36 protein-coding genes (2 of these 36 cut by a window edge) are annotated in these 57,671 nt (G+C 50.5%); 25 read left to right on the top strand and 11 right to left on the bottom strand.

Annotation, left to right across the window (positions count from 1 at the left end; translation table 11 throughout):
- Both BMW93_RS03230 and BMW93_RS03225 read right to left on the bottom strand, forming a co-directional pair.
- On the bottom strand, positions 1–234 hold the 5' portion of the coding sequence (locus BMW93_RS03230) for a glycoside hydrolase family 127 protein (protein ID WP_090373724.1). Its footprint begins 1,713 nt before the window's first position; only the first 234 of its 1,947 coding nucleotides appear in the window; its start codon is at positions 232–234; the stop codon falls past the left edge of the window.
- A 93-nt stretch (positions 235–327) separates the two neighbouring features.
- Positions 328–1,698 (bottom strand): sigma-54 dependent transcriptional regulator, encoded by a 1,371-nt coding sequence (locus tag BMW93_RS03225; RefSeq protein WP_090373723.1) that lies wholly within the window; start codon positions 1,696–1,698, stop codon positions 328–330.
- A 373-nt stretch (positions 1,699–2,071) separates the two neighbouring features.
- Between BMW93_RS03225 and BMW93_RS03215 the strand changes: the two genes are divergently transcribed.
- The 4 genes from BMW93_RS03215 (at position 2,072) to BMW93_RS03200 (ending at position 7,370) form a co-directional block, all read left to right on the top strand.
- Positions 2,072–3,319 carry an efflux RND transporter periplasmic adaptor subunit gene (locus BMW93_RS03215; RefSeq protein ID WP_090373721.1) on the top strand — a complete coding sequence of 416 codons (1,248 nt, stop codon included), beginning with the start codon at positions 2,072–2,074 and terminating at the stop codon, positions 3,317–3,319.
- 116 nt (positions 3,320–3,435) lie between these two features.
- Complete coding sequence (locus tag BMW93_RS03210) at positions 3,436–4,113, top strand: ABC transporter ATP-binding protein (RefSeq protein WP_090373885.1); 678 nt, start codon at positions 3,436–3,438, stop codon at positions 4,111–4,113.
- A 143-nt stretch (positions 4,114–4,256) separates the two neighbouring features.
- Positions 4,257–4,925, top strand: a complete 669-nt coding sequence (locus BMW93_RS03205; protein WP_090373720.1) for a hypothetical protein — start codon at positions 4,257–4,259, stop codon at positions 4,923–4,925.
- Positions 4,926–4,937: 12 nt separating this feature from the next.
- Positions 4,938–7,370 (top strand): ABC transporter permease, encoded by a 2,433-nt coding sequence (locus BMW93_RS03200; protein ID WP_090373719.1) that lies wholly within the window; start codon positions 4,938–4,940, stop codon positions 7,368–7,370.
- Here BMW93_RS03200 and BMW93_RS03195 read toward each other — a convergent pair whose 3' ends face one another.
- Both BMW93_RS03195 and BMW93_RS03190 read right to left on the bottom strand, forming a co-directional pair.
- On the bottom strand, positions 7,371–7,784 hold the full coding sequence (locus BMW93_RS03195) for a PIN domain-containing protein (RefSeq protein WP_090373718.1): 414 nt from the start codon (positions 7,782–7,784) through the stop codon (positions 7,371–7,373). It abuts the gene before it with no gap.
- Complete coding sequence (locus BMW93_RS03190) at positions 7,774–8,013, bottom strand: hypothetical protein (protein WP_090373717.1); 240 nt, start codon at positions 8,011–8,013, stop codon at positions 7,774–7,776. Before BMW93_RS03190 ends, BMW93_RS03195 begins: the two co-directional genes overlap by 11 nt.
- Before the next feature lie 82 nt (positions 8,014–8,095).
- Between BMW93_RS03190 and BMW93_RS03185 the strand changes: the two genes are divergently transcribed.
- From BMW93_RS03185 to BMW93_RS03170, 4 genes are all read left to right on the top strand, one after another.
- Entirely contained in the window at positions 8,096–10,456 is a 2,361-nt protein-coding gene (locus BMW93_RS03185) for an ABC transporter permease (protein WP_090373716.1), read from the top strand.
- A 14-nt stretch (positions 10,457–10,470) separates the two neighbouring features.
- Positions 10,471–12,855, top strand: a complete 2,385-nt coding sequence (locus BMW93_RS03180) for an ABC transporter permease (protein WP_090373715.1) — start codon at positions 10,471–10,473, stop codon at positions 12,853–12,855.
- Between the two features lie 210 nt (positions 12,856–13,065).
- Positions 13,066–15,522 carry an ABC transporter permease gene (locus BMW93_RS03175; protein WP_090373714.1) on the top strand — a complete coding sequence of 819 codons (2,457 nt, stop codon included), beginning with the start codon at positions 13,066–13,068 and terminating at the stop codon, positions 15,520–15,522.
- A 24-nt stretch (positions 15,523–15,546) separates the two neighbouring features.
- Complete coding sequence (locus BMW93_RS03170) at positions 15,547–17,961, top strand: ABC transporter permease (protein WP_090373713.1); 2,415 nt, start codon at positions 15,547–15,549, stop codon at positions 17,959–17,961.
- Between the two features lie 3 nt (positions 17,962–17,964).
- On the opposite strand, the gene BMW93_RS36185 is transcribed toward BMW93_RS03170, so the two are convergent.
- Together BMW93_RS36185 and BMW93_RS03160 are read right to left on the bottom strand one after the other, a co-directional pair.
- Positions 17,965–18,156: a type II toxin-antitoxin system VapC family toxin gene (locus BMW93_RS36185; protein ID WP_090373712.1), complete on the bottom strand. Its 192-nt coding sequence runs from the start codon at positions 18,154–18,156 to the stop codon at positions 17,965–17,967.
- Positions 18,156–18,377: a DUF2281 domain-containing protein gene (locus BMW93_RS03160; RefSeq protein WP_229240157.1), complete on the bottom strand. Its 222-nt coding sequence runs from the start codon at positions 18,375–18,377 to the stop codon at positions 18,156–18,158. Before BMW93_RS03160 ends, BMW93_RS36185 begins: the two co-directional genes overlap by 1 nt.
- A 40-nt stretch (positions 18,378–18,417) precedes the next feature.
- On the opposite strand from BMW93_RS03160, the gene BMW93_RS03155 reads away from it, so the two are divergent.
- Together BMW93_RS03155 and BMW93_RS03150 are read left to right on the top strand one after the other, a co-directional pair.
- Positions 18,418–20,832: an ABC transporter permease gene (locus BMW93_RS03155; RefSeq protein ID WP_090373711.1), complete on the top strand. Its 2,415-nt coding sequence runs from the start codon at positions 18,418–18,420 to the stop codon at positions 20,830–20,832.
- 83 nt (positions 20,833–20,915) lie between these two features.
- Positions 20,916–23,291 carry an ABC transporter permease gene (locus BMW93_RS03150; protein WP_090373710.1) on the top strand — a complete coding sequence of 792 codons (2,376 nt, stop codon included), beginning with the start codon at positions 20,916–20,918 and terminating at the stop codon, positions 23,289–23,291.
- A gap of 8 nt (positions 23,292–23,299) precedes the next feature.
- On the opposite strand, the gene BMW93_RS03145 is transcribed toward BMW93_RS03150, so the two are convergent.
- On the bottom strand, positions 23,300–23,692 hold the full coding sequence (locus tag BMW93_RS03145; RefSeq protein ID WP_090373709.1) for a type II toxin-antitoxin system VapC family toxin: 393 nt from the start codon (positions 23,690–23,692) through the stop codon (positions 23,300–23,302).
- Positions 23,693–23,902: a DUF2281 domain-containing protein gene (locus BMW93_RS03140; protein WP_090373708.1), complete on the bottom strand. Its 210-nt coding sequence runs from the start codon at positions 23,900–23,902 to the stop codon at positions 23,693–23,695. It lies immediately after the preceding gene.
- A 206-nt stretch (positions 23,903–24,108) separates the two neighbouring features.
- On the opposite strand from BMW93_RS03140, the gene BMW93_RS03135 reads away from it, so the two are divergent.
- Entirely contained in the window at positions 24,109–24,480 is a 372-nt protein-coding gene (locus tag BMW93_RS03135) for a hypothetical protein (protein WP_090373707.1), read from the top strand.
- A gap of 37 nt (positions 24,481–24,517) precedes the next feature.
- On the opposite strand, the gene BMW93_RS03130 is transcribed toward BMW93_RS03135, so the two are convergent.
- Positions 24,518–25,009, bottom strand: a complete 492-nt coding sequence (locus tag BMW93_RS03130; RefSeq protein WP_090373706.1) for a hypothetical protein — start codon at positions 25,007–25,009, stop codon at positions 24,518–24,520.
- Between the two features lie 10 nt (positions 25,010–25,019).
- Positions 25,020–25,571 (bottom strand): RNA polymerase sigma factor, encoded by a 552-nt coding sequence (locus BMW93_RS03125; RefSeq protein ID WP_090373705.1) that lies wholly within the window; start codon positions 25,569–25,571, stop codon positions 25,020–25,022.
- Between the two features lie 159 nt (positions 25,572–25,730).
- Here BMW93_RS03125 and BMW93_RS03120 point away from each other — a divergent pair, with 159 nt between their 5' ends.
- Together BMW93_RS03120 and BMW93_RS03115 are read left to right on the top strand one after the other, a co-directional pair.
- The gene (locus BMW93_RS03120; RefSeq protein WP_090373704.1) at positions 25,731–26,072 is read left to right on the top strand and encodes a DUF6249 domain-containing protein; all 342 of its coding nucleotides are present in this window, start codon (positions 25,731–25,733) and stop codon (positions 26,070–26,072) included.
- 257 nt (positions 26,073–26,329) lie between these two features.
- The gene (locus tag BMW93_RS03115) at positions 26,330–28,774 is read left to right on the top strand and encodes an outer membrane beta-barrel family protein (RefSeq protein WP_229240156.1); all 2,445 of its coding nucleotides are present in this window, start codon (positions 26,330–26,332) and stop codon (positions 28,772–28,774) included.
- A gap of 33 nt (positions 28,775–28,807) precedes the next feature.
- On the opposite strand, the gene BMW93_RS03110 is transcribed toward BMW93_RS03115, so the two are convergent.
- The gene (locus BMW93_RS03110) at positions 28,808–30,016 is read right to left on the bottom strand and encodes an ATP-binding protein (RefSeq protein ID WP_090373702.1); all 1,209 of its coding nucleotides are present in this window, start codon (positions 30,014–30,016) and stop codon (positions 28,808–28,810) included.
- A gap of 223 nt (positions 30,017–30,239) precedes the next feature.
- Between BMW93_RS03110 and BMW93_RS03105 the strand changes: the two genes are divergently transcribed.
- The 12 genes from BMW93_RS03105 to BMW93_RS03050 form a co-directional block, all read left to right on the top strand.
- Entirely contained in the window at positions 30,240–32,615 is a 2,376-nt protein-coding gene (locus BMW93_RS03105; protein ID WP_090373701.1) for an ABC transporter permease, read from the top strand.
- A 31-nt stretch (positions 32,616–32,646) separates the two neighbouring features.
- On the top strand, positions 32,647–35,028 hold the full coding sequence (locus BMW93_RS03100; protein WP_090373700.1) for an ABC transporter permease: 2,382 nt from the start codon (positions 32,647–32,649) through the stop codon (positions 35,026–35,028).
- 187 nt (positions 35,029–35,215) lie between these two features.
- Positions 35,216–37,633 carry an ABC transporter permease gene (locus BMW93_RS03095; protein WP_229240155.1) on the top strand — a complete coding sequence of 806 codons (2,418 nt, stop codon included), beginning with the start codon at positions 35,216–35,218 and terminating at the stop codon, positions 37,631–37,633.
- A gap of 110 nt (positions 37,634–37,743) precedes the next feature.
- Positions 37,744–40,173, top strand: a complete 2,430-nt coding sequence (locus BMW93_RS03090; RefSeq protein ID WP_090373882.1) for an ABC transporter permease — start codon at positions 37,744–37,746, stop codon at positions 40,171–40,173.
- A 44-nt stretch (positions 40,174–40,217) separates the two neighbouring features.
- Entirely contained in the window at positions 40,218–42,599 is a 2,382-nt protein-coding gene (locus tag BMW93_RS03085; protein ID WP_090373699.1) for an ABC transporter permease, read from the top strand.
- Positions 42,600–42,707: 108 nt separating this feature from the next.
- Positions 42,708–45,086: an ABC transporter permease gene (locus BMW93_RS03080; protein ID WP_090373698.1), complete on the top strand. Its 2,379-nt coding sequence runs from the start codon at positions 42,708–42,710 to the stop codon at positions 45,084–45,086.
- 2 nt (positions 45,087–45,088) lie between these two features.
- A complete protein-coding gene (locus BMW93_RS03075) occupies positions 45,089–47,488 on the top strand; it encodes an ABC transporter permease (protein ID WP_090373697.1) in 2,400 nt (799 codons plus the stop codon).
- Between the two features lie 3 nt (positions 47,489–47,491).
- Complete coding sequence (locus tag BMW93_RS03070; protein ID WP_090373696.1) at positions 47,492–49,897, top strand: ABC transporter permease; 2,406 nt, start codon at positions 47,492–47,494, stop codon at positions 49,895–49,897.
- Positions 49,898–50,039: 142 nt separating this feature from the next.
- A complete protein-coding gene (locus BMW93_RS03065) occupies positions 50,040–52,409 on the top strand; it encodes an ABC transporter permease (RefSeq protein ID WP_090373695.1) in 2,370 nt (789 codons plus the stop codon).
- Between the two features lie 143 nt (positions 52,410–52,552).
- Positions 52,553–54,922, top strand: a complete 2,370-nt coding sequence (locus BMW93_RS03060) for an ABC transporter permease (protein ID WP_090373694.1) — start codon at positions 52,553–52,555, stop codon at positions 54,920–54,922.
- Between the two features lie 164 nt (positions 54,923–55,086).
- On the top strand, positions 55,087–56,499 hold the full coding sequence (locus BMW93_RS03055; protein ID WP_090373881.1) for a capsule assembly Wzi family protein: 1,413 nt from the start codon (positions 55,087–55,089) through the stop codon (positions 56,497–56,499).
- A 167-nt stretch (positions 56,500–56,666) separates the two neighbouring features.
- Positions 56,667–57,671 carry the 5' portion of an ABC transporter permease gene (locus BMW93_RS03050; RefSeq protein ID WP_090373880.1) on the top strand. Its footprint extends 1,395 nt past the window's final position, so 1,005 of the gene's 2,400 nt are visible here — the first part of the coding sequence; it begins with the start codon at positions 56,667–56,669; its stop codon lies beyond the right edge, outside the window.

Here is a 57,671-nt window from a genome sequence, read left to right as displayed (position 1 = left end):
AAATACCCCTTTTTTCAAACCACCGGCTACTGCGAAGTTATCAAACCGGCCCGACTCCTCGCATTGATGCAATGCATGCGGGATCGTTACGCCGCGCGCCAGCTCGACGCGATCGTGCCAGAAACCGTCGGTAGTTTTAACGTCTTTGAGCGGTACCGGTTTGATGCCGCCGGTTTGGGCAAATAGAAAATGGGAGAAAAAAACGAGGATGAATATGGGAAGTGATTTCGTCATCGGAAGTACAAAGTTGGAACGCAGTTGAGCTTTACATTTGATTTAAACCCAAAAAACATGCCAAGTTTGTACTTCCGTGCCGTTTGAAATGGCTTACAAGCCGTATTTCTCCATCCTCCGGTAAAGTGCTGCGCGGCTGAGTCCCAGCTCACGGGCCGCGTCGGTGATGTTTCCGTTGAAGCGTTTCAATGCTTTGATGATCATCGTTTTTTCCATGTCTTCGAGGTCGAACCCGGTGGCGGTAGCAGGTTGTCCGGCCGAACTTTTGAGGAAAAGGTCATCAGGTTGCAAGGTTTTTTCCTGCGAAAGGATCACTGCGCGCTCCACAGCATGCTGCAATTCGCGGATGTTGCCCGGCCAGTTGTACTGCTGCATTTTCTTAACCAATGCATTGCTGATGTCGTTAACGGGACGGTTATACTTTTTGGCGTATTGCTTGAGGTAATATTCGGCCAGTGCGCTGATATCCTCGGGCCTGTCGCGTAATGGCGGCAGTTCGAGTTCGATGGTATTGATCCGGTAGAGCAAATCCTGGCGGAAGGTCTTTTCGTTGACCATTTTTTCGATATTCATATTCGTCGCACATATGAGGCGGACGTCGAGCGCAATGGGTTTGTTGGAGCCGACGCGCGTTACTTTGCGCTCCTGGATGACGGTGAGCAGCTTGGCCTGCAATGGCAATGTAAGGTTACCGATCTCGTCCAGGAAAATGGTGCCGCCCTTGGCTTCTTCGAAACGGCCGGCGCGGTCTTCCTTCGCATCCGTGAATGCACCTTTCACGTGGCCGAACAGCTCGCTTTCGAAAAGGGTCTCGCTGATCGCACCCAGATCCACGGCTACGAACGGCTTGTCCGAACGCTTGGAATGCTGATGCACGTGCCTGGCTAGCTGCGTTTTACCCGTACCGTTTTCGCCCAGGATGATTACATTGGCATCTGTCGCAGCCACCCTTTCGGCGGTGACGAGTACCTGCCGCATGCTTTCACTGGTGGCCACGATGGTATCTCCGACGGCCTTATTGTTCTTTTTGCCATCATCTTTGGTCTTTTCTTCCGCTACCGGCAGCACTTTGTCCTTACCTCCTTCGAGTGCCGTGCTGATCGTCGCCAGCAGTTTGTCGTTTTCCCAGGGTTTCAGTACAAAATCGATGGCACCGGCTTTGATCGCGCGGATCGCCATTTCGATGTCGCCGTACGCGGTGATCATGATCACTTTCGCGGCCGGGTTGATGTCCAGGATACGATCGAGCCAATGGAAACCTTCGCGCCCGCTGTTCACGTCGCGGGTGAAGTTCATATCGAGCAGGATCAGGCTATAATCGCCGTTAGTGACGAGGAATGGCAGTTTTTGGGGGTTCTTTTCAATGTCGACCGCTTTGGCGTGCCGTTTCAGTAAAAGTTTGGCGGCACTGAGCACGTCAACATCGTCGTCGATAATCAGGATCTTGGCTTCTGATAGTAGCATGGCTGTTCTTTCTTGTGGTGCGCAGGCGGGTTAATACTGCCGGATAGGGACTTAACGCAATTGTTTGTCAAGATAAGGACGCAATTTGAAATATTATTTCCTAACAAGCTAAAATGTCACTATTTTACCTTAAAAAGACGGCTTGGGGGCCTTGTCCGCGCCCGAACAAACTTGTCCGATAACGAACAATATTAACGGTGTTCTGAATTTGAATAATGTTGATTTTCAAATGATTAGATAGCATTGTCTTCTTTGGCATAGTGATTGGATTAATAAAGGCAAATACAACTGCGAACTCAATCACCAGCATATAATGGAAGTTAAGACACCTAACTCGACTAGCACCAGTAACGGATTTTCCGGAGGATCAACAATGGACCGAGTAAAACCCAAGAAATTCTGGAATACCAAACGCATCAGCATCATCGGTGGTAGCGTTTTACTGGCAGCGTTCCTGATCTATCAGTTCTTTTTTGCCGATAAAAGAAGCAAGCTGAACGTTGAACAGGACAAACTGACGATATCGACCGTTCAGAAAGGCAAATTCGACGAATTCATCGTCGTAACCGGGGTGGTTCAGCCGCTCAAAACCATCCAGCTCGATGCGATCGTAGGTGGTTATGTGACCGAAAAATTGATTGAAGGTGGTAACATGGTGAAACAGGGCGACGTCCTGCTTCGTCTCGAAAACCAGAACCTCAAACTGAGCTTCCTCCAATCGGAAACAGAGGCCAGCCGATTGGTCAACGACCTTCAAAACACGCGACAAAACCTGAAAGTAGCCCGGTTTACACTCCAAAAAGCATTGAGCGACCTGGATTTCCAGCTCGATCAGGCCAAAGACGCGCATGATCGGAATGTGAAGCTTTATAAAGACAAAGTGATTCCCGAAGCGGATTACCTGAAAACGAAACGTGACTACGAAAAGCTGGTAAGACAGCGCGAAATCGAGATCGAATCGCAAAAATACCAGGAAGAAAACGCCAAAATGCAGATTAACCAGTTGGAAGGTACATTGGCCAGCACGCAGAAAAACGTGAGCCTGTGGCGCCAGACGCTTGACAACCTCGTGGTGAAGGCGCCGGTATCGGGTCTGTTGTCGTCCATGAATATCGAAGTTGGTTCCAACATCAGCCAGGGCCAGAACATCGGGCAGATTGACGATTTGAATGGTTTCAAAATGCGTGTCAGCGTGGATGAGCACTATTTGTCACGGATTTTCGTCGGGCTGGCCGGCTCGATGGAGTTCAACGGAAAAGATTACGGGTTGAAAATCATCAAAATATATCCGGAGATTTTGAGCGGACGTTTCGAAGTGGATATGAAGTTCGACAACGGTGCCCCCGAATTGGTAAAAAGAGGCCAGTCCGCGCCGATCCGTCTGCAACTCGGCCAGCCTTCACAGGCAACATTGCTGCCGGTGGGCGGCTTCTTCTCCGAAACAGGTGGAAACTGGGTGTATGTAGTAGGCGAAGACGGCAAACGTGCCGCGAAACGCAACATCACATTAGGTCGTAAAAATCCCGAATATTTCGAAGTCCTCGAAGGCTTGCAGCCGGGCGAGAAGGTCATTACCAGCTCGTATGAGAACTTCGGCGACAATGAAGTGCTAGAATTTTAAATAAAATGGCGGTCGGCCGTCCGCGGCCGGCCGTCAATACAACTTTTCGAATACCTGAATTTATCACGAAACCCAGCCGACAGCCGCGCGTTGAAAGCCGAAAGCCACGTAAAAAAATGATCAAGATCAACAACATGCACAAGGTGTTTTCTACCGAGGAAGTAGAAACAACTGCCCTCAACGGCATCGACATGGAAATTAAGGACGGCGAGTTTGTTGCCATCATGGGACCATCCGGTTGCGGGAAATCTACCTTGCTGAACATTCTGGGACTGCTCGATAACCCGAGCGAAGGGTCGTACGAGTTTTACGGCACGGAAGTGGCAAAAATGTCGGAACGCCAGCGTGCGCAGATCCGCAAGGGTAACATTGGTTTCGTGTTCCAGAGCTTTAACCTGATCGACGAACTGACGGTTTATGAGAACGTGGAGCTGCCATTGCTGTACCTGAAAACGCCTCCGGCGGAACGCAAGGAGAAAGTGGAAGCAGCACTGACGCGCATGAACATGATGCATCGCCGCAACCACTTCCCGCAGCAGCTATCGGGTGGTCAGCAGCAACGTACCGCCATTGCCCGCGCCGTGGTAGCGACTCCGAAGACAATCCTGGCCGATGAACCTACGGGTAACCTCGATTCCAAGAACGGTGAAGAGGTAATGAACCTGCTCAGCCAGCTGAACGGCGCCGGAACGACGATCCTGATGGTAACGCACTCGCCTTACGATGCAGGTTTCGCACACCGCGTAGTGAACCTGTTCGACGGCAAGATCGTGACTGAAAAAATACATGTTTAGAAATCCTCCGGCTATTGACGACTAGCGCGGCTTTATAGCAGGAACCTTTGATGCGGGGGCACCAGCTCCCTGGAATGCAGTGTGGGGACCCTGGCCGGGTGACAAGCGCCAAAGCTAGTTTGAACAATATGCCAAATCTAACCATGAAGAAAATCCTAACCATCCTGTTGGCCGGCGTAAGTACGCTGGCCATTGCCCAGAAAAGGGCTTACCTGAGCAGAAGCATCGATGATGATGGTATAAAGCTCTCCATTAAAGTATCCGGAACGCTGGACGGCAAAGAAGTTGACATCAATAAGTCTTTCGATGTGGAAGGAATGAGCCAGGAAGACCGCGAGGCATTGCGCGATAAAGTATTGTCTTCCATCGCCGAGGGCAATCTCGAACTGCCGGCTCCTAAGACACCCTGTAATGAATCGGTTGCCGTAGCATCTCCGAAGCCGAAACATAAACCTAGGCGGCCGGAACCACGGATAGCGCCCGCACCCGACGCCGCGGTTGCCGAACCGTCGGCCGATGAACCGGAAACGATGGCGTTCTCCTCCAATGAAATGAATGCAGAGATGATCTCGTCCGGTAAAGGGTTTATCAAGGAACCTGCTTCAAAAGCTCCAAAGGATTTTTCCAGAAGTGTACGCTACAATTCCGAAACCGGTGAAATGTTTATCAAATACAGGTTCACGAAGGACGGAGACGAGTATATCTACGAAAAGACCGTGAATGCCGCAGAGAAATCGGAGAAAGACCGGCAGCGGATCGTCGAAAATTTTGAACGTGAAATGGGCCTGCCTGGAAATGGCATGGAGATGTAAAAGCTTGAAGTAATGCTGAAAAACTATCTGAAAATTGCCTGGCGGAATCTGCGTAAACACAAGTTTTACACGTTTCTGAACATATTCGGTTTGTCCCTTGGGCTGGCGAGTTGCCTGCTCATTACGTTGTATGTGGTGGACGAGCTCAGCTACGACCGCTCCTTCGCGAACGCCGACCGTATTTTCCGGATCAATGCAGATATCCGTTTCGGCGGTGCCGACATGGCGCTGGCCGTGGCGCCGGACCCTTTGGCATTTACTTTAAAAAAGGATTACCCGCAGATCGAACAGGTAGTTCGGTTGCGTGAAAACGGCAGCCAGCTTGTACGACGGGCGGATGCGGCCGATAACCTGAAAGAAGATCGCGTTTTCTACGTCGACTCGACATTCTTCCAGGTTTTCTCAGTGCCCCTGCTGCAAGGCGACCCGAACACGGCATTGCGCAATCCGCAAACCGTGGTAATCTCGGAAACGGACGCCCGGAAATACTTTGGCGACGCCAATCCGATGGGTAAGGCATTAATGGTGGACAACAGCGTTACGTATACAGTCACCGGCGTCATGCGGGACATACCCGCGCAATCGCACATGCGTGATGTGAATATGCTCCTTTCCATGAGCTCGACCGAGGAAAGCAGGAGTAATGCGTGGGGTAGCCATAATTTCAACACGTATATTCTGTTCCGCGAAGGAATTAACGCAAAGCAGTTTGAGAAGAATTTTGAAACTGTTTTGCAGAAATATACCTCCAAATGGATCAAAACCTTTTTGGGCTCGACGCTGGATGAAGTCAGGAAGTCGGGGAATTACCTGGTTTATACCTTAATGCCGCTTGCGGATATCCATTTGCATTCGGACCGCACGGCGGAGATTAATGCAAACGGAAATATCCAATATGTCTACATTTTCGGCGTAGTCGCTATTTTCCTGCTGGCCATCGCCTGCGTCAACTTCATGAACCTCGCCACGGCGCGTTCGGCCAACCGGGCGAAAGAAGTGGGCGTACGCAAAGCATTGGGTTCCGAGCGGTCATCTTTGGTAAGCCAGTTCCTGACCGAATCAGTGATGCTGAGCTTTTTCTCGCTCGTACTCGCGATGCTGATCGCCTACCTTGCATTACCGCTATTCAACAATCTGGCGAACAAGCAAATCCAGTTCCCGATCACGAACGTGTGGTTCTGGTCGGTGATGCTGCTTACCGGCGGGATAGTTGGTGTGCTTGCCGGCAGTTATCCCGCATTCTTCCTTTCGGCCTTCCAGCCATTGAAAGTCCTGAAAAACACGATCCAGCTCGAAGGCAAAATGAGCGGTTACCTCCGCAACGCATTGGTAGTATTCCAATTCGTCATTTCGGTAATGCTGATCGTCGGAACGGGCGTTATTTATCGTCAGCTCAACTACATTCAAACCAAGAAGCTCGGGTTCAATAAGGATCAAATGCTGATCGTGAACGATGCTTATGCATTGGATAACCAGGTAAAATCATTCAAAGAGCAGGTTCTGCAACTCCCGAACGTGGAAAGTGCCACGGTTACCAGCTTCCTGCCGACACCTTCTTCCCGTACCGATCACACCTTTTTCCCGGTCGGCCAAATGCAGCAGGACAAGGGCCTGAATATGCAGAAATGGTCTGTGGATTATGATTTTGTAAAAACAATGCAGCTTCAAATCGCGAGCGGACGTGCTTTTGATCAAACATTTCCCTCCGACTCTACGGGCATTGTCATCAACGAGGCCGCAGCAAAAGTGCTGGGATACGCCGATCCGATCGGTAAGAAGATATTCGGTTACGAAGACGCCGCATTAACGAAGCGAGTCGACTATACCATCATCGGAGTGGTGAAAAACTTCCATTTCGAATCGCTCAGAAGGAACATAGGCGCATTGAGCCTGATCCTTTATAAAAGCTCCGGCTCGGTAGTATTCCGTATGAAAGGCGGTGATGCGCCGCGTACCGTGGAGCAGGTAGAGGCGCTTTGGAAGAAAATGGCACCTGGTCAGCCATTCAATTACAAATTCATGGATCAGGATTTCGACAACGTCTATCGCAGCGAGCAGCGCGTTGGGCAGATATTCATCACCTTCGCAACGATTTCCATCATTATCGGTTGCCTCGGATTGTTCGGCCTGTCGGCATTTACCGCCGAGCGCCGCACGAAGGAAATCGGCGTGCGCAAAGTACTGGGCGCAAGTGTTACGAACATCGTAGCATTGCTTTCGAAAGAATTTATCAAACTAATCCTTATAGCCATTGTAATCGGCAGCCCGATCGCCTGGTTCGGTATGAACCACTGGCTAAGCGATTTCGCCTACCACGTCGACCTCGCCTGGTGGATGTTCGCTGCCGCGGGATTGCTGGCCATCATCATTGCATTGCTCACAGTAAGTTTTCAAAGTGTAAAAGCCGCGCTGATGAACCCGGTGAAGTCGTTGAAGTCGGAGTAATTATTGTGGTTGAAGGAAAGGATTGATAATATTAAGTTTCCCTTCTATTAATTGATTGTGTTGTAAATCTTCGGAATAGAGGGTATTGCAACCGGCCGCAAGTGTAGAAGATATAATAATGCTGTCGAAGATCTGAAAATCATATTTTTTCAGAATGTAATACGAATGGTCAAGTATATCCTGATCAACCGAGACAATCTGACAACGATCGAAAACGCGGTTGCATTTAAATAATACTTCCTTTTTGGGAAGTTTCATTAGGCGTTTTGTCACATTAATGAATTCCGAGACAACCTGCGTGCTGATGATTGGGTTTAATGCAATTATGCTTTCGCTGACATGTCTTTTTGCCTGATCGCTGGAATCATACAGATACAATAAAACATTAGTTTCCAGCGCAAAGTTAGTCGTCATAATTGTTAGCCTCGTCGCGGTTAAATTTGAAGTTGCTCAGGTCCACGCGGTAATCTTTAAAAATTGCCCTGATCGCTTGCATTCTTTGGTCTTTTTCAAGCTCTGTAAGCACCCGCGGCGCTTTTACTTCGGATGCGACCACTTCTATTTCCTTCCCAATCATTTCTTCGGGAAGTGTTAAAGTGAAGGTTGTGCTCGTCGGGACAATAATTTTTCTGACCAGTTCCATAGCATTTGAGTTTACAGACAATCAAATATATCCAATAACACTATCTACATCCTATTTATTCCACAACCAATGAACAAACGGTATGCTTAGAAATTATCTGAAAATCGCCTGGCGGAATTTGTTGAAAAACAAGATGTTCAGCTCCATTAACATTCTTGGGCTGGCGCTGGGGATGGCTTGCAGCTTGCTGATTATGCTTTGGGTGCAGGACGAGATCAAAATGGACCGGTTCCACGAGAACGATGCCCGGCTTTATTCGGTGATGGAGAACCAGCACTATTCCGGGGAGATCAATACGTTTGCCGCTACGCCCGGGATTTTGGCGGAGAATATTGTGAAAGATATTCCGGAAATCGAAAAGGCCAGCCAGGTACTTTGGGAACTATCACCGGTTTTGAAAGCAGGTAATGTGTTTGATAATGAGAAGGGCCGCTATGTACAGGGGGATTTCCTGACGATGTTTTCGTTCAAACTCAAACACGGCGATGCGCGAACGGCCCTGAAACGCCCCGACGGCATTGTGATTTCCCAAAAACTGGCCGATAAATACTTCAAAGGCCAGGACCCGATGGGAAAGGCCATGCGCGTGGATAATAAGGACGACGTCGTGGTCACCGGCGTGCTGGAAGAAATCCCGCGGTATTCTTCTATGAAATTCGATTTCATGATGAGCTACGACCGGTGGATTAAAGGTGCTGCCTGGGCGAAGGAATGGGGTAACAATGGTCCGCGCTGCGCAGTGTTGCTGGCTAAAAATGCCGATATCAATAAAGTTAATGCAAAGATCAAGGGTTATATCAAAACCAAAAACAAGGACAGCAACGTAGACCTTTTCCTGATCAATTACGGAGAATCGTATCTGTACTCGAACTGGGAAGCGGGCAAGCAGAACGGCGGACGCATCGAGTATGTGCGGATGTTTACGATTGTGGCAGTATTTATTCTGATCATCGCCTGCATTAATTTCATGAACCTCGCAACTGCACGCTCGGTGAAGCGTGCGAAGGAGGTTGGATTGCGCAAAGTTGTCGGGGCTTATAAAACGAGCCTGATCGCGCAATTTATGGGCGAATCTATCCTCATTACTTTACTTGCGCTGGTGGTTTCGATTGCGATTGTACTCGCATTGCTGCCGGGCTTCAACTCGCTGACCGACAAGCAGCTTTCACTCGATTTTCTGGACCCGGCATTCCTGCTGCTGCTCCTGGTGCTGACATTAATCACCGGCCTGATTGCCGGCAGCTACCCCGCACTATTCATGTCGTCGCTCAACCCGGTAACCATTTTGAAAGGGGCTTTGAAGTTCAAGCCGACTGCTACCTATTTCCGGCAGGGGCTGGTGGTGTTCCAGTTCGGGCTATCGATTCTGCTGATCCTTTCGATGATCGTCATTTACCGGCAGATAGATTTTATACAGCATAAGAACCTCGGTTTCAGCCAGGAAAACCTGCTTTATATTCCGGACATTGAAAATACCATGAGCACCAATTTCGATGCATTCAAGCAGGCGCTTGAAGCGGAGCCGGGCATTAAGTCGGTCGCGCGGTCGCAGGCGAGCCCGCTCGCGTACGGGAGCTCTACCATGGGTGTAAGCTGGCCCGGGAAGGATACGACCAAGCAGTTGCTTTTCAATGTGAACCCGGTAGGTTTCAATTTTATCGAGACAATGGGCATCAAGCTCCTCGACGGTCGCGATTTCAGTCCTTCGTTCGGAACGGATACTTCGAATTACCTGGTGAACGAGGCGGCTGCGAAGAAGATCGGGTATAAAGATCCCGTTGGAAAGGAACTGACGATGTGGGGGAAGAAAGGCAAGATCATCGGTTTGATGAAGGACTTTCACATCGGTTCCCTGCATGTGGCGATTGAACCTTTGATTATCAATCTGCAACCCAAAAAAGAAGCATGGGGCTCCGGGCTGGTACGTGCAGAGGCTGGAAAGACGAAACAGGCCATCGAAAGCCTGGAAAAAGTCTTCCGGCGATATAATTCCGGTGTACCTTTCAAATACCATTTTGCCGACGAAGAGTTCGGAAACCTCTACAAGGCCGAAACGGTCGTGAGCAAGCTCTCCAACTACTTTGCATTCCTCGCCATTTTCATTTCCTGCCTGGGGTTGTTCGGCCTCGCGGCATTTACAGCCGAACAGCGGACGAAGGAGATCGGCGTTCGAAAGGTGCTGGGAGCGAGTATTTCCAATCTGGTAGGTATGCTCTCGGCCGACTTCCTGAAACTGGTAGGCATTTCGGCGATCATCGCATTTCCCGTCGCCTGGTATTTCCTGAACGGGTGGCTGGAAAAATATGCCTTCCGGATCGAAATGGAATGGTGGTATTTCGCCGTCGCAGGTGTGGCAGCGCTGTTGATCGCCCTGTTTACGGTAAGCTTCCAGGCGATCAAGGCCGCGCTGATGAATCCGGTGAAATCGTTGAAATCTGAATAAACAGCCATCTAGCCATGTTAAAAAACTATTTCAAAATCGCCATCCGAAATCTCACGAGGAACAAGGTTTTCTCGGTGATCAATATTGCCGGCCTGTCGCTGGGGCTCACGTGCTGCATGCTCATTGTTTTGTATACGAAAGACGAAGTGAGTTTCGATCGCTTTCAGAAAAACAAGGACCAGCTGTACCGGATAATGGTTACCAGCAAGGGAGAGACCGAAACCCGTACATTTGGAAGTACGAACGCCATTCACGGCCCCACTTTCAAGCAGGATATTCCTGAGATCCGGGAGGTAATACGGGCGCAGAGCAATTCATTTGTCGTTAAAAAAGGGAATGAAGTCTTGAAAGAGGATATTCTGTTCGCAGACGCGCCTTTTTTCTCGGTTTTTTCCATGCCGCTGCTTTCCGGCGATCCCAAAACGGTGTTGTCGGATATTCACTCCATCGTCTTGAGCGAGGATCTGGCTGAAAAGTATTTTGGTACAAAGAATGCGGTAGGGCGGACCATGCAACTGAAAATCGGGGATGGGTTTGAACCGTTTATCGTATCCGGCGTGGCGAAGCGTTGCCCGCAAAACTCTTCCGTCCAGTTTGATGCAGTATTGCCTTTTGCATACCAGGAGGCAAAAGGCTGGACGGACAAGGAATGGATGGGTTTTTACATGAATACTTTTGTATTGTTACACGAAAAGGCTGATTATCATGCGGTCGTGAATAAGATGAACCAGGTTTCGAAGAGCAAGGTAACCGCGGAGGCCAGCGAAGGGCGCGAGATCCGGAACCAGATTGTCTTCGATCTGATGCCTTTCCTCGATATGCATTTGCAAAGCTCCGACGGCGACCTGCACAATGGTCTCGACCACGCCAGCAGCCCGATCTATTCCTACATTCTGTCAGGTATCGCCATTTTTATCCTGTTGATCGCCTGCATTAATTTCGTAAACCTCACGGTGGCGCGCTCGCTCAATCGGGCAAAGGAAATCGGTGTGCGGAAAGTGGTGGGCGGGCTGAGAAAACAGCTGATATACCAGTTTCTGGGTGAGTCGTTTTTGCTTTCCTTCCTGGCATTTGCGCTCGCTATCGCCCTTACGCAAATCGTGTTGCCGGTTTTCAACGACCTGGCTAATAAACAACTCTCGCTTTCGTATTTGCTCGATACCGGGCTGATATCGGGTTATATCGCATTGTTTTTCATGACGGGACTGGTTGCAGGTGTATATCCTGCGCTCGTACTGTCGGGTTTTAGCCCGGTGCAGACGCTCTACAACCGCACGAAGCTTACCCGTAAGAATTACCTGACGAAAGGGCTTGTCATCTTCCAGTTTGCATTGTCGGTGTGCCTGGTGATCGGAACTATTGTGATTTATTCTCAATTCAAGTACCTGACAAACAAAGACCTGGGTTATAACGATAAGAGCCTGGTGAGTTTCAGTCTGGGTCGGGGAGGGCCGGATAGGGAGGTAATGGAAGTGGTCCGGAATGAGTTGAAGAATACTGCCGGGATAGCATCGGTGGCGGCATTCAATGGTAATTATAATAGTACTATTGCGAAAGTAGAGGGGCGTGAGATCGGCTTTGGCTACATTGGGGTGAGCGACGAGTTCCTGCCTGCATTGCAAATCCCGGTGCTCAAAGGCCGGAATTTCTCCAAAAGCTTCTCGACGGATCCCGAAGAGTCGATTGTCGTGAACGAAGCATTCGTGAAGCGCGCCGGACTGAAAAACCCGATCGGGCAGGAGGTGAATTTTGAGTGGAAGAACAAAAAGATGAAGATCATCGGCGTGATCCGCGATTATCATTATGCTTCGTTGAAAGACACCATCAATCCATTGATATTGACCCAGGACCCGAATTACCGCATCAGTACCATCTTCGCAAAACTCGACAGTAAGGACACTCCGGCGACGATCAAAGCGATCGAAAAGATTTTCAGAACCCATATCAAAAACCTGCCTTTTGAATACAAATTCGAAGACGAGGCGAACCTGAGACGGTACGAGTCCGAAGCGAAATGGAAACAGATGATCACGCTCGCAGCGGTATTATCGATTTTTGTATCCTGCATCGGCTTGTTCGGTCTGGCGACATTCAATGCCGAGACACGCGTGAAGGAGATCGGCATCCGCAAGGTGCTGGGCGCGTCGGTAGCGAGCATTACCGCGCTGCTTTCGATGGATTTTGTCAAACTCGTCGTCATATCGATCATCATCGCATTGCCGATTGCCTGGTACGGCGCGAATCTGTGGTTGCAGGATTTCCCTTATCGCGTGCCGATGTCATGGTCGTATTTCGCCTGGGCGGCGGTATTAGCCATTGCCATTGCGGTCTTTACGGTAAGTTATCAGAGTATTCGCGCGGCGATGCTGAATCCGGTAAAGAGCTTGAAGACGGAATAGCAGGAGGAACAAATGGACTGGTAGTGTATCAAGACCCTTGCCACTAAACTAATCCCGCTTTACAATATTGAACAAGAGTGTCCAGTTTCGGACACTCTTGTTGGTTTATGAATGATTTAATTAATTGATTTTGAGTCACTTGATTAAGTGTTGAATGCGCTGGTACAATTATTCATTCCAAAACTCACGGAATGCAATCCATGACCAGCCATGATCAAAAACTATCTGAAAATTGCTTGGAGAAATGTCTTGAAAAATAAGATGTTCTCCGTTATTAATGTCTTCGGCCTGTCGGTCGGGATGACTTGTTGCATGCTCCTGCTGCTTTACATTCTGAGCGAGGTTTCGTTCGATAAGCATCAGGAGCATGTCAATGATTTGTATCTGGTTCGCTCGGAGAATGTGCAGCCGAATGGGGAGAAAATGGATAATCCCCGTGCGCCGGCGCCTTACGCGTACGCGCTGAAAGCCGAATATCCGGAAGTGGTGCAGGTGACGCGTCTATGGCAGAATTTTCTCGAAGATAAGGCATTGCTGACGATAGAGCAGCCCGGAAAAGACCCGCTATCATTCTACGAACCCAAAGGCACGCACGTCGATTCGACGTTTTTTGATGTTTTTACCTACCAATTCCTGGAAGGCGACCGGCGTACGGCAATGGCCGATCCGCATTCGATCGTGCTTTCCGACGTCCTTGCCCGAAAGTTGTTCGGCAACGAATCCGCATTGAACCGCACGGTGAAAGTGGGCGGAAAGACAGGCCACAACGACAATTTCAAAGTAACCGGCGTATTCCGCGATGAAACCGCCCGTTCCCATATCGATGCGCACTATTTCGTGTCATTCAAAGTAGGCTGGATCGGCGATTACCTCCGGCAGCCTGATCATGATTTCACGAGTAACAATATGTTCTATCACTATCTGCGCCTCCGGCCGGGTACCGATGCTTCGGCGTTTCAGGCGAAATTGCCTGCATTCATCGACAAATATGCCCGGAAGGATCTCAAAATCGCGGGATACGATAAAACGCTCGTATTGCTTGCCGTTCGGGATATTCACCTTTTCAGTCAGATCGATCGCATTGTGTCGGCCACTACGAGTTCGACCTATTTGTACGTGCTGGCGTGTATTGCGGTATTTACATTGCTGATTGCCTGCATTAATTTCATGAACCTCGCGACTGCACGTTCGGCGAAACGGGCCGCCGAGGTAGGCATGCGCAAAGTCATGGGCGCGGGCAAGGGTAGCCTGGTCGGGCAGTTCCTGGGCGAATCTATGGTACTGACGTTCCTTGGCCTCGCGATTGCGATGGCGCTTGTGGTGTTGCTATTGCCATTCTTCAACCAGTTAGCCGACAAATCCCTTGATGTAAATGATCTCCTGCAACCGAAAATCGTCGGCGGGTTTGTACTTCTGGCATTGATCACGGGCTTGCTCGCCGGAAGTTATCCGGCGTTTTATTTGTCGGTATTTAATCCGCTGGATGTGATCAAGGGCCGGTTCGTGAACTCGGTATCGGCTACGACGCTGCGTCGTGGGTTGGTGGTGTTCCAGTTTGTGATTTCGATCGGTTTGGTGGTGGCGACGATCGTTATTCAGGGGCAGATCCGGTTTATGAAAGATCAGCCGCTGGGCTTTACGAAAGACCAGCAGATCGTGATCCCGTTTCGTAGCCAGGAGTCACGGCAGGCCTACACGGCATTGAAAAACGAACTTTTGCAGGACAGCCGGATCACCGCCGCATCGGGAACGGGCTATTACCCGGGTATTCTCAATCCGAGCGATATGTCGGTATACCTGCCTGGTCAGACAGTAAATGACGACAATCTGATCAAAACCAACTGGGTAGCCCCCGATTTCATGGAAACGATGGGCTTCAAGCCGGTCGCAGGCCGCATGTTCTCGAAGGAATTCCCGGCGGATACGAACTATAAAATCGTAGTGAACGAGGCCACACTTCGCAAATTTAACGTGCCGCTGGACAAAGCGGTTGGGCAGAAATTCCTGTTCAATAACGGCGGCGATACACCGGGCTCCGTGGAGGTGGTCGGTGTTGTGAAGGACTTCCATTATCAGGATTTACACAAAGTCATAGAACCATATGCCTTCTTCCTGAATATGGACCCGAGCTATAACTACATGATCGCCCATATCAACGGCAGGGACGCGGCTGCGGCGCTGCCATTTATTGAAAGCAAATGGAAATCACTCGTACCGGACGAACCTTTTTCCTACACATTCCTGGATGAGGATTTTCAGAAAAATTACGCGGCCGACGCGCGTACTTCCAGGCTGGTCAATGCATTTACCATCATTTCCATCCTGATTTCCTGCCTCGGATTGTTTGGTCTGGCCGCATTTGCCGCCCAGCAGCGTATCAAGGAAATAGGTGTACGAAAAGTGCTGGGGGCATCGGTAACGAACATCGTAGGGCTGCTATCGGGCGACTTTGTCAAACTTGTGATCGTTTCCATCCTCATAGCCACGCCGCTTACCTGGTACCTTATGAACCGCTGGCTCGACGATTTTGCGTATAAAATCAGTCTGCAATGGTGGATGTTCGCCGGGGCAGGTGCATTGGCGGTGATTATCGCATTGCTCACCGTGAGTACCCAGGCTATCAAAGCGGCCGTTACGAATCCGGTGAAATCGTTGAAAAGTGAATGACCGCCGATCATAATCATAAAAGCCATGTTCAGAAACTACATCAAAATCGCGTTGCGTAACCTTTGGAAGAGCAAGGGTTACGCTTTTATCAATATCCTCGGGCTCTCGGTTGCTTTTTGCGTGAGTGTCTTTCTGTTCCTGACGGCCTATTTCGCGCTGTCTTACGACGACTTTCATGCCGATAAAGACCGGATTTATGAGCCCTATCTCTTCTCCAATGATCCCGAGGGTGTGGGGCGTTCCGCCTCGATGCCGTTTCCGATCACACCCGCATTGAAGGCTGAATATCCCGATATTGAGGGCATTGCGCGGGTCGTCAACGGGTCGGATGTGATAGAATACAAGGGCAAATACCTTGATAAGAATATCAAATTCACAGAGCCGGATTTTTTCAAAATCTTCTCATTCCCATTCAAGCAAGGCAGTGCGCAAACCGCTTTGCAGGACCTGAGCAGTATCGTGATCACCGAGCACATGGCCAAGGCCGTTTTCGGAGCTGAAAATCCGATGGGCAAGCGCATTCGATTGGGATTGGAAGAAAACAAGAAGGAATATGTAGTGGGCGGTGTCCTGGCGGACTTTCCGGAAAACTCCTCTTTGCAATTCGACGCGTTCATACGCAGCGAGAATGTGAATGGTTATCAGCAGCAAAAGGACCAGTGGGATGCATTTTCTCACAACATTTTCCTGAAACTGAAACCCGGCGTCGATAAGCTTGCATTTGAAAAGAAGCTGAAACCTTTCACAGCCAAATATTTCGGAGAAACGATTGCCAAGCTTAAAAAGAAAGGTGCCAAGCCGGATGAACGAGGAGATCTGTATGCGCTTCGCCTTCAAAAGTTGGAAGATATTCACTTTAACCGTGAGATTTCCGGAGGCAAGGAAGGCTCATTGATCTATGCATTGATGGGTATCGGCATTTTCATTTTGCTGATCGCCTGTATCAACTTCATCAACCTGAACGTCGCGCGTTCGTTTATCCGCGCACGTGAGGTAGGCGTGCGTAAGTCGCTCGGTGCGTTGAAGCAGCAGCTTTTTATCCAGATTTGGGGCGAAGCAGGGGTTGTTTGCTTTCTCGGCTTCCTGGCAGGCGTGGTCTTATCCATACTGTTGTTACCGGCTTTTAATGCAACATTCAGGTCCAAACTGACGCTGGAATACATTTTCGAACCGGACAAGATTGCGTTGCTGGTCGGGCTCTTTTTGTTTGTTACGCTCGTTGCGGGTGGTTACCCCGCATTGCAAATGTCGAAGTTCAATGCGGTGGAGGTGTTAAAAGGAAAGGTATCGCTCAAAAAGCCTGGCCTGTTGCGCAACTCATTGATTGTCGCCCAGTTTGCATTGTCAAGCCTGCTTATTTGCTGCACGATTATCGCGGTGCAGCAGGTCGATCACCTTCGTAAGCAACCGCTGGGTTTTCAGAAAGAAGAAGTGATCAGTATTCCGGTAGGGAGCAAGGTTAATGGACAGACGGCGCTGCGCAGAATGCGTAACAGCCTCGCCAACGATCCGAATATCGTGAGTATCACCGGCTCGGGCGTGAACCTGGGAGTGGGCGCCGACCGAAGCAGTTCCCGTAGTTCCATTGGTTTTACATTCAAGGAACGCGAAGTGGAAACCGACTGGCTTCACATTAGTTATGATTACCTCAAAACACTACATATCAAACTGATCGATGGGCGGGAGTTTGACCCGGCCTATCCGACTGACTCCATGGGAAGGGTTATCATCACGGAAAGCATGGCCAAAGCGATCGGTGAAAAGGACCCGGTCGGCAAGTTCTTCCAGACCGACACGGCGGGTATCAAGCACCAGATCATCGGCGTCGTTCCTGATTTTAACCTGTATTCGTCTAAATCCGAGAAAAAACCGATTACAATGTACCTTTCTCATACCGAAGGAATCGGATACATTTTCGTGCGCGTTACGCCGCAAGGCCTGGCGTCTTCGATGGAGAAGTTGAAAAACGTTTGGAAAGAAATTACGCCGGAATCGGAGTTTATCGGCTCATTTTTGGATGAAAATACGAACAACTGGTACAAAGAGGAGGAGCGGCTTTCACAGATTTTCAGCCTGGCATCCGCGGTCGCGGTGATATTGTCGTGCCTCGGCCTCTTCGCCGTCGCATTGATCGTCATGGAGCAGCGCACGAAGGAAATCGGTGTCCGCAAAGTGCTCGGCGCGAGCATTGGGAGCCTGGTGTTCGTTTTATCTAAGGATTTTGTCAAACTGGTCCTCATCTCGATCCTGATCGCCACGCCGGCAGCCTGGTATTTCATGCAGCTATGGCTCGATAACTATCCGTACCGCATTGAAATCAGCCCGCTGGTGTTTGTTGGGGTGGGTGCGGCCGCGGTGCTCGTAGCCGTGGCAACCGTGAGTTTCCAAAGCATTAAGGCCGCGCTGATGAACCCGGTGAAGTCGCTGCGGAGCGAGTAGCTGTCAGTTTAAGATGCCAACCGTGAATTGAGGGAGTTTGCCAAGTTTCAATTTGATCGATATTTCAATCAAGCTGATCGGGCTAATGAATAATGTATTCAGTGGATTTTCGAGGATATTTCGGATTGGTGCTTTTAGATGTGGATGGTCTTCCAGAGACCAGATAGCGATTTGGGTATCCAGGAGGTATTTCATTAAAACATATAGTCGTTTAAGTCGTCCAATGGATCATTAAAGTTATCAGGAGTTCCGACCTTCCCTTTTAAGCTGCCAAGTCGACGCTTCGGGTGGATCGCTTCTTCCATTTCTTCCAGGAACGTTACGACAATCTTCGATCTCTTTTGAATCGCGGGAATTTCATCCAATGTGATTTTCCCGTTTTCATAAACTCCGCTAACCGACGTCAACATTGCCATATATCATTTGATTGTATTCAAAAATAGAAAATAAGGTGCCATGATCAAAAACTATCTGACAACCTCGTTCAGAAACCTTCGCCGTAACTGGAATTTTACCTTGATTAATGTTACCGGGCTTACTATGAGCCTGGCGTGTTGCCTGCTGATCTTTTTTACGGTCCGGTATGAACTCAGTTTTGACAGCCATCACAAGCAGTCCGATCGTATTTACCGGCTCCTCAACCACAGCATCGAGGATGGGGAAAAGGGTTTCAATGCCGGGATTCAGCTGCCGGCCCTGGCGGCGCTGCGTAACGATTATCCCGAGATTCGCGATCAGGTTACGTGTACATATGGTCTGCGGGAGACGTTGATCACGGTTACACAGGGCTCGGAAAAGAAGAAGTTTTCAGATCCGGGCTACAATATCGCATTCATCGGCCCGGAATATTTCCGGATGTTCGATTATAAATGGCTGAAAGGCTCGCCTTCGCAAGCGCTGAAAAATCCGGGTTCCGTGGTGCTCACGGAAGGGCAGGCTTCGCGGTTTTTCGGAAATGCCGATCCGATCGGAAAGAGTATACGTGTGAGAAACCAGATGAATTTCGTGGTAACGGGCATAGTTGCCGATCCGCCGGCGACGACTAACCTGCCTTTTACGACCATGCTTTCCTTTGCATCGTTGAAGGAATTTGGCGCATTTACCAACTGGGACGATTGGGTTTCGACCTACGGAGGCGGCCAGGTGTATCTCATGCTGCCCGAAAACGTGAGCAAAGCGCAGTTCGAGAAACAATTATTGGCATTCAACAAAAAATACAGGGAGCCGAAGGACGATGCGAAAGTAAAATTCGTCCTGCAACCGTTGATGGATATTCATTTTGCCACCAAAACCGGCAACTATGCCAGCCGCTCGATCAGCAAGGGGATGATCTGGGCCATGTCGCTGGTCGGGATATTTATCCTGATCACGGCCTGTGTGAACTTTGTGAACCTCGCCACCGCGCAGGCGTTGCGCCGCTCGCGCGAGGTGGGCGTACGCAAGGTACTGGGGAGCACGCGTGGGCAGTTGTTGCGCCAGTATTTCTCTGAAACCGGGATTATAACAGTGCTTTCGGTAATTCTCGCATTGGTTTCGGCGCAGTTGCTGTTGCCTTACATTGCGAATGTCCTCAATATTCAGACGCGCGACGTCGTGTTTTTTCAGGACCCGGCTGTTCTGTTGTGCTGTGTGATATTGACGGTCGCTACCACTTTCCTGGCGGGTTTTTACCCGGCACTGGTCGTTTCGGGTTACCAGCCGATCCTGGCATTGAAAGGAAAAATGCGCACGGCCGGAAGCGGCCAATCCAATTTGCGTAAAGGCCTGATCGTGCTCCAATTCTCGATTTCGCAGGTAATACTCATCGGAACATTGATCGCTTACAGCCAGATGAAGTATTTCAGCACGCTCGACCTGGGTTTTGAAAAGGACGAAATCGTGACGATCGCGATCCCCGACCAACCGGAAGGCAAGCTGGAAACATTGCGTGACGAGGTCCGTGCGATACCGGGCGTGAAGTCCGTCGCTTACAGCGCATTTACACCCATGTCGAGAAGCAATTGGCAGACGGGTTTCAAATACGAGAACGACGCGGAGTTCCTGGATTTCGAGGTGGTAATGCGTCCGGCCGATACGGCCTATTTCAATACTTACGGGCTGAAAATGGCGGCGGGGAGAATGTATTTGTCTGCCGACACGATCCGAGAGTATGTGGTAAACGAAGCATTTGCCCGAAAGCTGGGCTTCAAAAACCCGGAAGGCATTATTGGTAAAAGGCTGGCAATCGGAGGAAGTGACGTAAAACTCCCGGTGGTTGGTGTGGTGAAAAACTTCAATACCTATACCTTGCACCAGGAGATCATTCCGTGCGTAATGACCACCATGCGTAATAATTATGGAACATTAAGTATAAAACTGGATAAAAATGCCGGGCTGGAACAAATCACTAAAATTGAAAAGCTTTGGGCGACCACTTTTCCGGATTTTTTATTCAAATACAGCTTCTACGATCAGACGCTCGACAGCTTCTACGAGAAGGAAGCCAAGTTCTTCTCGCTCTTCAAAATCCTGAGTTTCATCGCGATCTTCATTGGCTGCCTGGGCCTCTACGGTGTCGTAGCATTCATGGCCGAATCGCGTACGAAGGAAATGGGTATCCGTAAGGCCATCGGGGCGTCGGCGATGAACATTTTCGGGCTGTTCTCCATCGATTTTATCAAACTCGTGGTGATTGCGCTGGTCATTGCATCGCCTATCGCATGGTATTTCATGAATGAATGGTTGCAGGATTTCAGCTATAAGGTGAGTATCAGTTGGTGGCTTTTCGTAGTGGCGGGCCTCGCTGCGGTACTGATAGCGCTTGTCACCGTCAGCTTTCAGAGTATCAAGGCTGCGATGACGAACCCGGTGAAAGCATTAAGAAGTGAATAATCAGATGCTTGCAGATGCAACCAGCAGGCTGGTTTTTACATCTTTCGCGAAATGCATTCCAAACGTTCATATCTGACCCGGCCATGATCAAGAATTACCTGACAATCTCGCTCCGAAATCTTCTTAAAAACAAAGTTTACTCCCTGATCAACATCGTCGGACTGGCGGTAGGGATCGCCGTCACGATGCTGATCGGGCTGTGGGTTTGGGATGAATTATCCTACAATAAATACCACAAAAACTACGATCGCGTCGTGCAGGCGTGGATCAGCCAGACCTTCAACGGGCAAACCGGAACCGGTACCGCGGTATCGATCCCGTCGGTAACGGAAATGGCGACCAAGTATTCGGCGGATTTTAAATATACCGCACTGGCTTCCTGGAATTTCGGGCATTTGCTGGCCAACGGCGACAAGAAGATTAATAAATCGGGGATGTGGGCGCAGCCGTCGTTTCCGGAAATGCTGGGCCTGAAAATGATCCGTGGCGATTACAGCGCATTGAAGAGCCCGGGCTCGGTGGTGATTTGCGAGTCGCTGGCGAAGGCCCTGTTCGGTGATAAAGATCCTCTCAACAAAACCCTCAAACTCGATATCAAGAAGGATGTGAAAGTGACGGGCGTTTATGAGGATATTCCGTTCAATTCGAGTTTCAACGAGCTGTACCTGATCCTGCCGTGGAACGACTATCTGCAAGCCGAGGGCTGGGTGAAGGACGCGCAAACGCAGTGGGGTAACCACTCTTTCCAATGGTTTGCGCAGGTGGCCGATCATGCGGAGATCGCGTCCGTTTCGCGCAAAATCCGGGATGTAGAAATGCCGCACGCATTCTCTAAAACCGACAAGCCGCAATATATGCTTCACCCCATGGGCCGCTGGCACCTCTATTCCGATTTCAAGGACGGACGGAATATTGGCGGGCGCATTCAGTTTGTGTGGCTTTTTGGCATTATCGGGACGTTTGTATTGCTTTTGGCCTGTATCAATTTCATGAACCTGAGTACAGCGCGGTCGGAGAAGCGGGCCAAGGAAGTAGGTATCCGCAAGTCGATCGGCTCGCTGAAAAGCCAGTTGGTATTCCAGTTTCTGAGCGAATCGTTCCTGGTGGTGATGTTCGCGCTGGTACTGGCGATCCTGATCGTACTCATTTCGCTACCAGCATTCAACGACCTCGCAGGCAAGCATGTGAAGTTTCCGTTTTTCTACTGGCAATTCTGGCTGGTGCTGATCTTCTTCGCGTTGTTCACTGGACTGGTTGCGGGGAGCTATCCGGCGTTCTATTTGTCGTCGTTCAATCCGCTATCGGTATTGAAGGGTACATTCAAAGTCGGGAAATATTCGGGGGTGCCGCGTAAGGTCATGGTAGTGGTGCAGTTTACAGTTTCCATTACGCTCATTATCGGTACGATCATCGTATTCCAGCAGATCCAGCATGCCAAAAACCGGCCGGTAGGTTACAACCGTCAGGGGCTTCTGCAAATCAATATCTCGCCCAATTTGTGGGGTAAATACGATCCTATTCGCAACGACCTACTGAAAACCGGGAGCGTGTACGAAATGAGTGAATCGTCGAGTCCCACCACAGGCATTTACTCCAACCAGATCGGGTTCGAATGGGAGGGATTGGAACCGGGCTCCGTGCCATTGTTCGGCACGATTGCCTGTACGCACGATTTTGGGAAAACCATCGGCTGGAAAATCATCGACGGCCGCGATTTTTCCAGGGATTTCTCCACAGACAGCGCCGGATTCATTCTCAACGAATCGGCCGTCAAGCTCACCGGCCTCAAAGATATTGTCGGCAAAACCATCCGTTACAATGGCAAACCGCATCACGTCGTAGGCGTGATCAAGGATATGGTGATGCAATCGCCCTACGAACCGGCGGTACCCACCATTTTTATGCTGAAATACGATTGGGCGAACCTGATCAACGTCAAGCTCACGCCGGGAGCGCCGGTTGACAAGGCTTTGAAGAAAGTAGAAGCTGTTTTCCGCAAGCACGATCCCGACTCGCCGTTTGAATTCAAGTTTGCCGACGAAGAATACGATGCCAAGTTCAGGGCCGAGGAACGGATAGGAAAGCTGGCGCGGGTGTTTGCGGTGCTCGCGGTATTTATTTCCTGTCTGGGGCTGTTTGGATTGGCAGCCTATACCGCTGAGCAACGCACAAAGGAAATCGGCATTCGCAAGGCTCTGGGCGCCAGCGTCGCGCAGATGTGGGCGATGCTTTCCAAAGAATTTGTATATCTGGTCATCATTTCCTGTGTCATCGCGTCGCCTATTGCGCTATATTTCCTGCACGACTGGCTGGAAAAATACCAATACCATATCCAGCTAAGCTGGGTCGTTTTCGTCGTGGCGGCGCTGCTGGCAGTTGCGATCACGCTGCTTACCGTAAGTTTTCAGGCAATTAAGGCGGCATTGATGAATCCGGTGAAGTCGTTGCGGAGCGAATGAGTTTTTCTTTACCAGAGGACTTGTGCTGCCGGATACAGTGCAAATTTCGGGTCGTTTGATACAATGCTGAGGTGTTCTTGAATCGCTGTTGCAATTATCAAACGGTCGAATGGATCGCGGTGTTCTTGGATGAATGGTAGACTTTGGTAAGCTTTCAGTTGGGGTGCATTTATGTCTATGGTCAATATACCGTTTTTCGAAGCTTGTGTAAAAGCTATATCGATAGGGTCCGCAAGCGAAAGTTTTCCGATTTTCGCCTTGATTGACATTTCAAACCAACTGATGGCATGTATATAGACGTCATTGCTTAAATCTTCCATGAGAGATTTGGCCTTCGGTGAGAGTCTGGGGCTGTCTTCAAGAAACCAAATCAGAGAGTGTGTGTCCAGTAATACTTTCATCTACATATATTCTTTCAAATCGTCCAGTGGTTCGTTGAAATCGTCTGACATGTGAATTCTACCCTTAAGTGCTCCCGCCTGACGTTTTTTTAGCGGGCTTGCCACTTTTTCGGGGAATGTAACTGTGACTTCCGTACGCGAATGTACAGGCGGCGTTCCTATGAGCGTCACCTTACCGTCTTCATAAATTCCTTTAATTGTAGTTAACATTTCTTTTATAGCTTGACCTATTCCAAATTTAAAAACAAAAGAAAGTTATAGCAATTCTATCCAGCCTGCGGCAGCCGTTCGTCGATCAAAAGCGGGTGGCCGTCTACTGGTAGTGACATTTCGCAGATTGTGTTTCCAGTGCGTTAAACTTGGGGGCGAAAAGTGCCTCTAAAAGACATAAACAAACAATTTAAATACTGGAAACCATGAAAAAGATCATTTTCGCCATCGCTGCAATCGTTACTTTCTCAGCCGGAAATACTTTCGCTCAGCGCTATAACAGACCCAACCCTGCCGTGATCGACGCCCGCGCCGACAATGCCGGAGAAGAGTTCAAAATCAATAAGCTGGACGAGATCGTGAAGCTGAGCCGCAAGCAGGAAAACCAGATCAAAAAGATCGAAAACAAATATGATCGTCTGACCGGTAAAAACCAGAGATACCATACCTATCAGGGCATGAAGAGACTGGAAGAGGAGAAGCAAAAAGAAATCCTGGCCGTGCTGACACCCGCACAACGCCAGCGTTTGTTCGCTTATCAGCAACGTTTCGATAACCGTTACAACCGCAGAGGATAACCGATTGGAAAGATAGCCATAAACGAACGGCCAGGTCTCAGGATCTGGCCGTTTTATTGAACAAAACCAACCTGTTTCGAAGGAAATAGTCGAGCATCACCAGGGAGGATAGCCCGATGATCGTAAGCGTGATCGGCTGCGGTACGGCAAATTTCTGACTGAAAAGCCGGGCAGACATTATCCGCGCATTGAGCTCACTGAAAAATGCGGATTGCGGCTCATTGCCGGGCAGGAAGAAGCAGGCGACGATCAATGCCGCCCAGGCCGCTGCGATCCAGTACCATATCTGCCTTGAAATGACCGGTTTAGGTGCGGCGACTGGCTGGTTGGCCATGATCTGCGCCATAACCGCTTTGCCAAACGCAGGGGAAGTTACATCGACGGCACTGGTTTGCACCACGGCACGAAATGCGGCTTCCTCGCGCACACTCTGCATAACAACCCGCGTGAACACGTCCGAAGGCGAGTCCGCACCGGTTTCGTCTATCAGTTTTTTGAAATGCGCTTCCTGTTTATCGTCTGACTCCATAATACCTGCATTATAACAAAAACTGCAATTCTTTGCCCAAAACTTTCCTGGCCCTGAACAATTTGATTTTTACATTGCTATTCGTGAGTCCGGTAATCTGCTCGATCTCCTCGATCGTACTGTCGTCCAAATAATACAATGTGATCACCAGCGCTTCGATCTTTGGTAAACGGTTGATCGCATCCTTCACAAACTGCTCGCGCTCACGTGCCTGCAATGCTTCGAAAGGCGGCGGGCTGTATGCATAATGGTAATTTTCTTCAAAATCGTCGTCCATACTTTGCAATGCGAGCCGCGGTTGCTGCAATTTCGAAACGGCCGTCCGGTAAACGATCGTGTAAAGCCAGGTAGAGAATTTGGATTTGCCTTCAAAGCTGCCGATTTGCATGTAAGCCTTTACGAAACTTTCCTGCGCTGCGTCCTCGGCATCCCGGGCATCGGGCAGGATTTTCTTCGCAATGGTAAATGCCATGTTTTTATACTTTTCGACCAGATAAGTATAGGAGGCCAGGTTGCCCTGCTTTACGTTTTCAATATGGACCCGGTCGTCTTGGTTTTTCATGCATTTCATGGCTCGCGTGTCCATATGACAGTACCGCGGGCGCACCGGTTACAATTTTCCGCAATTTTATTTTGCAAAAATTTTTTTAGAAAAACTGTAACCTCCAATGCATCGTCGCTGTCCAATGGGTAACATTCGAAATTTAACCAACTTTTAGTCATGAACGGTGTTCTCATTGCAGTAGCGGCTTTTATGGGCATTTTCGGGATCGTGTACGTTTACCTGATGACACGTCATCGCGAACGTATAGCCCTGATCGAGAAGGGGGCCGACGCTTCTATTTTTAGCGATAGAAGCCAGTCATATTATCCGACGCTCAAATTCGGGATGCTTTTTGTGGGCATTGCGCTCGGTATGCTGATGGGCAATTGGCTCGATAATACCTATGATTTCAACGACGGAATTGCCTATATGTCCATGGTCTTTCTCTTTGGAGGCATCAGCCTTATCCTGAATTTCCTGATTGAAAGATATCTGAACCAGTCTAAGTCCGTGGACTAGCGATTAAGCCTTACCGGTCATCCTTATTATTCCGCCGTTTATCACTTAGTGCGAAAAATCAGGCATAGTACCTTGCATCACAAAGTACCTTCCAATACATTTGTAATATCAAATTTAGGTTAGTCTGTATTAGTATATTAATTTAAAATTTATATTTAAGTAATTAATATATTAACTACTGTCTGAAAGAGCCCAAAATCTCTTGCCAGAATTCCTATGCCCATTCGAAAAATTTATTAGCCATGAAATTTTTTTCCATGAAAACACTATTCCAATTACTCATGTCCATCCTCATCCCGGGATTGATTTGCTGCCAGGACACATTTGCGCAAGTCGCTCCTGCGGGAGGGAGTATCAAAGGCATTGTAGCCGACTCTGCTACCGGCAAGTCGCTGGATTTCATCACCGTTAACCTGATGAAGGATAAAAGCACGGCCGTGAAAGCCGACTTTTCGAAGGCCGACGGTTCATTCGTTTTTCAAAACCTGAAACCGATGAAATATGCGCTGGTGCTGGTAGGGGTAGGTTATAAAAACAAGACGATCGACGTGGATTTGACGGACAGCACGCGCCGGCATGTCGACCTGGGCAATATTACGATCAGTCAGCAGGCGGTAGGTCTCAAAGAAGTGACGGTTACGGCATTGAAACCGATTGTGAAGCAGGAGGTAGACAGGATCAGTTACGACCTCGAAGCCGATCCCGAAAGCAAGGTGTACAGCGTGCTCGAAATGATGCGGAAGGTGCCGTACCTGTCGCTCGACGCGGAGGACAATATTTCCCTCAAAGGCAATACCGATTTCAAGATTCTGATCAACGGCAAGCCGTCGAGCATGGTCGAGCGGAGTTACAAGGATGTGCTGCGCAGTATGCCGGCGTCGTCCATCGTGCGTATCGAGGTGATCACTACGCCGCCTGCTAAATACGATGCGGAAGGCCTCGCGGGGATTATCAATATCATTACCAACAAAAAAATCGACAACGGGTATAATGGTACCCTCAATGTCAGTGAACGCTTCCCGACGGGCGGACCGGGAGTCGGTGGCTCGCTCTCGGCCCAGCTCGGGAAGATTGGTATGTCGGTCAATGCGGGTTTGAATCAATATAAAAACCCTTCGACCCAATCGATCTCCAATCGTACTACTACGGGTACCAATCCTACGGAGCTCGACCAGCGCGGCTGGAACCGGAGCAACAACAAGAACGGCTACATCGGCTACGAGATCACCTACGAAGTGGACACACTGAACCTGTTGAGCGCGCAACTGAATGTGAATGGTGGAAGGAACACTGCCAATGGCTATCAATCGTCGCTGCTGAATGCCGGCGAGGAAATTTTGGAACGTTATAATGTGACCAACGATAACTCCGACCGCGGCAACGGGCGCGACGCGGCAGTAAACTACCAGAAGGGTTTCAAAGCCGATAAAAATCGCCTGCTGACGTTCTCGTACCGCTATTATGGTTACGACAACAAACAAACCGGTAACCTTCGCATCGCCGACCGCATCAATTACGACCGCCCGGATTACCGGCAGATCAACGACCAGAGCTTTTCGGAGCAGACATTCCAGGTGGACCTGGTCTATCCGGTAAAAAAGCTGAATATTGAAGCCGGTTTGAAAGGCATTATGCGCGATAATCAAAGCGACTTCAAATACGCCATTTATAATCCGGAGACCGATTCTTACGACACGGACGCGGCTATGAGCAACAAATACAACAATACGCAGAAGGTTTTCGGTGCTTATAATACGTATCAATATAATTTCAAAAACTGGGGCGTGAAGGCGGGTGCACGCGTGGAGCAGACGATCATCGATGCCGATTTCATCTCTACCGATTCAAAAGTGAAGCAGAACTATTTCAACTTCATACCATCGGTTTCGATCAACCGAAAGCTCAAAAACAATGCGGGGATCAACTTCGGATACACGCAGCGCATTCAGCGTCCGGGTATCTGGCAGCTCAATCCGTTCGTCGACCGTTCGAACCCGAGCTATGAGCGTACGGGTAACCCCGATCTCCGGCCGGCCTATGTGAACGACTTGCAGTTGAGCTTCAATAAGGCGAAAAAGGGTAATATCAACTTTGGCGTAGGCTATACGCATTTCAAGGACCTTATTTTCCCGATCGCGGTCTATAATCCCGAAACACAAGTGACGCGTACGTCTTACGGCAACACCGGCCGTGCCCGGCTCATCAGTGGTAACCTGAACGCAAATTACCCATTCTCGAAAAAGTGGAATATCAGTGCCAACCTCCGCATCGCGCATGGTAAGGTAACCGGTATTGTGAATGGAATCGAGATCACCAACAGCGGGGTAATGTATCAATTAGCGGTTTCGACCGGCTATAAGCTGCCAAAGGACTGGCGCGTGAATGCGAACTTCAACGCGAACGGCCCGGGCGTGAACCTGCAAGGCACCACGAACTCGATTCAAAGTACGTCGTTCAGCGTGAACAAGGATGTGATTAAGGATAAACTCTCGCTCTCCGCTGCCGTGAATAATCCTTTCACAAAATTCAGAAGGTATCATAACGTTACCTTCGGCCCGGACTTCGACCAGTTCACCGATCGCTGGCAGTATTTTCGCTCCTTCAATTTCAGTCTGAACTACAAGTTTGGAAAACTGAAAGACGGTATTAAGAAGAACAAGCGGGGCATCCGGAACGACGATGTGCAGAATGGGGGGAACTAAATGCAAATGCCGGGCGCGAAAGCCCGGCATTTTTTAATTGGCCAGATATTGGTGGGCGGGGACAATGTGCGCTTTCATTCCATCCTTTTCAACCTCATCGGTCTGATTGAACGTGACAAGCGTTCCTTCTTTGAGTTCGAAATGGTTCATGGCTTCGAAAAGCCCTTTCAATTCACGGTCCATATTATCGTGGTTGAGATCATAGCAAACCTGCACCACCTGCCGCACGGTGCCTTTTTCCGACACTACGAAATCGCATTCGCTCTTTTCCGAGAAATAGTAGATCTCCTTGTACTTTCTGCGCAAATGCAGGAAAACCAGGTTTTCGAATACACTCCCGAAATCATCTGTAAAAGACCCCGAATTGGCATTGACTACCCCTGTATCGATTGCGTACACTTTGCGGGGATTGATCAGTTGCTTGCGTAACGAATAGCTGAATTTCGGCACGAAATGGAACAGGTAAGTATACTCGAAATATGAAAGGTAATCCATTATCGTGCTGGTAGAACCTGCTTCAAACATCGTTTTCAGCCTGTTACCGGTGATCAGCCTGCCCACATTCGAAACAAGGTACAATGCAAGTCGCTGCAATGTACGCACGTCCCGCACGCCGTAGCGCACCGCTATATCGCGTACCAAAATGTCTTCGAACAAATGATGCATGATTTCTTCCAGGCCTGATTTAACATATTCGGGGAAACCGCCGGTGGCCATATAGTCACGGGTTGCGTCGGCAGCGGGCGCTACTTCCCTGAATGCGCAAAACTCGGAATAGGAAAAGGGAAAGAGCTCCTTGGTGATTTGCCGACCGGTAAGTTTGGTGCCCAGCTCGCGGCTCAATAGCGAGGCGTTGGAACCTGTGATCACGATTCTGCAACCTTCATCCAGTTTCTGCCGGACGTACGTTTCCCACCTGTCGACGATCTGGATTTCATCAAAAAAAAGCGCGGTTTGCCCCATTTCAGTTACAAGACTGTCGAGGCGGACGAAATCTGAAGGCTCGAAATCATATAACCGGGTGTCTTCGAAGTTCAGGTAGAAGGCATCGGGATGTTTTTCGCGTAGCAATTGATGCAACAATGTGCTTTTACCGCACCGTCTCACGCCCGAAACGATCAGCGCGTGAGAGGTGATATCCGGAAGCTTGTCCAAGGCGGTTCTTTCCAGCCCCAGTTCCAGGACGGAAAGATTGGCTTTTTGGGCCTCTGCGACGCTCGCTATGGTGGATTTCAGTATCATTTTTTGCCTTAACAATTCAAAAATACAAGTTTATATTTTACTATCAAACAAAAGTGTCTATTACTAATGAACACTTTTGTTTGATATAAATGATCAATTAGTTGGTGTCCGCTTTTGGACACTCGATTTTAGGTAAATCTCTGATATTGAGTATTTTGAAAATTTGGTATAGATTTGTTGATCGACTGATTCAACCAGCAACCGAAGCCTTACTAACAGCTCAATGTTCAGAAACTACCTCAAAATCGCTGTCCGCAGCCTGTTCCGGCACAAAACGTATTCGCTGATCAACATCCTCGGGCTTGCTGCCGGAATTTGCGTTTCTACGCTCATACTGATGTTTGTCGTTCATGAGCATAGTTACGACCGGTTTCACGACAGGCACAAGGATATCTATCGCGTGCTGGGAAAGGTGAAAATGGGGGATAACGAGTTTAATATGAATGCCTTTGCCGCCAGTTTTGCACCAGCGCTGGGCGAAGGGGTGCCACAGGTGGCTGATTACGTCCGGATTTTACCTTCATACCGGAGCGCAGCTATGGCAAAACCTGCCCGGGATGAGGAAGCGATCCTGGAAAAGAATATCCTGTTTGCCGATCCGTCATTTTTCAGCGTATTCAACTTTCCACTGGAAAAAGGGAACATTGCGGAGGCATTGCGGAAGCCGTTTACAATGGTTGTCTCGGAACGTGCGGCGGTGAAGTATTTCGGCCATACCGACGTGCTCGGAAAGGCATTGATGTACGAAGGGAAGCACCTCGTCCAGATCACAGGTGTTGCCCAGGACCCGCCGTCCAATTCTTCCCTGGATTTCGATTTTGTTATTTCGAGCCAAACATACCCGAAGTTGAGCGACGCGAACCGTCAAAATTGGGATAATGGGGGCGGGATTTTTAATGTGTACCTGCTCCTGAATGCCGGAGAGTCAAAAGAACTGGCGGCGAAAGGGATTAACCGCCTTAACGCATTGAAGGAAGGGCAGGTCGGACTTAAACCTCAATACACACTCGAAGGCCTCGACGATATGCACCTCGGCGGTGCATTCAACGACAGTGGAAATAGCAAACTCATCCCGATCTTCGCCATGGCGGCGATCGCAATCCTCATGCTTGCCCTCTTCAACTACATGAGCCTCACCACTGCGCGTGCGACGCAGCGCGCACGTGAGGTAGGCGTGCGCAAGGTCGTAGGCGCTACACGTGCGGGCTTGGGTGGTCAGTTTTATATGGAATCGGCACTGGTGTGTGCAGTGGCGTTTGCCCTGGGATTGTTGATGGTTTTTTACCTGAGTCAGCCGTTTTACACGCTGCTGGGTTTGCGGATCGATACTTCATTTGTGATATCGCCTTTCTTCTTGTCCTTTTTAGCAGGCTTACTCGCCCTGACCGCATTGGTGGCGGGTAGCTATCCGGCATTTGTATTGTCGGGCTTTGCGCCGCTGGAAGTGATCAAAGGTCGGTTTACGGGCAGCATCGGCGGGGTAGGGGTAAGACGTGTTTTTACCGTTTTTCAGTTCGCGGTTTCCATGGCGCTGATCGTCGGGAGCCTGATCGTGCGAGAACAGCTGGCTTTTATGCAACGAAAAGAACTCGGGCTGAACAAGGACCAGGTGTTAAGTGTTCCAATCGGGCCGTCGATGGCCGCCAATTACATTCCGTTCCGAAATGCGGTGCGGGAGCAGGCGGGAGTTGCGAACGCCACATTCGCGAATGCCGGCTTGTTTAAAGGATACAATATGTTTTTTGCGCCAAATAAAAACACCAAAAAGGACGTAGGTGTTGCTCAGTTAATTGTAGATGACCACTTTATGAAAACATTGGGGATTGAGTGGAAAACCCCGGAGATAGGCCCGCGGTTTCATTTCGCCCTGGTAAACGAGCAGGCTATCGTCGAACTGGGCTTGAAGGAAAATCCGGTTGGTCAGCAACTGCTTGAAGGTATCAATGTGGAAGGTGTGTTTAAAAACTTCGACTTTTCTGATGTCCGGCATGGCCCTAAGGCGATGACACTGGCAGTGGCCGGAGATACGACGAACATGCTTCGTTCGCCCGGCGTCTCGCGGGGAATTTTGTATATCAAGATCAACAAGGGTGCCGACGTTGCAGCCAACGTGAAGGCAATCGGGCAGCTTTTCAAAAAATACGACGTCGAAACGCCTTTCGAATACTATTTCCTCGACGATGCATTCAATGAAACTTTCAAGAACGAAACACGACTGTCGGGAATGTTCTCGGCGTTTACGGTGCTCGCCATTTTCATTGCTTGCATGGGGCTTTTCGGGCTTATTACCTTTACTACCGAAACCCGCACGAAGGAAATTGGTATCCGGAAGGTGCTGGGTGCTTCGGCGACGGGCATTGTCGGAATGCTTTCGAGGGAGTTTGTGATACTGGTCCTCGTTTCAGGTGTGATAGCCATACCCGTAGCCTGGTATTTTATGGCGCACTGGTTGGAGGATTTCGCGTACCGGATCAGTGTTCCGCTATGGGTACATTTCGCGACGATTGGCATGATGCTTTTCATCACACTCCTCACCGTAGGTTTCAAGGCCATTCACGCGGCGATGGTCAACCCGGCCGCCTCTTTAAAGAATGATTAATAGTTAGTAAGCCATATTTCACCTGACAGCCATGTTTAAAAACTATTTTAAGATCGCCTTCCGGAACCTTTGGAAGCACAGGGTATTTTCGTTTATCAACATTATGGGGCTCACCGTCGGGATGTCGGCCTGTTTGCTGATCTCGATGTATGTCAATTTCGAGCTGACTTACGATGCATTTCACGCTAAATCGGACCGTATTTACCGGCTGGTGACGGACGTGATCACGCCTTCCGAAACCATCCATGCGGGCATTACTTCATGGGCATTCGGCCCGACGATCAAGCAGGATTTTCCCGAGGTCGAAGCTTACGCGCGACTTAATGGCGGCAGTTTTCTCGTACGAAAAGGAGATGTTAAGTTTCAGGAAGAAGCCACCGTGTTCGCCGATTCGTCCTTTTTCCGTGTTTTTGATTTCAAACTGGTCAAGGGTGATCCTAAAACGGCCCTCAAAGACCCGCTAAGCCTGGTTTTTACGGAAAAAGCGGCCAAAAAGTATTTCGGTGATGCTGACCCGATCGGGCAGACATTGCTGCTGTCGGGCGACGGCCTTCCGGCGAAGGTCACCGGTGTGATGAAAGACATTCCCGAAAACTCCCTGATCAAAGGCGACATGTTCGTTTCGATGACCACCATGACGCAACGTTTCAACCGTAATATCGACGACGAATGGGGTAATTTCGGGGCGACGACTTACCTGCTCCTGAAACCGGGCGCGGATAGCAAAGCTTTGGAAAAGAAGTTGCCGGCTTACCTCGAGCGCCGCGCGGGCAAGCTAATGCGCGAGTCAAAAATGTCGTACAAACTTTTTCTCGAACCGCTGATGGACGTGCATTTGAACTCTGAGCGCGATGTGGCCGAGAAGGGTAGCATGAGTAACGTATATGTATTCTCCGTTGTGGCGGCCTTCATTCTGCTGATCGCCTGCATCAACTTTGTGAACCTTACCACGGCACGGTCGGCGGAGCGGGCCAAAGAAGTGGGCATCCGGAAGGTAGTAGGCGCTGCCAAGGGGTTATTGGCAAGGCAATTTGTGAGTGAGTCGGTATTGCTTTGCCTGATCGCATTCTTGTTTTCAATCGTGCTTTCGGCCGCATTAATACCGTTGTTCAATAACCTGGCAGGCAAAGTGGTCGTTTCCGGTATATTTGCCGATTCTTCTTTTTTGTTATACCTGCTATTGGCGGCAGTGCTGATCGGCGTCCTGGCCGGTATTTACCCTGCATTGGTACTATCGTCGTTCGAGCCGGTGACGGTCCTGAAAGGTCGTTTTACGACCAGTTTTAAAGGTATTTTATTGCGAAAAGGGCTGGTTACGGTCCAGTTTGCCATTTCTATCGCGCTGATTATCGCCACGATGATCGTGTACATTCAGATGAACTACATGCGTAACCGCGACCTGGGTTTCAGCAAGGACCAAATGCTGGTGATCAACACCCAGGGCGATCCGAAACGCGAGGCATTCAAGGAGTCGCTGCGCGGGCTCGCGGGCGTCAAATCTACGGCTGCATCGTCCAGTGTTCCGGGAGGCCCGAACCGCGGCGCGTATTCTGAAATCGAGAATAAAAGCGGAGAGCTGCAAGTTGCCAATCTGGATCTCTATTTCGTCGATTTTGACTATATCGGGCAATTCGGACTGAAAATGGCAGCGGGCCGGCCGTTTTCGAAAGAATTCGGTACGGATACCACCCGGGCGATGGTCATCAACGAAGCCGCCGTGAAGCTCCTGGGTTATGCCCAACCCCAAGACGCGATCGGGCGCCGTTTCAAACAATGGGGGCGTGAGGGCAAGATCGTCGGCGTGATCAAGGACTTCCATTTCCGTTCGTTGCAGGAAACCATCAAGCCGCTCACCATGCGCATCGAACCGGGCGGGACCGAGCTGGTTACTGTCAAGGTCGAAGGTAACCGTATAAAAGAAACCGTTGCGGCCGTGGAAGGAAAATGGAAGGAACTTGTACCTGCAAGGCCGTTCAGCTATTATTTTATGGATGAATTCTTCGACCGGCAATACCGCGCCGAGGAGCGTTTTGAAAAGCTGTTTTTCAACTTTGCCATCCTGGCGATCTTCATTTCCTGCCTGGGTTTGCTCGGACTGGCCTCGTACAGCACCATGCAGCGCACCAAAGAAATCGGCGTGCGGAAGGTTATGGGCGCGTCCATTGCCAGCATTGTTGGGCTGCTTTCCAGGGATTTCCTCAAACTCGTGCTCATCGCATTCGTGGTGGCGTCGCCGGTAGCCTATTTCGGAATGAACCGCTGGCTGGAAAACTTTGCTTACCGCACGGATATTTACTGGTGGATTTTCGCGATTGCGGCGGTATTGTCGATTGTCATAGCGTTTGCGACGGTGAGCTTCCAGAGCATTCGCGCCGCCGTGATGAATCCGGTGAAGAGTTTGCGGAGCGAGTAGTCCTTCTGGCAGGTAATGCCGCCCGTTCCAAATCGAACGGGGCGTGTCCGATAGTGAACACCCATGATTTGTTTTATTAATATATAAAAAATTGATTTTCAGGTAATTGTGATATTGTGATTGGCTGGTGCATAATTTGACTAGGAAATGGGAAATCCATCCGTCAACCCCCGTAACCGGCGCAGTTATGATATCCAGTTATCTGAAAATCGCTCTGCGGAGCCTTTGGAACAAGAAGGCTTTCGCTTCCATCAATATTTTCGGACTGGCCATCGGATTGGCGACATGCATGCTGATCCTTCTGTTCGTGCAGCACGAGCTTAGTTACGACCGCTTCAACAAGCAGGCCGACCGAATTTTCAGGGTTACCCTACACGGTCGGATCGGCGGTAACGACATCAACATCGCGGGCGCGTCCGCTCCCGCAGGCCCCGCACTTATGCGCGATTATCCGGGCGTGGAGGCCTACACGAGGCTCAATACCAGTGGTACTTTCCTCATTAAAAACGGCGAAAGGCGCTTTTTGGAAGAGCGCGTTATTTTTACCGACTCCAACTTTTTCAATTTCTTCTCCATACCACTCCTAAAAGGCGACGCCAATAGTGTCCTCAAAGAGCCGAAAACAGTCGTGCTGACAAAATCCACGGCATTGAAATACTTCGGACGCCAGGACCCGATTGGGAAGAGCCTCGAAATGGGCACGATGGGTTTGTTTCGTGTGACGGGCGTTTGCGAGGATGTACCTTCCAATTCGCATTTTCACTACGACTTTTTCGGGTCGATGAAATCCGTCACGCTGGGTGACAAATGGCTGTCGAGCGGTGCGCACACTTATGTAATGCTGCGGAAAGGCTATCCGGTTGAAAAACTTGCGGCTCAGATGCCGCAGGTGGTGAAGAAATACATCGGCCCCGAAATCCAGGAATTTCTGGGCATGAGTTATGAGGAATACCTGCGCAAAGGCGACAAGTTTGGTTTCGGTTTGCAGCCATTAACCGACATTCACCTTACTTCCAACCTCGAAAACGAGCTGGAAGGCAACAGCAATATCAAATACATTTACATATTCACGGCCATTGCGGCATTCATTCTGCTCATTGCCTGTATCAATTTCATGAACCTCTCCACCGCCGGTTCGGCAGGGCGGGCGAAGGAAGTGGGCGTTCGGAAAGTAATGGGTTCGGTGCGCCAGCAGTTGATGGCCCAATTCCTCACCGAATCGGTTTTGGTGACGCTTTTCGCACTTTTGGTGGCACTCGGGCTGGTAGTACTGATATTGCCCGGCTTCAACAATCTGGCCGGGAAGCAGTTTGACCTTCAATCCATTCTGAATGCCCGCATGATCGCTTATGCATTAGGCGGGTGCGTGATCGTGGGCCTGCTCGCGGGGAGCTACCCCGCCTTCTTCCTGTCGGCATTCAGGCCGGTGGCGGTGCTGAAAGGGAGCATTCAGGCCGGTGTGAAAAGCGGCTGGCTCCGGAACACGCTGGTGACCATTCAGTTTGTCGTTTCCATTGTCATGATTATCGGCACGATGGTCGTTTACCAGCAGTTGCGTTTTATTCAGAATAAAAATGTCGGTTTTGATAAAGAGCAGGTATTGATCCTCCATGATACTCACTTGCTGGGCGTTAAGGCGAAGTCTTTCAAGGAACAGCTGGGTAATCTTTCGGCGGTCAGCAGTGTGACCCTCGCGGGCTTTCTGCCTGCGGGAAATTCCAACAACGGCACCGATGGCTTCCTGCCCGAAAATGCCGAAAACAATATTACGCCCTATCGTTTCACTACTTACCAGGTCGACGAGGACTATCTGAAAACCCTGGGCATCGGTCTCGCATTAGGTCGCAATTTTTCCAGAACCTTCGGCGGCGACAGCGCATCCGTGCTGATCAACGAGGCGGCCGCAAAACAATTCGGCTGGAAAAATCCCATTGGAAAGCGCATCAGGACCATCGGCAACGGTACGCCGGAAAGCAAGCGGTTTTATACGATTGTGGGTATTACCAAAGATTTTCACTTCCGCTCGATGCATGAGCGCATTGCGCCGCTGGTAATGTTCTATGGTGGCGACCAGTACCAGTTGGCCATTCGCATTAAAACCAATGACATTCCAGCCTTGCTCAAAACATTGGAAAAGACCTGGAAGGCGACATCGGACAACCCTTTCGCCTATTCCTTCCTGAACGAACGCTTTAACAAAATGTACGAATCGGAACAACGGGTAGGGAAGCTCTTCGGAATTTTCGCCGGGCTCGCAGTGGTGATCGCTTGCCTCGGGTTGTTCGGGCTGGCCGCGTTCACGACCATCCAGCGCACCAAGGAAATAGGCGTCCGCAAAGTGTTGGGGGCTTCGGTGCTAAGCATTGTCTCGTTGCTTTCCAAAGATTTTGTAAAACTCGTGGGTATTGCCATCGTCATCGCCTCGCCCCTGGCGTGGTATGGGATGAGCAAATGGCTGTCGGATTTTGCGTACAAGGTCAATATCGAATGGTGGGTATTCCTGCTGGCCGGTGTGCTGGCGGTAAGCGTAGCCTTGCTGACGGTCAGTTTTCAGAGTATCAAAGCGGCGCTGGTTAATCCGGTGAAATCGTTGAGGTCGGAATAAGGCCTTCGGCCTGACCATGGACGATGGACCGCCGACCATGGTTTTTTGAGGTTTATAAACTAAAAATAATGGTCCATGGTCGGCGGTCTATGGCCCTAAACAAAAATGCCATGCTAAAAAACTACCTGAAAATCATCTTCCGTAACCTTTGGAAAAATAAGGGTTACTCGGCGATCAATATTGGCGGATTGGCGATCGGGATGGGTGTGGCTATGCTGATCGGCCTTTGGGTTTTTGATGAACTATCATTCAATCAGTATTTCAAAAACTACGACCGGATAGGACAGGTGCTGCAAAACCGGGTGGAGCATGGCGAAAAGAAAACGTCGTTTTCGTTGCCTGTGCCATATGTAGCAGAGTTGAAAACGCATTATGCCGGCAATTTCAAGCGCATTGTGGCCTCGACACAGATTAGCGATAACATTCTCTCGGCGGGAGAAACCAAACTGACCCGCAATGGTCATTTCATCGAGGCGGGAGCACTCGAAATGTTCGGGGTCCGCATGATAAAAGGATCAACGGCAGCATTGACGGACGAGCAGGGCATCATTCTCTCTCAATCAACCGCCCGCGCGCTTTTCGGTGATACTGATGCAATGAACAAGCTCGTGATGATCGATACCCACCTGAACATGAAAGTAACGGGTATTTATGAGGACTTTCCCCAAAATACCAGGTTCGCCGAGGTCCAGTTCATGGGTTCGTGGGACTATTTCATGGACAAAAACCGCTACATGCGGGACAAGAAATGGGATAACCATGCCATCTGGATCTATACCGAACTGGCAGACCATACCGATTTCAAAACAGCCAGCCACGCTATCCGCCTTTCCGAACTGAATGCGATCGGGAAAATGGACGATATGAAGGAGGAAGCAGCCACCCGTCCCGAAATGTGGGTGCATCCCATGCAAGACTGGCATTTGTACTCCGATTTTAAGAATGGCGCAGTAGGCGATGGACCGGTTAAATATGTCTGGATGGTGGGTATGATCGGCTTTTTCGTGTTGCTGCTGGCTTGTATCAATTTCGTGAACCTGAGCACCGCGCGGTCGGAGAAGCGTGAGCGCGAGGTAGGCGTACGCAAGGCGATCGGCTCGATGCGGATACAGCTGATCGGGCAGTTTTTCAGTGAATCGTTCCTGGTTGTGCTGCTATCGTTTGTGCTGGCGCTGATCGGGGTGGTCCTGTCGCTTTCGTGGTTCAACAACCTGGCGGCGAAGCAAATGGTGATACCGTGGGATAACCTTTATTTCTGGATAGGCAGCGCAGGTTTTGTATTGCTTACAGCCGTACTTGCGGGTGGTTATCCGGCCATTTATCTTACATCTTTTCAGCCTGTTAAAGTATTGAAAGGCTCCGGCGCGTCATTGAGGACGCATTTCGGGCGCTTTGCCTACACGCCGCGGCAGGTATTGGTGGTATTGCAATTCACGATTTCCGTCACGTTGATTATCTGCACCAGCATTGTTTACCGGCAAATCAAATTCGCGAAAGAGCGGCCAGTGGGTTACTCGCGCGATGGTTTGATGATGGTACCCATGAAAACCGATGAATTTTATGGAAAAACGGACATTATCCGTACCGAATTGAAGAATACCGGCATGGTCGAGGAAGTGGCCGAATCGCAAAGCCCGGTTACCGGCGTGTGGTCGTCCAACGAAGGTTTCAGCTGGAAAGGGATGCCGGAAGGGTTCGTCGAAACTTTCGCCACGCTCACAGTTTCACCCGAGTATGCCAAAACCGCCGGCTGGCAGTTTTTGAACGGGCGCAATTTCTCGAAAGAACTCGCTTCCGATACGTCGGGCTTTGTCATCAATGAATCGGCGGCACGTTTGCTCGGCGTCGCCGACCCGGTAGGCATGACCGTTTCATGGAAAAGTCAATGGATGACCGATAACATCCGCAAGTCGTTCACGGTCATCGGCGTGGTGAAGGATATGGTGATGGAATCGCCGTTTGCACCAGTGAAACCGACCGTTTTCTTCCTGTTCGGTTCACCCAACTGGATCAATATCAAACTGAACCCCGATGTCAGCTCGGCCAGGGCATTGCCCGCTATTGAAAACGTATTCAGGAAACTGGTGCCGGCAGCGCCGTTCGAATACAAGTTTGCCGATGTAGAGTACGACGCCAAATTCAGAACTGAAGAGCGGATCGGAAAGCTGGCGGGCTTCTTCGCCGTGTTGGCCGTGGTGATCAGTTGCCTCGGCCTGTTCGGGCTGGCCTCTTTTACGGCCGAGCAGCGTACCAAAGAAATAGGCATCCGCAAAGTGCTGGGCGCTTCCGTTGCGGCATTATGGGGTATGCTTTCCAAAGATTTTGTCGCGCTGGTGGCCGTTGCCAGTCTCATCGCAGTGCCGCTGGCCTGGTATTCGATGAGCGCGTGGCTCCAAAACTATCAGTACCGCACCGAAATCAGCTGGTGGATATTCGCCCTCGCAGGCGCGGGCGCTCTCGTGCTCACACTCGCGACGGTGAGTTATCAGGCCATTAAAGCAGCATGGATCGACCCGGTACAAAGTTTAAAAAGTGAGTAAGCGAGTTTAATTCAAGTATTTAACCTAACAAAACACACTGTAAAATGAACGGTAGCTATTTAAAATTAACCCTGAGGAATCTGGCGAAGCATAAGGTTTACACCGCTATCAATCTCATCGGCCTGGCCGTGGGGATGGCGGGGGCGATTGTGATATTCCAGTTGGTGAAGTATCACCTTGGCGTAGACAGCTACCATGCCCTCGCCGACAGGACGTACCGCGTGGTCGTGGATCTGCACCTAGAAGACGGCTCGGTAGAGCAGGAGCGGGGCTCGGCTTTTGTTTTACATGAAACATTGAAAAAGGAGTTTAGCAATGTCCGGGACGCCGCTTATGTGGCGCATAAGGAGCTGACGATCCGTGTCGATGCCGGTAGGGCTTCCCGCAAGTTCCTGGAAAAGGAACACCTGGTTTTTACGAATGTGGATTTCTTTAAAATATTTGATTATAAATGGATTAGCGGCAATGCTTCGGCCATGGCAGCGCCCAGCCAGGCCGTGGTAACCGAGCGGTACGCCCGGAAGTATTTCGGAAACGGCAATGCAATGGGAAAGGTAATCCGCGCCAATAACCGCGAAAACCTGGTGATCGCCGGCATTGTGGCCGATTACTCCGAGCAAACCGATTTCAAACAGGATATTTTCGTTTCGCTGCCTACTTTAAAAAAGATTGTCCCGGAATATGGTTACGAAGACTGGGGCTGGATCGACAGCGGACGCGATACTTACATAACCCTTCGTTCGCCGGACGACAAAGCTGCATTCGAAGCGCAGATGCCAGCATTTGCCAACAAATATTACGGTCCCGACGGCAAGGTTTTCCATTACCATTTGCAGGACTTGTCGGATGTTCATTTCAATGTAGCCTACGGCGGCAAGATCAATTACAACACGATTCTCGTGCTCGCGACGGTGGGCATATTGCTCATTCTCATCGCCTGCTTCAATTTTATCAATCTTTCGACCGCGCAGGCGTTCAAGCGCAGCAAGGAAGTAGGGGTAAGAAAAGTGCTGGGTGTTTCGCAAGCGCAGGTTTTCTGGCTTTTTATACAGGAAACTGCTTTGCTAACCTTTGCCGCAGGCGCCATTTCCCTCGTGCTTGCCTGGCTCTTTGCGCCGATGCTGAGCCAATGGCTGGGACTGAATGTGCGGGTGGAGGTTTTCAGTGATCCACTGCTTGCTGCTTTCTGTGCTGCATTGTTGCTGTCCGTAGTAATAATGGCTGGTGTGTATCCGGCATTTGTTATCTCCCATTTTAACCCGGTGAAGGCCATTAAGGGGCTATTGAAGGAGAATAATCGCAGCTTTTTTTCGGTACGAAAGGGGCTGGTCGTGACACAATTCAGCATTTCATTCGTCTTGATAGCGGTATCGACGCTGATCATCCTGCAATCGGAATTCCTGAAAAACAAGGACCTGGGAATGGATAAGGACCTGATCCTGCATTTGAATTTGCCCGAAACAGAAACCAGCAAACTCGCGGCATTGCGCAACGAGCTATCGGCTCTGCCCGAGGTAACGGACCTGACTTTTTTCAGGAGCGCGCCGTCGGTACAGATGAGCGGCGGCGGGACGATCAAGTTTGAAAACCGCGATTGGGAGAAATTCGTAGCGCGGTCGAGAGCGGCGGACGATCATTTTGTGAAAACATATGGACTAAAACTCGTTGCCGGTCGCATTCCTGCGCATTCGGATACGCTCAATGAACTGCTGATTAACCGCAAACTTGTAAACGCATTAGGCCTGAAATCACCCGAAGCGGCATTGAACCGTCGCTTGCACGTGGGCGACGCGGGCAAAACGGGCACCATTGTGGGTGTACTATCGGATTTTAACAATGGAGATCTCTATACCGGTATCGAGCCGACGATCGTCTTTGCCGATCAGTCGCGCTACCGCTGGGCGGGTGTGAAGCTAAGCCGCGTCAATGCCTCGACGATCGCACGGATCAGCGCGGTATGGCAGAAGCAGTTTCCTGAAAATGTATTTGAATACAGTTTCTACGACGAGGAGATCGCCAGATTTTATCAGCGTGAAGAACTCGCGACGCGCCTTACGACCGCTTTCGCGCTGCTTTCGGTGTGCCTGTCGTGCCTCGGTCTTTTCGGGCTGGCCATTTTCGCCATTGAGCAGCGAACGAAGGAAATCGGCGTCCGCAAAGTGCTCGGTGCGTCGGTAGCCGGCATTACTACTATGCTGTCGATGGATTTTTTGAAACTGGTACTCGCCGCGATCGTCATTGCAAGTCCCGTTGCCTGGTATTTCATGCACCGCTGGTTGCAGGACTTCGCTTACCGCATCGAGATCCACTGGTGGATTTTCGCCTGGGCAGGTTTCCTTGCGGCCGGTATCGCTTTGCTGACGGTGGGTTTTCAAAGTATCAAAGCAGCATTGACAGATCCGGTGAAGTCGTTACGGGCGGAATAGAGCCTTCGGTCCGACCATGGACGATAGACCATCGACTATGGGTGTTAATGAATGATTTAATTAAAACAACGGTCTATGGTCGTCCGTCCATGGTCAAAACAAGTACCAATGCTAAAAAACTATCTCAAAATCGCATGGCGTAGCCTGATCAAGGATCGGCAGTTTACGCTGTTGAACCTGCTGGGACTCTCTACCGGGCTGGCTTGTACATTGCTGATCTACCTTTGGGTGGTGGATGAATTGCACGTGGATAAACACAATGCGAAGGACGCGCAGTTGTTCCAGATCATGGTCAACCAGCCCCATGAGGATGGTATCAAGACGGGCGCGCATACGCCGGGCCTGCTGGCCGATGCATTGAAAGCAGAAATGCCCGAGGTGGAGCTGGCGACAACGGTGGTGCCGGCGGAATGGTTTTCGAACAAAGGCGTGGTATCGGTGGGGGAAACCAAACTGAAAGCCGGAGGGCAGTTCGTCAGCCGCGATTATTTCGATGTATTTACCTGTCCGTTCACGCAGGGCGATGCCCGCGCGGTGACGGGCGACAAGAATACGCTCGCGCTTTCGGAAGAAATGGCTGTAAAGCTTTTTGGTACACAGGATAATGTGGTCGGAAAGACTGTTAAATGGGACGAGGGGCAGTTTAGCGGGCTTTATCGCGTGGGCGGGGTGTTCAAAAGCAATCCGCGTAATGCGAGCAACCAGTTCGATATCCTCTTCAATTTCGAACAATTCAAGGCGCGGCGCCCGGGAATGGAAAACTGGGGCAACAGCGATCCTCACACATTTGTAATCCTTAAAAGTGGCGCCGATTTGTCGCTTTTCAACCAGAAAATCAAACATTTCCTTCAATCCAAAAGCAAGGACAACGACTTTCAGCTTTTTGCCATCCGTTATTCGGACAAATACCTGCACGGGCAGTTCGAAAACGGTGTGCAGGCGGGAGGGCGCATTACGTATGTGAGGTTGTTTTCGGTGATCGCGTTGTTTATTCTCGTGATTGCCTGCATTAATTTCATGAACCTTTCCACGGCCAAAGCAACGGGCCGTATGAAGGAGGTCGGCATTAAAAAAGTAGTGGGCGCATTACGGAGCTCGCTGGTTATGCAACATCTGAGCGAATCTCTGATGCTCACCTTTGTATCGCTGTTCGTCGCGGTAGGCATTGTAGTGTTGATTTTGCCGGAATTCAACAGCATTACCGGCAAGCAGGTCGCCCTTTCACCCGATCCGATGCTGATAGCCGCCACCTTGCTCATTACGCTCGTTACGGGGTTGCTGGCGGGCAGCTATCCGGCATTCTACCTGACGGGTTTCGATCCGGTTTCGGTTTTGAAAGGAAAACTGAGGAATACCGCAGGAGAGCTACTGGTACGGCGCGGATTGGTGGTGTTCCAGTTTGCGGTGTCGGTGGTTTTCATCGTTTCGGTGATCGTCGTTTACCGGCAAATCCAGTTTATACAGAACCGTAACCTGGGCTACAACCGCGACCATATCATTCATTTTGAAATACCCCTTGAAATGGACTCGCTGAAACTGAAAGCGGCGGAGGCATTTTTGGGAGAGGTTAAAAACATTCCCGGCGTGGTGAATGCGTCAAGTTATTACCATAACCTCACGGGTCAGCATGGCGCGATCTCGGGTTTCGAATGGCCCGGTAAGCCTGCCGGCACGGATATCGAGTTTTCGAACCTTGAAGTGGGGTATAATTTCATGGAAACTACGGGCATGACGCTGCGCGAAGGCCGGTTTTTCTCCCAAAACCAGAATGCCCGCAATGAAATCATATTCAACGAGTCGGCCATTAAAAGCATGGGTTTGAAAGATCCCGTGGGCAAGACGGTGAAGTTCTGGGGAATGGAGCGGCAGATCGTGGGTGTGGTGAAGGATTTCAATTTCGAGTCGCTGTACGAGCCTGTGAAACCTTGTTTCTTCCAGATGTACCCCATCATGCCCAATGTGATGGTGAAAATCCAGCGCGGCGCCGAGGAGCAGACGATCGCCCGCTTGCGAAAGCTGTTCCAGGACCGGCACAAAGGGCTGGTGTTCGACTACCAGTTCCTGGATGAAAACTATAAAGCACTATACGCGGCGGAACGGCGGGTAGGCGTGCTATCGCAGTATTTCGCCGGGCTGGCGATCGTTATTTCCTGCCTCGGGCTTTTCGGCCTGGCGGCATTCACCGCTCAGCGGCGGCAGAAGGAAATCGGCATCCGCAAAGTGGTGGGTGCTTCGGTAAGTAATGTGGTGGTAATGCTTTCGATGGATTTTATCAAACTCCTGGCTATCGCATTGTTCATCGCGTTCCCGCTGGTAGGCTGGGTAATGCACCGATGGCTCGACAATTTCGCATTCCGCATCAGCCTCGACACCGTTACATTCCTGGCCGCCGCCGCCAGCCTTGCGCTTATCACGCTGGCAACGGTAGGGTACCAGGCGGTGAAGGCGGCAGTGGTAAATCCGGTTAAATCATTAAGATCAGAATAATCATGTTTAAAAACTATCTCAAAATCGCATTCCGTAACCTTGTTAAAAGCAAGGGGTATTCGGCTATTAATATCGGCGGGCTGGCTGTGGGGATGGCCGTGGCTATGCTGATCGGCCTTTGGGTTTATGATGAATTTGCATTTGACCGCTACCACGCTCATTACGACCGCATTGCCAAGGTCGTGGAGCGGGGTGTTTTCGAAGGCAAGACGTACGACGGCGGTCAGCACACTTCTTATCCGCTGGGACAATATCTGCAAGAACACCATCAGGACGATTTCGAATATGTGATCCAGTCGTCATGGACGGACGAGCATATACTGGCTTACAAAGACAACAAGTTTACCAAGAATGGCGCGTACATGAGCGCGGGCGCACCGCACATGTTCACACTGAATATGCTCCGGGGCTCGCGCGACGGCCTCAAAGAACGTAATTCCATCCTGATCTCCGAGTCGGTAGCGGAAGCATTGTTTGGCAAGGAAAACCCGATGGACAAGATTGTGAAGCTGGACAACCGGTTCGATATGAAGGTGACGGGCGTTTACGAGGATTTGCCTTACAATACCGAGTTCCGGGACCTGACTTTCGTGGCACCGTGGGACTTGTACGTGGCCACGCAGGATTGGGTACGCGAGGCGCGGGATAAGGAGCAGTGGAACAACAATTCCTGGCAGCTGCTGACACTCATCCGCCCGAATACGACATTCGAAGGGGTTACCCAAAGAATCAAAAACATTAAAGCAGAACATACGCCGGAAGCAAGGTTCCTGAAACCTCAGAACTATCTGCTACCTATGTCGAAATGGCATTTGTACGGCACCTGGGACGATGCCGGCCAGGCGGACGGGCGCATTCGTTACGTGTGGCTTTTCGCGATTATCGGGGCATTTGTGTTGTTGCTCGCGTCGATCAATTTTATGAACCTCAGCACCGCCCGCTCCGAAAAACGTGCCAAAGAGGTAGGTATCCGCAAAGCGATCGGTTCGATCAGGGGGCAGCTGATCAACCAGTTTTTCAGTGAATCGTTCATGGTGGTTTTCCTGGCATTCATTTTCGCGATCCTCATCGTGGTGCTTGCGTTGCCGTCGTTCAACGAAATTGCGGACAAACGGATCGACTTCCCGTGGAATAATGGCTATTTCTGGCTGGCGGGTTTTGCATTCTGTTTCCTGACGGGCCTTTTATCGGGCAGTTACCCGGCATTATACCTGTCGTCGTTTCAGCCGGTGAAGGTTTTGAAAGGTACATTCAATGCTGGGCGGTTTGCTTCGATGCCGCGTAAGGTGTTGGTCGTGTTGCAGTTTACAGTTTCGGTGACACTCATTATCGGTACCGCCATTGTTTACAAACAGATCCAGCATGCCAAAAACCGGCCGGTAGGTTACGACCGGAACGGGCTGATCACCGTCGAAATCAATACGCCTGAGTTGTACAGCCAGTACAACAGGATCCGCGGGGCATTGCAGGAAACCGGTGCGGTGGAGGAAATGTCCACTTCTTCGTCCCCATCGACATTCCTGGGCTCGAACAACGGAGGTTTCAGCTGGCCGGGCAAGGACCCAGCCTTGCACGACAACTTCGGTACCATCGGCGTCTCACACGATTTTGGCAAAACGGTCGGCTGGCAGTTCATCGGCGGCCGCGATTTCTCCCGTCAGTTCTCCACCGATTCGTCGGCGATGGTGATCAACGAGTCGGCGATGAAATACATGGGCTTCAAACAGCCGTCGGATATTGTAGGGCAAACTGTGAAATGGGGCGATAATCCTTATAAAGTAGTGGGCGTGATCCGCGATATGGTGATGGGCTCGCCATTCAGTCCGGTACGCCAGACGATGTTTATGGTCAATTACGGCTGGGCGAATTTTATCAGCATCAAACTCAAACCAGGACTTCCGTTAAGGCAATCGCTGGCCAAAGTGGCGGCGGTTTTTCATGAAGCAAATCCCGGCGGGCCATTTGACTACAAATTTACCGACGAAGAATATGCCCGAAAATTCGCGGCGGAAGAACGTATTGCCACGTTGGCAACCGTGTTTGCGGTACTGGCGATTTTTATCAGCTGCCTCGGGCTTTTCGGCCTGGCCTCTTTCACCGCCGAGCAGCGGACGAAGGAAATCGGCGTACGCAAAGTGCTGGGGGCTTCCGTGTCGAACCTCTGGGCATTGCTATCCCGCGAATTTGTGGTGCTGGTCATTATCTCGTTCCTGATCTCGACACCCACAGCCTGGTATTTCCTGAACGGCTGGCTCAAAAAATATGAGTACCGGACCGATATCCCCTGGTGGATTTTCGCTGCCGCAGGCGGTGGCGCGTTGCTCGTAACGCTCGCCACGGTAAGTTACCAGGCAATACGGGCCGCGTTGCTGGATCCGGTGAAATCTTTAAGGTCGGAATAAACCATGCTAAGGAACTATCTGAAAATCGCACTAAGGACGCTTGCGCAGAGCAAGGTCTATTCGGTGATCAACATTACCGGGCTAAGCATTGGGCTGGCGGCGGCAATGCTGATCATGCTTTATACCAAAGACGAGGTTAGCTACGACGGCTTTCATGAGAATAACCCGAACATTTACAGGGTCACGTTCAAATCCGTGAGTCCGGCGGGTGTTTTGGAAAACAACAGCGGCATTACCGGTTACTTGCCCGGACCGAAGTTTTCGGCAAGCACGCCCGAAATCGAGGCGTTTACGCGGTACCAACAACACCGGAACGATGTGAAGCTGGGTGATCAGGTGGCAAGCCAGGAGGTGTACCAGGCCGACCGTGATTTTTTCCGGATATTCTCCTTCCGGCTGCTCAGCGGCAACCCGCTTACGGCGCTCTCGCAGCCGCGCTCGGTCGTGATTTCGGAGGAGATGGCGAAAAAGCATTTCGGTACGGTCAATGCATTGGGCAAGACCATGCTTTTCAAAGACTCATTTGATGAAAATGCGGCTTTCGAGCCTTTCGTAGTAACGGGCGTGGCGGCCAAATGTCCGCAAAACTCATCCATTCAATTCGATTTTTTACAGCCGTTGCCGGTCTCTGAGTCGCAAATGAAGGGAGAAGCGTGGTTCAACAGCTCGCTGAATACGTTTGTGAAGCTCACTCCGGGCGCGAATACCAGGGCCGTCGTTGCGACCATGAACCGTATTTACCAATCCGACGCCCGCGAGGCGATGAAGTCGGTGGCGGAGAAGTACGGGCTCAAAAACAAACGGTATTACGGTTTGCAACCATTCACAGCCATTCACCTTGATCCACAGCTGAGTGCGGAAAATGGTCTGGTGAATGGAAGTAAGCCTCTGTTCTCCTATGTGCTTTCGGGTATTGCATTGTTTATCCTGCTGATTGCCTGCATCAATTTTGTGAACCTGACCGTCGCGCGTTCGCTGAAACGTGCCAAGGAAATCGGCGTGCGAAAGGTAGTGGGCGGAGGCCGGTACCAGCTTGCGGCGCAGTTCCTGGGTGAGTCGTTTGTGCTGTGTTTTGCGGCATTTGTGCTGGCTATCTTGCTGGTAGAAACCGTTTTACCTACATTTAATAATCTTGCCAATAAAGCCCTGGCGCTTTCCTACCTGTTCGACTGGAAACTGATCGCGGGCTATATCGTACTGTTCATACTTACCGCATTGCTGGCTGGTTTTTATCCGGCTGTTGTGCTCTCGGGCTACGATCCGGTGAAGACGCTTTACAGCCGGTTCAACTTTTCGGGCCGGAATTACCTGCAAAAGACATTGGTCGTGGTTCAGTTCGCATTGGCATCGTTCCTGATCATCGTCACGCTGACCATGCGCTCCCAGTTCGACTTCCTGACCAATATGGAGCTCGGTTACGACGATCGGGGCTTGATCAGCATTGAAAAACAGAACCTCACCCGCCCGGAAGCAAAGTTGCTGACCGAGGAATTGTTGAAAAACCAATCTATCGAAGCCGTAACACCTAAAAACGGCGGCCAGTGGGGGACAACGGCGAGGGTGAATGGGGAGACTGATATGGAATTCTCTTACGAAACGGTTGGCGCCAATTACCTTTCGGTGCTGAAAATACCATTGTTGCAAGGTAGAGCGTTGTCGGGAACGCTTGCTTCCGATTCTACCAAAGCAGTATTGGTGAATGAGACATTTGTCAAAAAGGCCGGCTGGAAGAAACCGCTGGGACAAGTGGTGGACTTCTGGTATAACCCCGGCGAGAAGTATACTGTGGTGGGTGTGGTGAAAGACTATCATTTCCAGTCGCTCACCTCGAATATCCGTCCGCAACTTTTTACAATGAAGCCCGGCAATACATTCGGGAAAGTACTGATCCGCATTAAGCCCGGTACCGAATCGGCGGGCCTCGCGCACATAGGCAAGACGTTCCGGAAGCTCTTCCCGCTGGTGCCGTACAGTTACCAGTTTGTGGAAGAAGGGAACCTCAAAAGCTACGAATCGGAGGCGAAATGGAAGCAGATCATGCTTTTCGGCGCGGTGCTGACGATCTTCATTTCCTGCATCGGCCTGTTCGGCCTCGCCACGCTGGCAGCGGAACGCCGCACGAAGGAAATCGGCATCCGCAAAGTGCTCGGCGCGTCGATCGCGGGCATTGTGGCATTGTTATCCACCGATTTTGTCAAACTCGTCGCCCTTTCGTTCGTACTCTCGTTCCCGGCCGCCTACTATGCCATGCAAAAGTGGCTGGAAAACTACCCTTATAAAGTGGAAATGAGTGCCTGGGTATTTCTCGCCGCATCGGGCCTGTCGCTGGTGATCGCGTTGTTCACGGTAAGTTTCGAGTCGGTGCGGACGGCTTTACGGAATCCTGTTAAATCTTTGAGGAGCGAGTAGTTGACGGGCGGTGGAGGGGCCTGCGGCTGTGACTTTGGACCATTGACTATTGACCATGGACCATGGTGGTTTTGAGTTAAGTATAATAAATAAAAACCCGGCGGTTGACGGTTTATGGTCGGCGGCCAAAAAAGCAACGAACATGTTAGGCAACTACTTAAAAATCGCTTTCCGTAACCTTTTGAAAAACAAAGGATATGCTTCGATCAACATCCTGGGGTTGGCGATGGGGATGGCGGTGGCACTGCTGATCGGCCTTTGGGTGCGGTATGAGTGGAGCTTTGATAATTTTCATGAAAACCGGGCGAATATCGTCAGGGTCAAGAAAAAAACACATTTTAATAACCACAAGGGCACGCAGGATGGCATTATGCTCCCGCTGGCGGCAGAGCTGCGTACGAATTTCTCGGAAGCGAAGTATGTGACCCGGGTGGATTGGGGCGATAAGCATAGCCTCGTAGCGGGTGACCAGAAATTGAGCAGGCAGGGTTATTACGCCGATCCCGACTTTCTGAAAATGTTTACATTCCCGCTCGTCAAGGGCAGGGCGGATCAGGTTTTGAAAGAGCCGCATTCCATTGTGCTGACCGAAACGCTGGCGAAGGCAATGTTCGGCAGTGCGGAGCCGATGGGGAAGGTAATCAGGGTCGATAACCAGTTTGAAGTGATGGTAACAGGGATATTAAAGGATATTCCAAAGAATTCGTCGTTCCAATTCGATTACCTGATGCCCTATGAGCTGAATATCGCCACCTCCGATTTCGTGCGTGGCGCATTGGACGAGTGGGGTAACAATTTCCTTCAAACCTACGTGCAACTGCACGAGGGCGTTACAGCAGAGGCGTTTTCAGCCCGCATTGCCAACCTGGTGCGGCAAAAGATGAAAGACAAAGAGGAAAGCCTGCTTTTTGTACACCCGATGCCGAAATGGCATTTGTTCGGCGAGTTCAAGGATTGGGTCAATACCGGCGGAGCGATCGAATATGTGCGGCTATTCGCGGTGATAGGCGTACTCGTGCTGCTGATCGCCTGCATTAACTTTATGAACCTCAGTACCGCGCGCTCGGAGAAGCGGGCGCGGGAGGTAGGTATCCGCAAGGCCGTAGGTTCGCAGCGGAAGCAACTGATTGCGCAGTTCCTCACCGAGTCGATGCTGACGGCATTGCTGGGCTTTGTGATCGCGTTGTTGATGGTGGAATTTTCATTGCCATACCTTAAAAATGTTGGTTTTGAGCATATTACATTTAGTTTAAATGATATTTCATTGCTGGGTGTGGCTTTCGCCGGCTGCATTGTCACGGGTTTGCTGGCGGGCAGTTATCCGGCATTGTATTTGTCGGGATTCGTGCCGGTGAAAGTCCTGAAAGGGACATTCCAGGTGGGTAAAGCCGCCAATTTGCCCCGGAAGATATTGGTCGTCACCCAGTTTACATTCTCGATCGCGCTGATCATTGGTACGGTAATCGTTTTTCAGCAAATTCAGCATGCCAAGAGTCGGCCGATGGGCTACAATCCCGAAAAGCTGATCTGGCTAAGCCTTTCCAGCGATCTGCAAAAGAACTTCTTCCCTATGAAAACCGAACTGATGGGGACGGGCTACGTCGAAGCCGTGAGCAGAACGTCGAGCCCGATGACGGGCGTTTACAATCAGTGGGAAGGGTTTTCATGGCCTGGCAAAGACCCGCAGAGCCAGCCATTGTTTACGGCGTTGATGGTGGACCCGGCCTATTTCAAAGCGGCGGGCCTGAAACTGAAAGACGGCAGGTTCTTTGCCGAAAAGGTACTTTCCGACAGTAATGCGATCGTGCTCAATGAGGCTTCGGTGAAGCTGATGGGATTTAAAAACCCGGTAGGGAGCCATGTGAGGTTTGGTGACGCGGATTTGACGGTGATAGGCGTGACGAAAAACGTGATCCAGCAAAACCCGTACGACGAAGTACAGCCGGCTGTAATGCTGATGCAACCCGATTTCACTTTTCAGGGACTGATACGGTTCAAAAGCGGGGCCGATTTGAAGAAAGCCCTCACCGCGATCCAGCCGGTGATCGAGAAATATAACCCCTCGTACCCGTTCGAATACCGTTTTGTGGACGACGAATACGACCAAAAATTTCGCAGCGAGGCGCAGATAGGCCAGTTGGCCGGTATTTTTGCCGCGCTGGCGATCCTCATCAGCTGCCTCGGACTCTTTGGTTTGGCTTCGTTCATGGCCGAGCGGCGCACGAAGGAAATCGGCGTACGTAAGGTGCTGGGTGCTTCGGTGTCACAGCTCTGGCTGCTGCTTTCGCGGGACTTTGTGCTGCTGGTGCTCATCAGTTGCGCCATCGCGTCGCCACTGGCCTATTATTTCCTCCAAAAGTGGCTGGGCAATTACAATTATCATATCAATATCAGCCCGTTCGTGTTCCTGGGCGCGGGTGTATCCGCAGTGCTCGTCACCCTCGCGACGATCAGTTTCCAGAGTATCAGGGCGGCGTTGATGAATCCGGTGAAGAGTTTGAGGACGGAGTGATTTGACGGCCTACCGACTATGGGTGGGGCTTTGGCCTGACCATGGACGATTGCCCATGGACCATCATGATTTTGGATTAAGTATTAAAATAAAGAAACCTGCGGTCGGCGGTCAACGGTCGGCGGTCAAAAAAAGCATCACGTATGATACGCAACTACTTCAAAATCGCATTCAGGAACCTGCTGAAAAGCAAGGGGTATTCGGCCATTAATATTGGCGGGCTTTCGGTGGGCATGGCTGTGGCGGTGCTGATCGGGCTCTGGATTTATGACGAGGTGTCATTCAATCACTACCATAAGAACCATGGGCGCATCGGACAGGTTTGGCAATTCGTGCAGTTCGGACCGGAGAAGTCGGCGTACGATGTGGTGCCGTTACCGTTGGCGGTGGAGATGAAGGAGAAATACCCCGATTTCGAGGCGGTGAGTAAATCGGCTTTCCGAGATATGACCATTTCAAACGGGGACAAAATGTTCTCAAAAACCGGGCGGTATGTACAACCTTCATTTACCAGAATGATGTCGATCCAAATGGTGTCGGGAAGCGATAATTTGAAGGATGTCAATTCGATACTGCTTTCCGAATCATTTGCCCGGGCACTTTTCGGCGGTGCAAATCCGGTTAACAGGGTCGTCAGGCTAAATAGCGACCGCGACGTGAAAGTGGTCGGGGTATTTGAAGATCTTCCTCTGAACAGCACATTCAAAGATATTCAGGTGCTCGCGCCGTGGGATTTGTTCGTAGCGGCGAATAAATCGCTGAGAGACGCGGAAACGAATTGGGACGAAAATTCCTACCAGGTCTATGTACAACTTCGCGAAGATGCGGATTTCGCGAGGGCTTCGGCCAAGATCAAAGACTCGCGCATGAAACGGGAAAATCCGCCGGGCTATAAACCCGAGTTTTTCCTGCACCCGATGGCACGCTGGCACCTGTATTCCGATTTCGAAAATGGTGCGAACGTGGGCGGACTGATCACTTTTGTATGGCTTTTCGGAACGATCGGCATTTTCGTGCTTTTGCTGGCGTGTATCAATTTCATGAACCTGAGCACGGCGCGCTCCGAGAAACGCGCGAAAGAAGTCGGTATCCGCAAGGCGATCGGGTCGGTGCGCGCGCAGCTGGTGAGCCAGTTTTTTAGTGAATCGGTACTGGTGGTATTGATTGCATTTGTCCTCTCGCTGGTACTGGCCGGGCTTGCATTGCCTGCTTTCAACGAAGTGGCGGAGAAAAAGATCACATTACCCTTGGCCAACCCGCTGTTCTGGATCGTCGGAATCGTTTTTAGCCTGCTCACCGCCACCATTGCCGGAAGCTATCCCGCCCTGTACCTATCGTCTTTCCAGCCATTGAAAGTGCTTAAAGGAACATTCAAGGCCGGCCGTTTTGCTACATTACCCCGGAAAATACTGGTTGTAACGCAGTTTACGGTTTCTGTGACGCTGATCATCGGTACCGTGGTCGTTTTCCGGCAGATCCAGCATGCGAAAAACCGCCCGGTAGGATATAGCAAACAAGGGCTGATCGAGGTGGATATGGCATCGCCGGCTTTGTACGGACATTATAGTGCCCTGAAAAACGATCTGATGAATACCGGTGTCGTAAGCGGCTATTCGCAATCGACGGGATCGGTGACGGCGCAATACGGGGGAGTTACCAATCTTTCATGGCCAGGCAAGGCTCCGGACGCGATCCCTTTACTGATGTCCAACAGCATTTCACACGATTTTGGAAAAACAGTGGGCTGGGAAATGGTTCAGGGCCGCGATTTTTCGCGTGAATATGCGACCGATTCTTCGGCCATGATCATCAACGAATCCGCATTGGAACTGATGGACCTTAAAAAGCCGCTTGAAACCGTGCTGAATTGGGGAGGTAAGGAATACCGGCTGATCGGTGTAACGAAAGATATGATCCGGGAATCGCCGTTCAGTGACGTGAGCCCGGCTTTCTATGTTGTCAATTACCGGAATACGAATATGATCAATATCCGGCTGTCAGCTTCGGCCGGGATGAGCGACGCGCTGGAAAACGTGGGTGCCGTTTTCAGGAAATACGACCCGAACAGCCCGTTCATGTATCAGTTTGTGGATGAGCGCTTCTCGAAAAAGTTCGCCGACGAGGAGCGTATCGGTAAGCTCGCGTCTTTCTTCACGGTGCTGGCGATCTTCATTTCGTGCCTGGGTCTCTTCGGGCTGGCGTCTTTTGTCGCTGAACAGCGTACCAAGGAAATCGGGATCAGGAAGGTATTGGGCGCGTCCGTCGCCAACCTGTGGAAACTGCTTTCCACCGACTTCGTAATGTTGGTGATCATCGCCTGCGTTATTTCAGGTCCCATTGCCTGGTATTTCATGAGCGGCTGGCTGAAAGCCTATTCCTACCGGACGGAGATTTCCTGGTGGATATTCGCCGGTACGGGCCTCGGGGCGCTTGGGATCACATTGCTGACGGTCAGTTTCCAGGCCATTCGCGCGGCGTTGATTAATCCGGTGAAGAGTTTGAGGGCGGAGTGATCGCCGCTGCCACACAATTCATTTCCGGGTAACAAATATTCCCCCGCGCCTATTTATCTTGCAAGGGAAATCTTTACCGAGCGGAATCCTTGTGTAGAACCTTTATTTTCAGTGTAATTGCGGTTTTTGCAATCATTTCCGGGCCGCTTTTTGCCCAGAAAAGTATGCTTGTGTCCAACTTTGAGGCGGGTGTCGAGGCGGGAGCATATATATCTTCCAACGGGGAGACGCCATTCTGGTTGCGGACCAACCAGTTCGGGGCGGTACCTGATCGCGCTACGGCGGGCGTAATACAAGCGACGGCGCGCAGGAACTACCTTTTTTACGATAGCCTTACCAATAGGCCCCGGAATTTCGACTGGAGTGCGGGAGTAAGCCCGGTCGGGTGGTATAACAAAGCAAACAAGTTTGAATTTGTGCTGCCGGAGGCGCATGCGAGCGTGCGGTACAAGCGCGTGGAGCTGTGGGTAGGGCGCAGGAAGGAGGTGATGGGGCTGGGGGACACCACCTTGTCGTCGGGCTTCTATTCGGTATCGGGGAATTCGCTGCCTGTGCCGAAATTGCAGATCGGGACGGTGGGTTTCGTGCCGCTGAAATTCACCCGGAACTTCCTGGCCGTGCATGCGGGATTTGCACATGGCTGGTTCAATACCGATTACATTCAGGGCGTGCGGCTGCACCAGAAGTTCCTTTACCTGCGGTTTGGTAAACATAATTCTAAGTTCTACGCCGGGCTCAACCACAATGTCATGTGGGCGGGGCATTCGGAATACCTGAAATCGCATCCCGAGCTTGCGGTGAATGGTGAACTGCCATCTTCCTGGTCCATTTACCCGAATGTGGTGCTGGCATTTACTTCCAAAAACTGGTTCGAGAAAAATGGCTACGGAGCATTCGACAGCTACCGCGTCGGCAACCATTTGGGCAGCTATGACATTGCTTTTGAGACAAAACTCGATCATTACCGCCTTTTTGTATACCATCAGCATCCATTCGAAGATGTTTCGAGCATGCTTTTCAAGAACATTCCGGACGGGCTCTACGGCATTAACCTGAAACTTTTGCCCGGAAGCACGGGGAATGGTTTCGCGCTCACGCACCTCACATTGGAATTCCTCAGTACCAAAGACCAGTCGGGCTCCGAATTTTACATTCCGGGAAGCAAATACCAGGGTGCGGACAACTATTTCAACCATACCCAGTATTTCGAGGGGTGGTCGTACCAGGGGCGCACGTTGGGCACGCCGTTTATTATTCCAGGGAAAGACATGGACCAGTCGAAACTCGTTAATCCCAGGTATTTCCCGAACAACCGCGTGAACGTGTATTACCTGGGCGCGCAGGGGAAAATCGGCCGGTCGCTGGCGCTTACATTAAGGCTCTCTTACAGCAGAAATTTCGGAACGCCCGGGGCCGACTTCGACCCGCCGCGAGGACAGTTGTCATCTGTTTTAGGGGCACAATATGCGGTGCCGGGTTTCAAAAATGCCAGCATTATCGCCCGACTAGCGACCGATCAGGGTGATGTTTTAACCAGAAGGACCGGCGGGTATATCGGTATACGGAAGGACTGGTAATATGCTGGCCCGACACATTTTCCGGCGTTGTCCATCGGTGAACAAGATTGTCCGAATTCGGACAGTTTTTCTGCTTTTTATTGTGTTAAAATACTGATTATTAGTCTATTATTTGAGCTGGCATAAATTTGTTGCCGGGTATTTTCAACCCTATCCAGCGCAGCAGCATGCTCAAAAACTACCTCAAAATTGCCCTCCGGAACATCTGGAAGAACAAGATTTTTTCAGCTATCAATATCGTGGGCCTGGCCGTGAGTATGGCGGCCTGCATTGTGATCATGCTGTTTGTCTTCTACGAGCGCAGCTTCGACGGCATTCATACCAAAAACATTTACCGTCTCGACGAGGTGCAGAAGTTCGAAGGAATGGTAGCACCGCAGAAAGTGGCGCTCTCGATGTTCCCGATGGGGCCTACATTGGAAGAAGAGTTTCCCGAAATCCGGCAGTTTGTCAGAATCAATACAGCCGGAAAGCTGGCGATGCATTATCACGATCAAAGGATCGATCTTTCGCAGGTCTATTTGACCGATTCCAATTTTTTTCAGCTTTTTGAATATCCGCTTCTGAAAGGCGAAAAGGCGAGGGTTTTAAAAGAGCCGAACAGCGTGGTCCTGACAGAGAAAAGCGCGAAGAACATCTTTGGCAATGCTGATCCGATAGGCAAGTTTGTCAACCATTTTGGCGAGGACACGCTCACACTGAAAGTGACGGGTATCATGGAGGATGCACCTGCGAACTCCCATTTGCAATTCGATGCCCTTGTTTCCTTCAATACCATCGCAAAACCCGATTTTATGAAAAACTGGGGTGGGAACTGGCTGGTGACTTACCTGGAACTCGCGCCCGGAACCGATATTGCCAAAACGGAAAAGAAATTCCCCGCTTTCCTCAAAAAACACATGAAAGAAGGGGGCTGGAAGTTTTACGAGCTGTTTTTGCAGCCGCTGGCCGACGTGCATGCGCAATCGGTGGATATCACCCACGATTATGTCAATTACCAGAAATTCGATAAGCGGTATACCTACGTTTTCTCCGTCATAGCGGCCATTGTGCTCATTATCGCCTGTGTGAATTTTATGAACCTCTCTACCGCGCGCTCAACCGGCCGGGCGAAGGAGGTAGGGATACGCAAGTCGATTGGTGCGCAGCGCTTTCAGCTGGCGGGACAGTTT

It is taken from the genome of Dyadobacter sp. SG02 (assembly GCF_900109045.1).
Lineage (GTDB): Bacteria > Bacteroidota > Bacteroidia > Cytophagales > Spirosomataceae > Dyadobacter.
The sequence above is the reverse complement of the archived record's forward strand: the minus strand, read 5'-3'. Positions and strand labels throughout refer to the sequence as shown.

What these genes read in the sequence shown, in the direction of transcription:
- BMW93_RS03225 (WP_090373723.1), bottom strand. Translation starts at nt 1,698, where the DNA reads ATGCTACTATCAGAAGCCAAGATCCTGATTATCGACGACGATGTTGAC.
- BMW93_RS03215 (WP_090373721.1), top strand. Translation starts at nt 2,072, where the DNA reads ATGGACCGAGTAAAACCCAAGAAATTCTGGAATACCAAACGCATCAGC.
- BMW93_RS03210 (WP_090373885.1), top strand. Translation starts at nt 3,436, where the DNA reads ATGATCAAGATCAACAACATGCACAAGGTGTTTTCTACCGAGGAAGTA.
- BMW93_RS03205 (WP_090373720.1), top strand. Translation starts at nt 4,257, where the DNA reads ATGAAGAAAATCCTAACCATCCTGTTGGCCGGCGTAAGTACGCTGGCC.
- BMW93_RS03200 (WP_090373719.1), top strand. Translation starts at nt 4,938, where the DNA reads ATGCTGAAAAACTATCTGAAAATTGCCTGGCGGAATCTGCGTAAACAC.
- BMW93_RS03195 (WP_090373718.1), bottom strand. Translation starts at nt 7,784, where the DNA reads ATGACGACTAACTTTGCGCTGGAAACTAATGTTTTATTGTATCTGTAT.
- BMW93_RS03190 (WP_090373717.1), bottom strand. Translation starts at nt 8,013, where the DNA reads ATGGAACTGGTCAGAAAAATTATTGTCCCGACGAGCACAACCTTCACT.
- BMW93_RS03185 (WP_090373716.1), top strand. Translation starts at nt 8,096, where the DNA reads ATGCTTAGAAATTATCTGAAAATCGCCTGGCGGAATTTGTTGAAAAAC.
- BMW93_RS03180 (WP_090373715.1), top strand. Translation starts at nt 10,471, where the DNA reads ATGTTAAAAAACTATTTCAAAATCGCCATCCGAAATCTCACGAGGAAC.
- BMW93_RS03175 (WP_090373714.1), top strand. Translation starts at nt 13,066, where the DNA reads ATGATCAAAAACTATCTGAAAATTGCTTGGAGAAATGTCTTGAAAAAT.
- BMW93_RS03170 (WP_090373713.1), top strand. Translation starts at nt 15,547, where the DNA reads ATGTTCAGAAACTACATCAAAATCGCGTTGCGTAACCTTTGGAAGAGC.
- BMW93_RS36185 (WP_090373712.1), bottom strand. Translation starts at nt 18,156, where the DNA reads ATGAAATACCTCCTGGATACCCAAATCGCTATCTGGTCTCTGGAAGAC.
- BMW93_RS03160 (WP_229240157.1), bottom strand. Translation starts at nt 18,377, where the DNA reads ATGGCAATGTTGACGTCGGTTAGCGGAGTTTATGAAAACGGGAAAATC.
- BMW93_RS03155 (WP_090373711.1), top strand. Translation starts at nt 18,418, where the DNA reads ATGATCAAAAACTATCTGACAACCTCGTTCAGAAACCTTCGCCGTAAC.
- BMW93_RS03150 (WP_090373710.1), top strand. Translation starts at nt 20,916, where the DNA reads ATGATCAAGAATTACCTGACAATCTCGCTCCGAAATCTTCTTAAAAAC.
- BMW93_RS03145 (WP_090373709.1), bottom strand. Translation starts at nt 23,692, where the DNA reads ATGAAAGTATTACTGGACACACACTCTCTGATTTGGTTTCTTGAAGAC.
- BMW93_RS03140 (WP_090373708.1), bottom strand. Translation starts at nt 23,902, where the DNA reads ATGTTAACTACAATTAAAGGAATTTATGAAGACGGTAAGGTGACGCTC.
- BMW93_RS03135 (WP_090373707.1), top strand. Translation starts at nt 24,109, where the DNA reads ATGAAAAAGATCATTTTCGCCATCGCTGCAATCGTTACTTTCTCAGCC.
- BMW93_RS03130 (WP_090373706.1), bottom strand. Translation starts at nt 25,009, where the DNA reads ATGGAGTCAGACGATAAACAGGAAGCGCATTTCAAAAAACTGATAGAC.
- BMW93_RS03125 (WP_090373705.1), bottom strand. Translation starts at nt 25,571, where the DNA reads ATGAAAAACCAAGACGACCGGGTCCATATTGAAAACGTAAAGCAGGGC.
- BMW93_RS03120 (WP_090373704.1), top strand. Translation starts at nt 25,731, where the DNA reads ATGAACGGTGTTCTCATTGCAGTAGCGGCTTTTATGGGCATTTTCGGG.
- BMW93_RS03115 (WP_229240156.1), top strand. Translation starts at nt 26,330, where the DNA reads ATGAAAACACTATTCCAATTACTCATGTCCATCCTCATCCCGGGATTG.
- BMW93_RS03110 (WP_090373702.1), bottom strand. Translation starts at nt 30,016, where the DNA reads ATGATACTGAAATCCACCATAGCGAGCGTCGCAGAGGCCCAAAAAGCC.
- BMW93_RS03105 (WP_090373701.1), top strand. Translation starts at nt 30,240, where the DNA reads ATGTTCAGAAACTACCTCAAAATCGCTGTCCGCAGCCTGTTCCGGCAC.
- BMW93_RS03100 (WP_090373700.1), top strand. Translation starts at nt 32,647, where the DNA reads ATGTTTAAAAACTATTTTAAGATCGCCTTCCGGAACCTTTGGAAGCAC.
- BMW93_RS03095 (WP_229240155.1), top strand. Translation starts at nt 35,216, where the DNA reads ATGATATCCAGTTATCTGAAAATCGCTCTGCGGAGCCTTTGGAACAAG.
- BMW93_RS03090 (WP_090373882.1), top strand. Translation starts at nt 37,744, where the DNA reads ATGCTAAAAAACTACCTGAAAATCATCTTCCGTAACCTTTGGAAAAAT.
- BMW93_RS03085 (WP_090373699.1), top strand. Translation starts at nt 40,218, where the DNA reads ATGAACGGTAGCTATTTAAAATTAACCCTGAGGAATCTGGCGAAGCAT.
- BMW93_RS03080 (WP_090373698.1), top strand. Translation starts at nt 42,708, where the DNA reads ATGCTAAAAAACTATCTCAAAATCGCATGGCGTAGCCTGATCAAGGAT.
- BMW93_RS03075 (WP_090373697.1), top strand. Translation starts at nt 45,089, where the DNA reads ATGTTTAAAAACTATCTCAAAATCGCATTCCGTAACCTTGTTAAAAGC.
- BMW93_RS03070 (WP_090373696.1), top strand. Translation starts at nt 47,492, where the DNA reads ATGCTAAGGAACTATCTGAAAATCGCACTAAGGACGCTTGCGCAGAGC.
- BMW93_RS03065 (WP_090373695.1), top strand. Translation starts at nt 50,040, where the DNA reads ATGTTAGGCAACTACTTAAAAATCGCTTTCCGTAACCTTTTGAAAAAC.
- BMW93_RS03060 (WP_090373694.1), top strand. Translation starts at nt 52,553, where the DNA reads ATGATACGCAACTACTTCAAAATCGCATTCAGGAACCTGCTGAAAAGC.
- BMW93_RS03055 (WP_090373881.1), top strand. Translation starts at nt 55,087, where the DNA reads ATGCTTGTGTCCAACTTTGAGGCGGGTGTCGAGGCGGGAGCATATATA.